Origin of the sequence: Tepidibacter sp. Z1-5, from assembly GCF_037844525.1 — a bacterium.
GTDB lineage: Bacteria > Bacillota > Clostridia > Peptostreptococcales > Peptostreptococcaceae > Tepidibacter_A.
Genome location: NZ_JBBMMD010000024.1, coordinates 57,672 through 108,139, shown reverse-complemented (window position 1 = coordinate 108,139; position 50,468 = coordinate 57,672). Strand labels below are relative to the sequence as shown.

Genomic DNA, 50,468 nt, shown 5'->3' with positions numbered 1-50,468 from the left:
CTAATGTGATAAGGTGAGAGTATTTAAATCTTCCTTGTTTTGTTAGTATTTGAACTATTATAATCCTATTCCTAACAGTGTTTGGAATCTCATATACCCTAGCAGATTTATCTGCTTGAGCATAATCTGATATGTCTATAGTTTTTGCAATGTTTTTTGCTGTTTTAGAAGAGTATCCTTTTATAATGAATTTTAATTTTGATATAGAGGATACCATATCTATTATTTCCTCAGTTCCATATCCGCTATCTCCGCGTATGATTAACTTACCTATTTTCAATTGTTCTCTATATTTTTCCAAAGAAAAATTTAGAAGGTCTTTGAATCTATGTGAGCAATGGACATTTCCAGAATCGAGATACATTGCAACTGTTTCAGCATTTTTTCCTGCCAAAGCAGCTGATAACTGATATCCAGATTGATTTTTTTTCTTTGAAAAGTTTACTATGAATATCTTCAAATTGAGATATATTTGTAGCATTCATTCGCCTTAAAAGAATATTAATTTGAGATTGGTCAGGGAAACTATCCATTTTAAATAAATTTGCTGATAGTTTTTCAGTTCCGAGCTTTTCATAAATAATACCACCTTTCTTATTTTAGAGTACTTGTCGAATGGTAATTCTTTTATAAGAATATGGTATTATTTTTTTGTCTTTTATTCTATGGTAAAAATAGGGGATGAAGTTTTAATTTATAATAGAGTTGCTAATATTAAAACTGTCTATACAAATGTTAGTGAATACTTTTAGATATTTTGACTAATATAACTTAGGTTTTATCGTTTAATATTCCGTTGAAAAATTTGAGTGTTTGACCGTAGGGAGTTTCTCGAATTTTAGGAATATTAATAAGATAAAATCTTAGTTATATTCAAAATATCGTTGTATTCGCGGTATTTGTATAGATAGTTTTTAATAACCCTCAGACCCTAAAAAAATAACCCAGATTTCGTTTGTACGAAATCTAGGTAACTATAATTTTAATTTTGGAAAATACTTATTCATATAATTATTAAATAGATCTATATTTTTCATTTGTTCTATCTCACCTACTCTAGTAGTATTTAAATGACCCTCGTTTTTGGCTTTAATCATAAAAAAATCCCCCTTAAAATTAAAAGGGGGGTTAATCTCTACTCTTCCATTTCCCAGTTATGGTAAACTTCTTGTATATCATCATCATCTTCCATCATATCTATCATCTTATTCATAGACTTAACTAAATCTTCACCATCAAGCTTTGCAGTAGTTTGAGGAAGCATCTTAACATCTGCTGCTATAAATTCATATCCCTTTTCTTTTAAAGCATCAGATACAGCACTAAAATCTTCTGGAGCTGTTAATACTTCGAATCCATCTTCTTCAGTTATGAAATCTTCAGCACCAGCTTCTAAAGCTACATCCATTAATTCTTCTTCATCTATTCCTTCATTACCTATCATTATTTGACCTTTTCTATCAAACATGAATCCAACGCATCCTGAAGTTCCTAGATTTCCACCGTTTTTATCAAAGTAGTATCTTACATTTCCAGCAGTTCTGTTTTTGTTATCAGTTAAAGCTTCTACTATAACTGCAACTCCACCAGGTCCATATCCTTCGTACACAACAGCCTCATAGTTATCTCCTTCAGTTCCACCTGCACCTTTTTTAACAGCTCTATCTATATTATCATTAGGCATGTTGTTAGCTTTAGCCTTATCTATGGCTGTTTTTAAAGCTGCATTATATTCAGGATCTGCTCCACCTTGTCTTGCTGCAACAGTTATAAGTCTTCCATACTTTGTAAATACTTGAGCTCTTTTTGCATCTTGCTTACCTTTTCTATTAATTATATTTCCTATACGTCCCATATTTCTCACTCCTTAAATTTCAACATTAAACACTGTAATTTTAACACAAAATCTCATTTTAGTAAATAAATTAGAATACAGGAGGCTTTGGTGGCATAACTCTTTTATGCTCTGATCTACTATGTAATCTATCTATTATAGCCTTATCCTTTTCAGGAACTTCTTCTCCCTTAACTACCTTGTCTATCATATCATAAGTTGTTCCCATCTCATTTTCATCAGTTTGTCCTTCCCAAAGACCTGCAGATGGAGCTCTATTTAAAACTGATTCTGGAACACCTAAAACCTCTGACCATTCGTAAACTTCTCTCTTTGTTAAGTTAGATATAGGAAGTATGTCTACTCCTCCATCTCCATACTTAGTGAAGTATCCTGTATATACCTCAGCTGCATTATCAGTTCCAACTACCATGTAGTTTAAGTTATTAGCTGCTGTATAAAGAGTACTCATTCTTATTCTAGCTCTTAAATTAGCATCAGATATTCTAGTGTTATCTTCATTATATATATCATTATCTTTCATATTATCAACTACTATATCGAATAACTTAGATTGAACCTCAGTTAAATCTAAATCTAAATATTTTATTTTACAAGCATCAACAACCTTTAAAGCATCCTCTCTATCCTTTGGGCTGCTTTTTATGGGCATTATAACTCCTAATGAATTATCTGGAAACGCCTTTTTAATCAAACAAGCAACAAGAGCTGAATCTATTCCTCCTGAAATCCCCACTACTAATCCTTTAGTTCCAGATGTTTTTACTTGCTCTCTTAACCAATCTACAGTTTTTTCTATTTTTTGTTCCATCGTCAACATTACACTACCCCTTTCCTCATATTCTGTTTTTAGTATAGTCAACTTTACTAATTTATTTCACATAAAGCGAAATTTAATTCAGACGGAGTTTTTATTCCAACTGAATTTTTATCTTTCCGATAAAATTAATTATATCATAAATATATTTTGTAGTTTATGTTAAAAATAATACTGGTGATAAAATATGAATATAAAGACTATATTAATAGGTTTTGTAACAGGATTTGTAAATGGTATATTTGGTTCTGGTGGTGGAAGTATATTAGTTCCAGCTCTTAATAATCTACTTGACATAGAAGAGCATAAATCTCATGCTACTGCTCTTAGTATCATATTATTTTTTACACTTACCAGTTCATTTATCTACATAAGAAGTGGAATATTTAATTTAAACGTTACCTACAAGGTTGCTATAGGAGCTACGGTTGGAGGAATCCTTGGAGCTAGGCTTTTAAACAAATTTTCAGGCCCAAAACTTAGATTAATATTTGGATTTTTTATGATAATAGCTTCATTAAGGATGGTGTTTTAATGCTTATATTAATAGGGCTTTTAGCCGGTATTATAGGTGGTATGGGTATAGGTGGAGGAACAATTCTTATACCTTCTTTATTATTCTTAACTTCTATAGACCAAAAGATGGCTCAAAGCGTAAACTTATTGGCATCTATTCCAATGACTATATTTGCACTCATTTTTCATATAAAGAATAAGAATGTCGAGTATAAAGTTATACTACCTATAGTATCATTTGGAATAATAGGAGCTTTCTTAGGCTCTAAAATATCGTCTAATTTAAATTCAGATTTTTTAAGAAGAATATTCGGAGTATTCTTATTTGTAATGGGAGTTTACGAAGTCAAAAAAGGTTTTCATAAAAAAGACACTACTCCAAAAAAGTAGTGTTTTCTTATATCTATCCTAATTCTACATATAAGCAATCATAGTAAACTATATTAATTCCAAGTTTTTTAGCCTTATCTATCGTATCTTGATCAAAGCTTCCAGGCTGGAACCATACATTTTTTATTCCAAGATCAGATATATCATCAAGCAATTCGTTTGATATTTTCGGATTAACTATTACACTAACACATTCTACCTTCTCTGGTATATCCTTTATAGAATTGTATATTTCATATCCTTCTATTTCACTGTATTTAGGGTTAACTCCGTGAACTATATATCCCTTATCATTTAATTTTTTAAATATTTTGTATCCATATTTACTTCTATTATCTGTAGCTCCTACGACTGCCCATTTTTTCATTTTGATCATTTCTTCTTTTAATTTTTCTACATCCATAATATTCCTCCTGTCACAAGGATTTATACCTAATTAAAGTTTAATCTAAAAGTATTTCATCATTGTATTTAGATAAATAAAAATCTTCCTTTTCTTCAACTTCAACATTCGAACTTGTTATATCTATTATTTTGTTTTTTACTGAGTTTACTTCATCTAATTTTGAGTATACTACTATTGTAACCATATCTTCATATAATATTTCTTTTATTATGTATCCCAAATTCATAAGTTCATTTTGGACTTTGCCTAAAAGAGTGTAGTCTATTTTAAATCTTATATCAGTGTATAAAATTTTATCTATTATCTTAGATGCATTAAGACCTACTTTCGCTCCTTTTGTATACGCTCTTACAAGTCCACCTGCTCCTAATTTAATTCCCCCAAAATATCTTGTAACAACTACTGCTACGTTTCTTAAATCCTCTTTTTTTATAACTTCAAGAGTTGGTATTCCAGCTGTTCCAGATGGTTCTCCATCATCACTATATCTTTGAATATCCATATTCATTCCTACTGTGTACGCCCATACATTATGAGTTGCATCCTTGTGTTTTTTTTTGATTTCATTTATAAATTCTCTCGCTTCGTCTTCAGTTTCAACAGGTTTTGCATATCCTATGAATCTAGATTTTTCTATTATAACTTCATCTTGACCGTATTCATGTATAGTTTTGTATTGTTCTATCATAAAAATCCTCCTATTTTTTATCCTATTCTAAAATTTTAGCATAAAGTGAAACTTAATTCAGGTGGAATTTTTACTCCAACTGAATTTTTAGCTGAACTAATCCAGAAGCTATAGAGTTCTTAGCTCTAACCCTAAAAGGATGGAGCATTAGAATTCTTAGCTTTCGGGCAAATAATGGATATGAAAAAGCCTGTTGATTAAATAATCAACAGACTTATATTAATAGCTAGTAGCTTCTTCTTCTTGTTTTATCATTTCGCTTTTCTTATCTCTTATATAAAACGGTATATACCATAGTGAAAATATACCTATAGCTATAATAGCAAGTATAGGCACATAATATGGATAAGGTGGCAAGTAGTCAAGTGGACTTTTACTAAGTGGCTTACTTCTTAAATATGAATAATTAGCTTCTATAGCGTAGTTTACCATCTCTACTCCTACAAAGTAAACTATTGTCCAATTTATAGTTTTTTTAAGCGATGATAGTTTTGGTTCAAATTTGTAAAAATACATCATGAACAATACAGATATCAGCATTCCTCCATGACCCATAAAAAACTGTATAAACATAACATGTGGAAATTCAAACCCAGGATCAGGCGTTATCAAAGCCATAATACTTCCCGACATTCCCCAAAAATAAGCAATTTCAAAAAAAGCATAACTTTCTCTTAAAACCATTATAATACATAAAATAGTCGTTATCCTACATAAATATAAAGGTAGAGATTCTTGCCATGTGAAATTGCCAGAAGTTATATACCAAGAATACATAAGAAACTGTTGAACAATAAGCATAATTCCTATACCAAATCCTACTTTTTTTCTATTTTTTTGTATATGCTCTCTCATTAAAAACATTCCTAAAATAATAGAACCTATTATTATCAATGTAGTTATATGACTCTTTGAATAAAGATTAAAACTTGTTGAGTCATATGTAGATTTCCAAAATGCATCCATATATATTTTTTCTCTCCTTTTGTTGTCTATATCTTACAATTTCATGTAACAACCTCTATATTATAACACATATATACACAATAAAAAACGTTTATAACTTCCTATTTTTTTACATTTCCAAATTTAAACACGCAAACTAAAAATGACGTGCATTGAAATGTATTTCAATGCACGTCATTTTTTCGCTCAACCACTAGTATTTATAAATCAGCTACATCCTTTAAAGATACAGCCTCAGTATCCTCTACAGGTTTTCCTACAAAATAAACAGTTCCTACTACAGCTAAAACTGCTATTGGAAGAGTTAAATATACAGGAACTCCAAGTCCTGCTGGTAAATATCCAAATACTATAGATATACCTCCTACTGTTAGTGCATATATAAGTTGAGTATTAACATGATCTATATGATTACATCCTGCTCCCATTGAAGACATTATAGTTGTATCTGAAATAGGTGAACAGTGATCTCCAAAAGTCGCTCCAGTTAATACAGCTCCAGCACTCATTATAATATATGAAGCTTCTGGAGATATAGCATGCGCAAGAGGTATAGTAAGAGGCATAAGTATACCCATTGTTCCATAAGATGTACCTGTTGCAAAAGATATTATAGCTGCAAGTGCAAATATTATAGATGGAAGTAAGAACTTAGGTATAGCACCAGATAATACAGATACTAAAAACTTAGCAGTTCCAAGCTCTTTTATAACACCACTTAAAGACCATGCAAGCAATAATATAACTCCTGTTATAACTAACGCATTCATTCCATTTACCCAAGTTTCAATAGCTTCTGAAACTTTAAATATTTTTTGACTAGTACCCATTACAATAGCTACTATACTTGCAAACAACGCTCCTTGGAATAAAACCACACTAGCATCAGATGCTCCAAAAGTTTCTCTAATAGCTGCAAATGACATAGGAGAATTCTTTAATATCTCTATTAAAGCAGCATCGTCCCCACCAATTATAGTATTGTATCCATTGTAATAAAATCCAAGTAAAGATGCAAATATCAAAACACCTATAGGAATTATAGCATTCCATACACTAAGCTTAATTCCCTCTTTAGGTTGAATTTCTTTGCTTTCCTCTACAAACTTAGAATCCATTTCATCACCTAGAACTTTTCCACTAGTTCTAGCTCTTCTCTCACATTTAAGCATCGGTCCAAACTCTCTTAAAAATACAGCAGTACAAACTATAAATACAAGAATTAAAATATTATAAAATCTATAAGGAATAGTAGATACAAATACAGAATAAGCATTTACCTGCTGACCTATACTTGCATAAGCATCCTTTATTAAGCTTATCTCATAACCAATCCAAGTAGATATAATGGCAATACCAGCTATAGGAGCTGCCGTTGCATCTATTATAAATGATAGCTTTTCTCTTGATATTTTCATTTTATCAGTTACAGGTCTCATTATAGGTCCTACTATAAGTGCATTTGCATAATCATCAAAGAATACTATTAACCCTAAAATCCAAGTAAATATTTGAGCACTTTTAGGAGATTTAGCTCTTTTAGCAAGACTTTCCGCTATAGCTTTAGCTCCACCCATTTTAGTTATAAGTGCAATAAGCCCCCCTATAGTTAAACACTGTAGAATAATACCCGCATTCCACGGATCTGCTAAAGACGATAACACATTATCTATTATAGATAAAAATCCATTAAATAAAGCCATTACAAAATTTGAACCATTAAGACTAATTAAAAACGTTCCCGAAAACACTCCTAAAAATAAAGATAACACAACATTCTTTGTTATAAATGCTAGAACTATAGCAACTAAAGGTGGCAATAAAGTTAATAATCCGAACTTATCGGCATTAACTTGAGCAGGGTCTAGCTCCTCTGCAAAACCGAAATTCATACATAAAGAAAACAACATAAAAGTTAAAATTAAAATAAATCCTCTTTTTCTCATTTTTACTCCTCCTAAAATTTATTAGTACAAGCGAAATTTTTTGGAGAAGAGTCCATCAAAACAAAAAAACCTTGAGTTTTCACTCAAGGTTAAATAAGCAATACATTAAATTAACACCTTCCAAATAGTATTAATTGCCTACTTCCATTTGAATGATAGCTCCCCACAAATAAATATTTGTGACAGTGTTGCATATATTATACGCAACCCCAACCCCACAACCTTAAAGCATCAGTTGTAAAGCTTCGGCATTATTTCCTTTCCTACTTCTTCATAGTGCTTAACTCCAAAGTAGTACTATTAAACAATGCAACCTCTATCTTTTTTTCGTTCACTTGTTATTTTCTAATGATACAATAGTCTTTTAATTTAGTCAATAATAAAATTTTATTTTTCCATAAACTGTATGAATTTTTTTAATGATTTTAAAGCTTTTTCTCTAGGTCTTACCTCTATTATATACACCTTATCTTTACAGCCTATATCCTCTACATACTTTGAAAAATCAATTTTTCCGTCTCCTACAACTTGATGATCACTTATGTCATTTACATCATGAACATGAACAGTTTTAATTTTATCTATATTTTTTCTAAAAAATTTTATTTCATCGTAAATTTCATAATAAGAATGACCTATATCCCATGTTAAAAATATATTTTTTTTGTTCATAATATTATCTAAAACATCTTGATATAATTTTTCAGTGAATCTTCCAGAATTTTCAACACAAAGTTTAATCTTATTCTCACAATAATCACTCAAATCTACCAAACAATCTTTTAAAATCTCTTTATATTCTTCATGATAAATATCATCTAAATAATACTTATTATCCGTCAAAGTAAAATAAGGAGTTGGCCCTATGTGTATAGTCATTCTACTCGCATCTATATTTTTTCCAAATTCTATAATCTCTTTCAATCTATCAATCCCTGCATTTCTAACCTTTTCATGAAGATTTAAAATAAATATATCCTCAGGTGCATGCATAGTAATCTCTATATCATTTTCTTTCTTGTATTTTTTTATATTTTCTATATCCTTCTTATCGTAATTCTCAGGAAAAAAGCACTTCATATTCATATTTATCTCCACTGCATTAAATCCATTAATTTTAGCAAATTCCATACTATCAAGTATACTTTTTTCTCCAACAGATGCCGCATATCCTATTCTCATAAAATACCTCCCTATAGTTTTATCCCTTTAGCCCATAATACATTTTCTACCGTTGATATATCTTCAATAGATGCTTTTGATACTCCCTCATCTATATTTAATATCATCAAAGCTTTTTCCCCTTTTATATTTCTACCAACCTGCATAGTCGCAACATTTATATTGTTTCTTCCAAGAACCATTCCAATATCACCTATTACTCCTGGAACATCCCAGTTTTGTATAAATAACATATGTCTACTAGGGTTTACATCTACTTCATATCCATGAATTTCAACAAGCTTCCCTTCTTTTTTTGCAGATAAACTTCCAAGCAAAGTAAATTCGCCAACTTTATTTTTTATTTTTATAGACATTGAATCTACATAATTTTTATAATTTTCTTTTTTCTTTCCTTCATTTACAATTATATCTCTATTTTTAGCACATATATGAGCATTTATATAATTTACATTTTCCTTCATTACAGGTTCTAAAAGACCTTTTATAAAAGCTATAGTCACCATTTTAACATCCTGAGAAGCTATATTCCCATGATATTGAATATCTACAAGTTCAATTGGCTCATTATGAATTTGATAGTATATTTTACCTAGTTTTTCTGCAAGTTCTATATAAGGCTTAATCAACTTAAGTTCTTCTCTATGAATAGTTGGAAGATTAACTGCATTAGCAACAATATCTCCATTTAAACCATTTATAATCTGATTGGCTATTGTTTTTCCTACATTTTCTTGTGCTTCTATAGTTCCAGCACCTATATGTGGAGTAACTATAATATTTGGATGATCAAATAGCTTACTATTGATACAAGGCTCTACCTTATGAACATCAAGTGCAGCACTCGCAATTTTCCCCTCATTTATTCCCTTTAATAATGCATCCTCATTTATGATACCACCTCTAGCTGCATTTACTAATCTAACCCCATTTTTCATACACTTTATTTCATTTTCATCTATAATATTTATAGTTTCTTCTGTTTTAGGAGTATGGACAGTAATAAAATCAGATTCTTGTAATAAATCCTTTAATCTATCCTTTTTAATAGCTTTAAATTTTTCAAATCTTTCATCTGTTATATATGGATCATATGCTATTATATTCATACCAAAAGCCTTCATCCTAGTTGCAACTAAAGATCCTATCTTTCCAAGACCTATTATTCCAAGAGTTTTTCCATAAAGTTCTACCCCTTTAAAAGAATTTCTTCCCCAATTCCCCAATTTAGTATCACCATTAGCTTGAGGTATATTTCTTGATTGAGCAAGCAAAAGTCCTATAGTAAGCTCACAAGCAGACATAGTATTACTTTGAGGTGTATTTGCTACAATTATACCTCTTGTTGTAGCTGCTTCTACATCTATATTATCTATTCCGTTCCCAGCTCTTCCTACTATTTTAAGATTTATTGCTTTATTTAATAATTCTTTATCCACAATAGTATTACTTCTAACTATAATAGCGTTATATTCATGTATTATACTTAATAATTCCTCTCTAGAAATACCAACTTTTATATCTATATCCACTTTTTCTTTTAATATCTTTATTCCCTCTTGATCTATCATTTCTGTAATTATAACCTTATTTTTCACTATAATCCCCTCCAATTTTGTATTAAGTATTCAATATACAATTTTTTAAGCTAAATTTTTTTTACAGCTTGTTTTAATGCTCCCAAAGTTCTATTTATCATTTCTTCATCAATGCATCCTAGATGCCCTATTCTTATAATTTCATTTTTCAATTTTCCTTGACCTGCTGCTATTACTATATTAAATTCTTCCTCCATTATCTTTTTTATATCAATAGCTTTATTTTTCATTTTTATAGAAGTCACAGTATTAGATTGATATTTTTCATCTACAAAAAATTCTAATCCCATATTTTTTACACCTTCTCTAAACATCCAAGCCAATCTTTCATGCCTCTTACAAACATTATCAATACCTTCTTCTTGTATCATTTTTAGTGCCTCATTCGTTCCAGTTATAAGCGATACAGCAGGAGTATACGGAGTTTGAGGTAATTCTTTATCAATACTATCTTTAGCTTTTTTAAAATCAAAATAGTATTTAGGAATATCAGATTTTTTATTAAATTCCCATCCTTTTTCACTAACTGCTATAAATGTTAGTCCAGGTGGCGACATCAAAGCTTTCTGAGATCCACTTACTAATACATCTATATTCCATTCATCCATTCTTACTTCAATTGCTCCTAAAGAACTGACCGCATCTACTATGTAGAGTTGTTTTTTATTTTTCATGAATTTTCCTATTTTTCGTATATCATTATTAGCCCCTGTAGACGTTTCATTATGAGTAATTATCAGTGCTTTATGCTCATCAGTTAATCTAGATTCTATATCCTCAACTTCAACTCCCTTTCCCCAAGGTACATCTAATTTATCAACTTCTATACCAAATATCCTTGCTATATCTGAAAATCTATCTCCGAACACACCTATTGACACTACCAATACCTTATCTTTCTTAGAAAACATATTCACAATACTTGCTTCTAATCCGCCTGTTCCTGATGATGGAAATGTAAGTACTGTATTATCTGTTTGAAATATATATTTAAGTCTTTCATTAAATTCTTTAAATATATTCGCAAACTCATCAGTTCTATGATGAATCATATTCTCTGCCATCTTATTCAAAATCCTTTTAGGAACATTTGTAGGCCCTGGTGTCATTAAAATTTTATCTATATTCATTTCTCAACTCTCCTATAATAAGTATTTTTTTATATAAAAAATCCCCACCCTTGACGTTAGTCAAGGACGGGGATATATCCACGTGGTACCACCTTGTTTTACTGTATATACAGTCTTTAATCTTTAACGGAAATCCCGGCATAGGTTTTGACCCCTATGCAGTTCCAGGTCGGATTCAATAACTCTTATTATGGATTCACACCAACCATCCACTCTCTGAAAATAGAAATTATTTACTACTACCCTTCTAAACTTTTAAATATTGTTTTTTGTTTGAAATTGATTATATTGCCTAAATCCAATTTCGTCAACACTTAAATTTTTTTTATATGTATTATTTTATTTAATGCCAATTATTTTTTTCATATATTTATATTTAATTATATTATTTTAAATAATTTATATAACAAAAAACCTCATTTTTTTAAAAAAATGAGGTTTTTTGTTATATAAACTTTACTTCATATTACTTCTAATTTCATCAATTAAATCCAAAGAACATTTATTATTTTGATAGTTATTACACTTAGCACAATTCTCTTCGTTCTCTCCAACAGATGATGTAAACTGGTTTTCCATTGGACTGTACTGACTACATCTAGATGCTACTGCTTTTAATTCATTCATATTTAAATTTTCCATGCATGTATGCCTCCTTAAATTTTAGTCATATATAGTTTAACCTAAAATTTAAGGTTTAATTCTACCTATCCTTATATTTCTCTTTTTAAATTTTTGTATTTTTTAAAAGATAAATTAACAATAGATTTATCTTGACTATAAGTTATCAATTCTAATGCATCTTTTATTTTATAAAATCCACCGTCTATAAATCCCAAGTCTTTATTTATATTACATTTTGCATCATTTGATTCCATAACATACCACACTATTTCATTACATACAGGAGCTTTTCTGCTTATTGAATAGAATTCATAATTTGTTTGACCTGCAGTTGATAATATTTTAGTATCTACTCCACATTCATTTTTAACCTTATCTACAGCGACTTTATTTGGAACATCATCACCTTTAATAATACCTTTTGGCAATACCCATTCACTTTTTTCATTTTTTAATATCAATACTTTATTTCCATAAAAAACTATTCCTCCTGCACAACTTCTAAAAAGCATTTTAAACTCCCCCTTATATTATATTTGTATCAATTATAATTAAGATTATAAGATCATATGATCTTATTTTTCTGGGTTTTTGTTTATATTATTAATATATGTTTTTTAAATAGTGCTTATGAAGATAATAGTCAATTTTTATTTTCAATAATATCTATAGCTTCTAAAAAAGCTCTTTTAACATATTCTTTTTCATTCGGATTGTTTATCAAATTTTTTAACTTTTTTAACGTAGTTTCATTTCCTATTTTGCACAAGGATTTAGCAGAGTATTGTCTTACCTGTGGCTTTGCATCTATAAGTCCCTTGTGCAAATAATCTATGCTTTTATCTGATCCTAGTTTACCCATAGCAGAATAAGCCATTCTTCTTACACCTCCATGAGGATGCTTAGAGCATGTATGAACTATATCTAATAATCTACAATCTTTTAGTTCACCACAAATCCAAAGAAGTATCATAAAATCATCTACATTTTTTTCTATCAAAATTCTTTTATACAACAGTTTTTTTAAATTGTTTAATTCATTTTCATCTAATGATTTTATAATATCAATTCTTGAATTCTTATCTTCTTCAAGTAGTATGTCTATAATAGTCTTATTATTTTGCTTAATCTGGTTCAACATTTGTTTGTACTTTATTATATCTCTATTTACATCATCAATCTTCATATTTCTTATTCTGCTTATCTGATTTATATTTTTGCCTTCCTGATATAGCAAGTATGTTATTTCAAAATTTTCTAAGCTGTCTATACATTCCCAACTCAACACCGATTTTATCCTCCATATTAATCTATCTCATATTCCTTATACTTTCCATAATCCATATCGTCAAGTGTTACAGCTACAAATATTCCATCTTCCTTATATTCAAAATCCTCCACATTGTTCTTATTTTTAATAGAATTAAATACGTCTCCCTTATTATATGGAATCAACAAAGATACATCATGAAGATTTCCAATTATTTTTTCTTTTATCTTTTCTAAAAGTTTGTCTATGTTGTAACCAGTTTTACAAGATATAAATAAAACATCCTCATCTTTTTTTGCATCTACATCATATCCTAACTTATCAACCTTATTAAATGCAGTTATAACAGGCTTATCAAGTGCTTTTAACTCTTTTAAAACATCAAGAGTTGTATTCATTTGAATATCATAACTATCATTCGATGCATCTACAACGTGAATTATTAAATCTGCATATCTAACTTCTTCAAGTGTAGCTTTGAATGCATCTACTAAATCATGAGGAAGCTTACTTACAAATCCAACTGTATCTACTACTAAAAACTCTTTCTTATTAGAAAGTGCTGCCTTTCTCAAAGTAACATCAAGAGTTGCAAATAGCATATCCTTTGAAAAAACTTCTTTTTCTACTTCGTAGTCTTTATGAGTTTTCATAATTTCATTTGTAAGAGTTGATTTTCCTGCATTAGTGTATCCTACTAAAGCTACTATTGGTATGCTATTTTTAAGTCTTTGAGATCTTTGTGTTTCTCTGTTTTTCTTTACTTCCTTAAGTTCTTTTTTTATATCAGATATTTTATTTAATATATGTCTTTTATCCACTTCTAACTTTTGCTCTCCAGGACCTCTAGTTCCAATACCTGCTCCTGTTTTTGACATTTCTTTACCAAATCCAGAAAGTCTAGGAAGTCTATATTTCAACTGAGCAAGCTCTACTTGAAGCTTTCCTTCTCTTGACAATGCTCTTTGAGCAAATATATCAAGTATAAGGGCTGTTCTATCTATAACCTTTACATTTAATAACTCTTCTAAATTTCTCATTTGTGCTCCCGAAAGCTCATCATTAAATATAACTACATTAACATCTAAGCTTTCACAATAATTTTTTATTTCTTCCAACTTTCCCTTTCCTATATATAAAGCAACATCTCTAGATTCCTTATTTTGAACTATCTTTTCTACAACCTCAGCTCCCGCAGCCTTAGCTAATTCCTCTAATTCATCCATAGAGTCATCAATATCTATATCATCTTCTTTTTTAAATACATTAGTTATGTTAAGTCCAACTAATAATGCTTTTTCGTTTTTTTTATCCATAAAATCACCTCTTTTTAAATTTTCATATTATTTATTATACCATTTGTTGTTATTTTTAATTTACTAATTTAAAATATATCCTTATTATTTAAATTATACAAGAACATTAGTTTGGTGTAAATAAAAACAAGGCTATATACCGCTAGCCTTGTCTTTTAGCAAATGCTTCTAAATTTTTAATATATTCTTCTTTTTCTTTTATAACATTTGATAAAAGTCTATATGTATTAGTTTTTGCATCTTCTTCTTTTACAACTAATCTGCCTTGTATATCTATAAACAATGCATATATTTCGTTTTCTAAATTCACAGAAAATTTCAGAAGACTTTTAATATCTGAAATTTTTGGATTCATTAATCTTTTTTTAAATTGGTTAACTAAGAATAAAATTTTGTCATATATTAAAAAATCAATTTCTTCTAACACTTCTTCATTTTGTTCAATATATTTTTTTAATCTATTGTAGCAATCAATATTTTTCTCTAAACCTTTTATCAAAGTATTTACAACTATATTCATCCCTTTGTTTTCAGAATTATCATTTGCAATTTGTATGTATATTTCTTTTCTTCTTTGTGCCATATCTATTGCTTTATCTATTAGGTCTATAGTATTATATGCCAATTGATACCTTCCTTTCTTGATAAATTGATGAATTTATGCAGTTGTAGTATATAAAATTCATACTTAATTAATTATATCCAATATAATTAATTCTTAACCACATGACATTAGACCTATATTTTAGTAAATTAGAATCAGTATCAATATAAAAAATTCCTACTTGACTATTTATTACCATATAATATGAAATTGTTGTATAATTAATATATTATTAGGGGGGGATATAAGTATGAGTGAAAATTATAAGTTTTTTCAAAATAATAAGTGTGAATACTTTCCATGTCACAAGGTAAGAGATCCTAAAAATTTCAATTGTCTATTTTGTTTTTGTCCTTTATACATGCTAAAAGATAAATGTGGTGGTAATTTTAAATATAAAAACGATATTAAAGATTGTTCTGACTGCACTATACCTCATAGTAAAGGGGGTTATGACCATATAATGTCTAAAATGAAAGAAGTAATTCGTATAGGAAGTAAAAAAACAGAAGATTAATTAGCAAATCAATAAAGTCATCTTGAAATAAAACTAACCCCCTAGGATAGATACAGGCATTTTTCCTGTATCTATTCTAAGGGGTCAGTTTAATATGTAAAAACATATAATTTAAAGTTAGTCATCTTTTCTAGAGCTACAACTTGCAGACGTACATGAGCTATAACCATTGATTATCATTTCTTATTTAAACCATATTAATTGATAATACCTGTCAACAAAATAAGTATTATGCTAACACGTCATTTCTTTCATAGTATTTTTGAAAGATGTCTTACTGCTATTATGACAGACAACTACTGGTATCTTTCTTTTTTTAGCTTCCTTAGATACAGTATTAGCAACTTTGTGAGATATAGTATCTGTAAATATAACTATTCCATCACTCTTTCCTATAGACTTCGTCATATCATTTCTGCCATATGTATACACCTTAGCTTTTACTCCATGTTTTTTTGCTTCATCTATATAAATTCTTTCCATTCTGTCATGTCCACCATATATCACTATACTCATCAAAACCACTCCTCATCCTTATCGATAATCATTATCATTTAACATATTATATCATTTTAGTTTTGTTGTCAATAAAAAAATGCGATATCAAATGATATCGCATTTTTTTATTTAGAAACCTTTTTAATTATTTATCTACTACAAGCTCATCTATTAAATTTACAAGTTTGCCAATCTCAGGCTTACTCATCTGACCATCTGCTCCTACAGACTCACCCTTATGCATTAAATCCTCTGTTATAAGAGATGAGAATATTATTACAGGAAGACTCTTTAATATCTTATGTTCTTTTATTTTTCTAGTTAATGTATGTCCATCCATTTGTGGCATTTCAATATCTGTTATTAAAATATGAACATCATCTATGAAATTTTCTCCTTTTTCATCACATATTGAGCTTAAATAATTATACGCCTGCTCTCCATCATCAAAAAATCTTAAATTCTTAAATCCAGCTTTAGTAAGAGTATCATTAAGCACCTTTCTTATAAGAGGAGAGTCATCAGCCAATATCATTTTCACATTGCTTCTATCTTTAGCCTCAATATCATTCATTCTTTTTTCACTTATTCCAGAAGCAGGACTTATATCCATAACTATTTTTTCAAAATCTAGCAACATAAGTATTTTATTATTGAATATTATATTTCCAATAACCAAAGATGATTCATTTACATTCTCCGATTTTCTAATCTGATCCCATCCTATTCTGTGAATTCCCAATATATTGTCAACACAAAATGCTACCTTCATATTATTGAATTCACATAATATTACTTTACATTTTTTAATGTCTGTATTTTTCTTTTCTATTACATACTTCATATCTATTAATGTTACAACATCACCTCTAACCAAAGTAAGACCCGCCACTGCTGGATGGCTATTAGGTATCTTAGTAAGATAGTCTACTTCAAGTATTTCTTTTACCTTTATAACATTGATAGAGTAATGTTCTTTATTTATTGCAAACTCCAATATTTCAACTTCACCAGTGCCTGTTTCTAATAATATTCCTTTATCTTTCATAAATTCATCCCCTTTACTTTTCGACTATTTCTTTTACTTTTCGACACACTTATCCGTTTTCCTTTTTTATTCTATTTTTTTATTATATACCTTTAGCTTCATTTATAAAACCAGTTCTAAATAACTATTAATATAATAGTTATTATAACCAATACAAAACCTATTATAAATACAGAATAGGTTATACTATTTAAATGAGTACCTATTTTCTTTGGTATATCAGAAACTTTATAGCTGCCATTATCAGTATACTTTATATTGCTCATTTCGATATTAGCAAATTTCTTTATCTTTCTATCAGTATTTTTTACAATCTTTACAACAAATGTATCTACTGCCGAAAACGCTATACATAATATATTATATACTAATTTACAAACGGGTCTATAGAAATCATTTTCTATGTTAACCCAATTAAGAGATGGGTTTTTATATGCCCTAGACCCACATTCTTCAACTAACAGATATTTTCTTATAAATAACATGAATATACCTGCCCCCAACAATATAGTAATTATAGACGATTTTATATTATCTATAGAATAAAATTTCATATCAAAATCTCCACTTAAGTGAATATCAAAAAACAAATTATCTTTATTCATAATGTTTATTAAAAACGAAGGATTTATAGCTACATATATTATACTTATACTTAGTATAATCATAGGAATTAATGCTCTCTTTTTTATTTTGGTTTTATATTGACCTTTGAATTCATCGTTTTGCTCCACAAATATAGCTACAAATATTTTAAGTAGATAAGCTACTGTAAAACTACTACAAATTGTAAATAAAATTTCTAAAAGAATAGCTTTGTTTCCATGAAAACTCTCTGATAAAGCATGATGTAGCATAGTCTTACTTATAAATCCATTAAACCCTGGCATACCTATAACACCTAACATACCTATTAAAAATAACCCTTTTAATAAATTTTTATGCTTTCCAAACCCCTTAATCTTGTTTATACTAAGTTCACCTAATATCATATATATTATACCTGCAACCATAAAAAGAAGAACCTTAAATAATCCATGATTTACAATATGATACATGCTTCCATATATAGCCATTTCATTGTGTTCTCCTAGCAACCCAATCAATGCAACACCCATTAATATATATCCAATTTGACTCATACTACTATATGCTAATATTCTCTTTATATTCCTTTGAAATATTGCTAAAAAACCACCTACGAACATGCTCATAAATGATAGTATAAGCAAAACCTCACAAAACAGTTTATCATTTTTCATTATACATATTGAAACAATCATTATTCCATAAACACCCGCTTTTGAAAGTATTCCAGAAAGTACTGCTGTTGCAGGCGTCGGGGAAGCTGGATATACCTTTGGTAGCCATACATGAAGCGGAAACATACATGCTTTAACCGCAAAACCTATCATAAGTGAAAAACCTATTGTATATTTCATACTTCCAATAGAATCTATTACAGATGATATTTCAGATATATTTAATGTATTCGTATAATCGAATAATAATAATATTCCCATTAATGTTATCATTCCGCTTGCTATTGACATTCCTAAATAAATTCTTCCAGCTTCATGAGAATAAACATCATCATCGTGTATAACTAACATGTACGATGTAAACGCCATCATTTCAAAGAATGTAAATAAATTAAGTATATTTTCAGATATGAATATACCTATTGTACTTGAAAGTGTAAGCATAAAAAATGCATAATATCTATTTCTATGATTATGCTTTATAAGATATTGAGTAGAATATATCGTAGTTAAAAACCATAGAAAGCATGTTAAAAATACGAATACATATCTCATAATATCCATTTTCAAATAAAGTCCAATTCCCATTATATCAGGTATAAATATCTCAATAGGTTGCTTTGAAACAATTGGATACATCATTATTACCAACAAAAGTTCCATACCTGTTATAATATATATCACTAAATTTCTAAGTCTTTCATTTTTTCTTCCAACTATATATCCTACCAAAGAGCCTATTAACGGAAGTATAATCATTATAATTAAATACATAGCTAACCTCCTTTATATTAACTCTACAACTATTTTATGAACGAAATCCACTACAACATTTGGGAATATTCCTAGCAATACCACAAGAATTGTTATAGATACTATCGGGAACAACATTCTTATTCCTGGGTCATTATTTTGTATTTCTGTATTATAATTTTTTTCGAAAAATGCAGTCACTATAATAGGTAGTAAATATATACTCGTTAAAAACGCACTAAACAAAAGTATTATAGGAAACATTATCTTATTCGCATTTAATCCTCCCAACGCCAAATACCATTTGCTAACAAATCCATTAGTAGGTGGTATCCCAATTAAAGAAATACAAGCTATTGAAAAACACCACATAGTTATAGGCATTTCCTTACCTATCCCCTTCATATCAGATATATTCTTAATATGTTTTTTTGTATATATAGCTCCTGCACAGAAAAATAGTACAATTTTAATAAGAGCATGATTTACCAAATGCAAAATCCCTCCAATTAATGCATTTTCATTTAGCATTAAGACACCTAAAATTATATATCCCAGCTGACTTATAGTAGAATAAGCAAGCCTCTTCTTTAAATTATCATGGTGTATTGCAAGAAAAGATCCCATAAGTATAGTTATTACAACGAATATACTTGCGTATATATGAGCATCAACACTTCTCATAACCTCTGCTCCAAATATAAAATACGATACTCTTATTATGCTAAACACACCTGATTTAACAACTGCAACTGCATGAAGTAGAGAACTTACAGGTGTTGGTGCTACCATAGCAGCCGGAAGCCATGAATGAAAAGGAACAACGGCAGCTTTTACTCCAAATCCTAAAAACATAAGTATATATATAACAAGAATCATCTTCTCATTTCCAGCAACACTACCATTAAGTATTCCTCCAGCAGTAAAACTCAAATCAGGATTAATATTATATAAAAGTATCATACCTAAGAGAACAAAAGTAGCACCACCAAAAGAATATATTAAATACTTCTTGCCACTTTTAAATGCATCCTCACTTTCAGAGTGAATAACTAAAGGAAAGGTAACCAATGTAAGCATTTCATAAAATACGTATAAAGTAATTAAATTAGCAGAAAATGCAATCCCTATAGTTACCCCAAGTGTAAGTATAAAAAAAGTAAAAAATCTTTTTTCATTTTTTTCATGTTCCATATATTCCATAGAATAAAAAGTAGTAAATATCCACAAACTAGACGCAAGTAGTGAAAACAACACGCCCAACTTATCAATCTTTAAACATATATTTATAAACTCATTTATCTTTAGGATTTCTAACTTCATATCAATATCCGAATGCATAATATACACAGTTAATATAAAATTAAATATAACACAACACGCTATATATATATTTCTATTTTTTTTATTTTTAAACTTGAGTATATTCAAAAGTGTAGCTAAAACAAACGGCATAATTATTGGAAAAAGTATAAATAGACTTTTCATTTAAATTCACCTTTCTTAAACATAAAATTCGCTTTATCCAAAAGCGATAGATTAAAAAATTTGCTCACAAGCTGTAAGTAAAATCTTCATGATATAGTTTGAAAAAAGACCCACACAAACCATCATACCTATAAGCATCATAATAGGAATAATCTCTTTTATATTTTTTTCCTTAGACATATAAACTTTTCCTTTTAAATTTTCTTCTCCAAAATAACCATTAATAACAATAGGCGAATAATACACTATATTTAAAAGAGAACTCACAAGTATAAACGTTACTATATAAATCTTATCAGCTTGAATACTTGCAACAGATAAATTCCATTTACTTAAAAATCCAGGAAGTATAGGTATTCCTACCATAGACAATGCTCCTAATGAAAATAATCCCAAAGTTATAGGCATCTCTTTTCCAATCCCTCTTAAATCACATATTTTATCACCTGTATTTTCCCTCATAGAGTCTATACATAAAAATAGAGCCGATTTTGTAAATGCATGTCCTATAATATGAAACATGGCACTTGCAAGACCAAATGCACTAGAAAGTCCTATCCCTAAGAATATATAACCCATTTGAGCAACACTTGAATAAGCTATTACCCTCTTTGAATTTTTCTGATATATACTAAATACAGATCCCATTATCATACCTAAAACACCTAAAAACAATATTAGATTTAATGCTTTCACTTCATTTATAATTTCATATCCAAATACTCTATATAATATTTTGATAAACAATATAACTATAGCCTTTGCTCCTATAGCTGCTAAAAGTGCTGTTGTAGTATCTATTGCAGATGAATATGCATCTGCCATCCATATATGAAGTGGAAATATCGCCCCTTTAATACCAAGACCTATAACGAATAATCCAATAGATAATGTTACTATTTTTCTATACTCAGTCCAGTGTTTTGAAAGTTCCATACTTATAAATTCCATATTTAAATTTCCAGTAATAGAGTATATAAATGCTATTCCCAAAAGAACAAGACCAGAGCCTAAACTACTAAGAACTATATATTTTATCGTAGCCTTTATGCTTTCCTTATCATCCTTAACAGCTATTATTCCACAAGATGCAAGGGTACTAACTTCTATAAATACAAATGCATTAAATATATCGTTGGTAAATACCATTCCAAGAAAAGAAGCTAGTAGTATATTTATAAGCAGGTAATAAAATGGAATTTTCATCTTTTTTATATTTTTTTCTATACTATACATCGAGTACCATATTATAAAAAAACAAACACATGTAAACAAAATAGCCATTAAGCACTCTATAGCTCCAACCTTAAATTCAATCCCCCAAGGAGCATCAAAATGACCCATCCTATATTTGAAATCGCCATGTACCTTCACATAATCAAAAGTAAATATAGACAATATTAAACATACAAGATTAGTTATAAAGCTTATACTTTTTATAATTCTATTATTCTTTATAAGGGGCATAGTGAATGAACTTATAAATAATATTAAAATCATAATTAACGGAAAACTCTTTATAGCCAAATCTACCCCTCCTTCATATTCAGAATTTCTCTTAAATCTATAGTTTTATATTTTTCATGAAGTTTTATGGTAAGAGCTAGCATAAATGCAGTCATACTAACTGAAACTACTATACCTGTAAGCATAAGAGATGTCGGAACAGGATTGATATATCCATCAACTCCTTTAAATTCTCCAACAACTATCGGTGCATCCTTTTCATATATAAATCCTCTAGCTATAAAAAATAAAAATATAGCTGTATCCATTATATTAAGACCGATTATCTTTTTTATCATATTATTATTAAGAAGTAGTGTCATAAATCCAATTCCGAACAGAATAATAGACCCTACCTCTATATAATTATTCATTAAATTTTGCATATTATATTTCTCCTTCACTAAACAAACTATACAAAAAATACATCGTGATGGCTACTACACAACCCACAAAAATATTAAGAGGAAGTAAATAACCAGCTGAAAATATTCTACCAGGTGTGCCAATTGGAAAACTCGGAAGATGTAGATGTAGCCCTCCTCCTATGAAACTATATCCTTTTAACATCCCATACCCTATCAAAGAAAAACACATAGCTTTTATTAATGCATTATAGGAGAACTTACCTTTAGCTTTATCAGCTCCATTTACAATTCTATAAAGAATAAAACTTGCGCCTATTATAGTTCCTCCTGCAAATCCGCCACCAGGAGATATATGTCCATTTACAATAACATATATTCCAAACACCTGTATAAAAGGTATTACAAATTTTGAAACAACACTGAGTATTTTACTATTCACACTCATCACCTTCTCTTCTTAAAAGCAATAAAACAACAATTCCTCCCGTAAATAAAACAGTAGCCTCTACAAAAGTATCAAACGCTCTATAATCTAATATAATTCCAGTTATTATATTAAGCGCACCAGTTTCTTTAACCGTATCTTCTAAATAGGTCTTAGATACATAATTATGAGCTGGAACATCAAATTCTCCAAACTCAGGTAACTCACTTACTCCTACAAGTATTATTCCTATTAATAAAGTGGTCAAAATAACAGTTATAATTTTTCTCATTTCGAATCCCCCTTTATTCTCTTAAGAGTTAATATAAATAGAAGTGTTGAAATTCCAGCTCCAACAGCAGCTTCAGTTATAGCAAGATCAGGAGCATTTAATTGTTGCCAAAGCATTGCCATCACAAGAGAATATACCATAAATACAATTATTGCACCTAGTAAATCCTCAACGAATGATACTGCTACTGATGCAAATATCAAAAATAAAATCATAATAATACTAAGTAATCCCATATCAATTCACTCCATATATGCTTATTTTCTTCTATTAAACTCCGCCCTTGTTATTAAGTGTGTTGCAGTAGGATTTGTAATCCATAAAAAAACTACTACTAAAATCAACTTAATACTAACAAATGAAAAACCATTGTATATAATTAAAGCAAGTAAACTAAGAACTGCACCCAAAGTATCACATTTAGCAGCAGAATGAGCTCTTGTAAAAACATCATTAAATCTAAACAAACCTATAGTTCCTATACAAAAGAAAAATAGGCCTGAGAATAAAAATATAGTTACTACAACCAATTTCATATTACCCCTCCTATTTATCGATCAAATCAGCTATTCCTATCGATCCTATAAAACTAATAAGTGCATATACGAGTACAACATCTATAAAATAAGTTTCGTGCAATACAAATGATATCAACGATATCAAAATTATAGTTTTAGTACCAATTACATTTACTGCAATCAATCTATCAGCAGCTATCGGACCCTTTATAGCTCTTATCATACAAAATACTATTGTAATAGATAAAAACAAACTTGAAGCTACGAATATTCTTTCCATAATCATCTAACTCTCCTCTATTTTCAAAAGTATATTTTCAAACTTAGAATCTAAAAGACCCTCTGCAAACTGCTTTTTAAGACAATGTATTGTGTATACATCATTTTCCATAACCATAGTTATAGTTCCAGGAGTCAATGTAATTGAGTTTGCCAATATAACTCTACATAAATCAGATTTTAGTTTAGTTTTAAAGTTTACAACAACTGGTTCAATATCTATTTTTGGACTTAAAACTATCTTTGCAACATCTATATTTGCTTTTATAACTTCCACTATTAATACAAATAAATATTGAATTATATAAATAAATTTTCTAAACAAAAATATCCCACCTTATTTTGTAATAAAATTTTCTTTATTGAACTTATAAACGAACAAACATATACACATTCCAACCAAGAAATTTTCCATATTTATTGAACCCTCTAATACATCCCAAAATATTAATAATATAGTCATAACTATTAATAATTTTTTCATAAAAAAACCTCCTTTTGTTTCTTTATCTTAAAATTAATTTTACATATCATTTATCTAGCAAATTCCATGCCACTTTTGTGTTTGTTTGATATTTTACAGTTGCAGACCCTGTTATTTCAACGCACACTACAAAGTTGATTATTTTAATTTCTTTTATTTCAAAATATAAATACGTATGAAAACGTTATTTTAAACTCGTTTTATGTATCATTTTAAAACACTTGTTAATTTTAAGACATAAAAAAGTGTATCAAAACGAAACTTACGTTTCATTTTGATACACTTTCACTCTATATCATGTAATCTATATTGTATTTTTCTATTTTTCTATAAAGAGTACTTCTTCCTATGCCAAGTGTTTTTGAAGCAAGAGCTATATTTCCATTCACATCCTCTAAGGTTTTTATTATTGCTATTTTCTCTATTTCAGCTAAAGTCAACAATTCTTCTTTTATTCCTATTTTCTTGCACAAATTGCTAGGTTTTATATATGAAGGTAAATGTTTATATTCTATAATTTCTCCTTCTTCAACCATATTTACAACTAACTGCATTACATTTTGAAGTTCTCTTACATTCCCAGGCCAATCATAACTTTTAACATATTTATAGAAACTTTCATTAATAGGTCCTATAGTTTTATTCATCTTTTTGCTAAATTTTCCAAGAAAATATTCAACCAAAAGATCTATATCTTCTTTTCTATGTCTTAAAGACGGCGTAGTTATAGGCATTACATTTAATCTATAATAAAGATCTTCTCTAAAGTTTCCTTTTTCAACTTCTTCCTTTAAATTCTTATGAGTTGCAGCTATTACTCTAACATCTGTTGGTATAACGCTATGCCCTCCAACCCTCACTATTGACTTAGTTTCTAAAACTCTAAGTAAATTTACCTGTGTATCAAGAGGCATATCTCCTATTTCATCAAGAAATATAGTTCCCTCATCAGCAAGCTCGAATTTTCCTGGATGTCCACCTCTTTTAGCACCAGTAAACGCCCCCTCTACATATCCAAATAATTCACTTGCTACAAGTTCTCTAGGAATAGCCCCACAGTTTAAAAATACGAATGGTTTATTTTTTCTAGGACTTTCATTGTGTATTGATTGGGCAAACAATTCTTTTCCTGTACCACTTTCACCTTGAAGAAGTATAGTAGTATTTGCTCTTGCAGTTTTTTTTGAAATTCTTTTAGCTTCTTGAATAATATCACTCTTACCTATAATATCATCGAAAGTGAATATAGCTTCAGCTCCTATTATTTTATTTACAAGGTTATGAATAGTCTTAGCCTTTCTAAAAGTTACAACAACACCTTCAACTTCATCCGTATCACAGTCTTTTATAGGAGTCAAACTTACTATACAGTATATTCTTTGTCCTTTTTTGTTTTTAAAATATATTTCAGTTTCTTCATACTTTTTACCTTTATTTATAACACTTATCACTATTTTATTGTTTTTCTCACTTATAAGTTCACTGATATTTCTTCCTATAATATCTTTTTCATCAAGCGAAAGTAATTTTCTAGCGAATAAGTTTATATCCTTGATTATACCTTTGTTATCTATACCTAACAGTCCCTCAGATATAGATTCCATTATTGCAAATAAATGCTTATTTGTCATACTGAGCTTTTTATTCATATCATTAACTTTCAATTGATTTTCTATAGCTTCACCTGATGCCACAACCATTCCCAATGTATGAGGATGAACTTTTTCATATGGTCCCGTTACACTCAATACACCAACAACATTACCATATTCATCCTTTATAGGACAAGCAGATGAACTCCAATTGTGATACATCTTACAATAGTGTTCACCTCCAAGCACCTGTATAGGCTCTTTATTTATTATTGCAAGTGATAAAGCATTAGTTCCCATATTTTTTTCGCCTATATTACTTCCCATCTCTATATTAAGATCTTTGTAAGTGTCTATAAGATCACTATTTCCCATAAACTCAAGAATATAGCCTTCTCCATCCGCAAGTCTAGTTACAAGTCCTTTATCTTCAACTATCTTATACAAGCTATTCATAAAAGGTTTAGCTATCTCTATTAATCTCTTGGATTCTTCTTTTCTTTTCCTCAATTCTCTTTCATTAAGCTTTAAAACTTCATTATTTACAAATGGATCTATTTTATAAGCTTTACTTCTCAACCAAGATTTAGCTATAATAGGTCTTATTAAGTCATAATCTAATTCCCCTGTTTTTATGAATTTTCTCCAAGCTTTAATACTATCTTCATTCTTACCCAGTAAAATTTCCGTTGGCAATTTTATCACTCCTTACGGATTAATATTATTATTTATTATACCACTATATATGAATTTGCGTTAAATATTCAACCTCACTTTTGGTCAATATATAATGTATGTGTCATAATATAGTGTGTATTTGCAAATTTTATTTTTTACAAAAGGAGGTTTTCAGATGAATTGGATAAATAAATTAGAGCGAAAATACAGACATCTTGCAATAGAAAATCTAATGTATTATATAATAGGTTTATCTACCCTTGTATATGGTATATATTTCATAACCCACTCTTATAACTTAATATCTTTGCTTGAACTAAATCCTAACTTAGTTATGAAAGGACAAGTTTGGAGATTAATTACTTATATATTTATACCACCTTTACTTGATCCTATTTGGATATTTTTCAGACTATATATTTATTATTCTCTAGGCTCTGCACTTGAACAGGAATGGGGTAGTTTTAAGTTCAATCTATACTATTTGTTAGGTATGATTGGAACTACAATAGTATCCTTTGTAATTAATTCCCCGGTCAGTGCTACTTATTTAAATCTATCTATATTTTTAGCCTTTGCTAAAATATATCCAGACTATGAGTTTTATATATTCTTCATACTTCCAATTAAAGTTAAATACTTAGCTTGGATGAACTGGATATTTATAGTTTATACAATTATATTTTCTCCTATAATGTTCAAGTTAACAGCTATAGTATCTATAATAAATTACTTGATTTTTTTTGGAAAAAGCAATTTATATAATGCTAAGAATAGAAGAATCGCTTATAACAGAAAAAATCAATTTAAATCTAATATAACTAGCATAACTAAAAAAGATTATTTTCATAAATGTACTGTATGTGGAATAACCGAAAAAGACGATCCGAATATAGAATTTAGATACTGTTCTAAATGTAGTGGAGACTATGAATATTGTAGTAATCACCTTGTTAATCATGAACACAAATAAAGATGAATCTTTCGCTTCATCTTTTTTTATTACCCTCTTTTAAATTAAGTTTCACTTTATATGAATAATTTTTTTTTATTAATTCATATTTTTTTAACTTTTTCTGTTTAAAAATACCATTTAAAAACCTACAGTTCATTTTATATGCAATAATTGTAATCATTGCAAGCATCTTTTTGATATAAAATTCATTTTTGTAAAATTCAGAATAAAAAGAAATTTGATATTTTATTTATTTTTTGGTACAATTGTTTCAATTGATGCTAAACTGAATCAATACTAAATTTCATTTAAAGCAATAATAATATTTTATAAATTTATATTAAAAGGGAGTGATAAAATGTTGAGCATTTTAGAAAAAATAGTTTCTGTAGGAAACACTATACTTTGGCAATACGTTCTTATATTTTTACTTATTACACTTGGTCTTTATTTCACATTTAAGTCTAACTTTGTTCAGTTTAAATTCTTAGGAGAGATGTTTAGACTATTGGGAGATGGCGCTAGTAATTCATCTAATGAAAAACAAGGTGTATCTTCATTTCAAGCATTTTGTATAAGTACAGCTTCTAGGGTTGGAACTGGTAACTTAGCTGGTGTCGCATTAGCTATTTCTATAGGTGGACCTGGTGCTGTATTTTGGATGTGGCTTATAGCTTTAATAGGAGCTGGCTCAAGTTTTGTTGAAAGTACTTTAGCTCAAATTTATAAGGTTAAAGATAAAAACGGATACCGCGGTGGTCCAGCTTATTATATGGAAAAAGCTTTAAACAAGAGATGGATGGGAGTTTTATTTTCAATACTAATAACTCTATGTTTTGGTCTTGTTTTCAATGCAGTACAATCAAACACTATTTCGCTTGCTTTTGAAGAAGCATTTGGATTAAATAGAATTATAATCGGATTAGTATTAGCTACAGTTACAGCGATTATAATATTCGGTGGAGTTACAAGAATTGCAAAGGTTGCAGAATTAATAGTTCCTGTAATGGCTGTTGCTTATATATTAGTTGCTTTCTTTGTAATTATCAAAAACATAACTTTAGTACCATCAGTATTCTCTCTTATTATAAGCAGTGCCTTTGGTGCAAAAGCTGCTATAGGTGGTGGAATCGGAGCTGCTTTAATGCAAGGTATTAAGAGAGGTCTTTTCTCTAACGAGGCTGGTATGGGATCTGCCCCAAATGCAGCTGCAACAGCAGAAGTATCTCACCCAGTTAAGCAGGGTTTAATTCAAACGCTTGGAGTATTTACTGATACACTTTTAATATGTAGTTCTACTGCATTTATAATCCTTCTATCTGGGGCTTATACAACAGAAGGTTTAACTGGTATACAGCTTACACAAACTGCTTTAAGTTCTCAAGTAGGTTCTTGGGGAAATACATTTATAGCTGCTTGTATTTTGTTATTTGCATTCAGTTCTATAATAGGTAATTACTACTATGGTGAAACTAATATAGAATTTATAAACACTAATAATGTTTATTTATTAATATATAGATTATCAGTAGTAGGTATGGTTGTATTCGGATCAGTTGCTAAAGTTCAAATAGTTTGGGATATGGCAGACTTATTCATGGGTTTAATGGCATTGATAAATCTGATAGCTATTTCTCAACTTGGTAAAATAGCATTTGCAGCATTAAAAGATTATGCTGCTCAAAAGAAAGAAGGAAAAGATCCAGTATTTTATTCAGATAACATAGAAGGTCTGAACAATCTAGAATGTTGGGAATCTTCAAAAGAAGCTAAAAGAGCATAATATATTGTAAAGGCAGTTTTGAAATAGAAATTAATTTCTATTTTAAAACTGCCTTTTATATTTTAAATCATCTTAAAATACAGTATCATGACCTATATAGCAAGCTATATCATTCTCTAAGAATAAATCCTGTATCTCTTCCAATTTTTTCATAGGCGTACCTTCTTCGTATTTATATTTATATTCATTCCCTAATTGTTTCCATTTAGATTCTCCTAATCTATGAAATGGAAGTATATTTATTTCGATTAAATTATTTTGTTTCATGAAAGAGATAGTATCAATTATATTTTGATATGTATCATTAAAATCTCTTATTACAGGCATTCTTAGAACTATTCTTTTATTCGAATTTGCAAGTGATTTTATATTTTCCAAAATTAAATCATTGTAAACTCCAGTCTTTTGTTTATGCTTTTCTCTATCCATATGTTTTAAATCAATAAATACAAAATCTATATATTTCATTGCTTTTAAAAAAGTATTATTATCTATATACGCTGTAGTTTCTATTGCTGTATGAAAATAATTATTCTTACATTCTATTAAAGTATTTATTAAAAATTCACTTTGAAAAAATGGCTCTCCTCCACTAAATGTAACTCCTCCATTGCTGCTCCAAGAATGATTATCTCTGGCAAGTATTTTTATTAATTCTGATATTTCATACTCCTTACCACATACTTTCAATGCATTATAGTAACATGCATTACTACATTCAAACATTTTACAATTTTTACATATATTCCAATTTAACTGAGGCTTATTATTTTCATCAAAAGTCAATCCTCCATCCAAACACTTATTTCTACATATATTACATCCTTTTTCATATTTACAAGTTCCTTCACTAAACATGATATGTTGTTTTTTATCCCAACTTTCTGGATTAGCACACCATTCACATTTCAAAGGACATCCACTCATAAAAACAGTTGTCCTACAACCTGGTCCATCATGTACCGAAAAACTCTGTATATCAAATATCATTCCTTTCATGTCATTATTCATCTCAAAGTCCCCCATTACCTTCTTTTATTATTTAAACTTGTGCCCTTTGCATGTTATTGCACTTAAATCACCAAAAGTCCAATCCTCTTTTTCAAGTCCTGTACATGTTCCTAAATTATCTTCTTTTTCTTCTTTGAAATATTCACAATTTTTACATTTAGGAACAGGTTCAAATCTATTACATATATCACTATCTATATTAACCATTTCATTTGTTATTCTACAAATCCCCTTTGCTGCATCAATAGGAGAACAATTTAAACAATCATTGTGTTTTGATTTTCCCATAGTTTTACACCCCTTCATATTCTGTTCTTGCTATAACTTCATCTTGTATAGGCTTACCTATTTCACACCAATATTGAGTGAATCCTGCAACCCTTACCATAAGATCTCTATACTCTTCAGGCTTTTCCTGAGCAACCTTTAATATTTTAGAATCTACAATGTTGTATTGTATATGAAATCCTCCTTTTCTCATATACGCTCTTGTTAAATCTAATAAGTTTTTAGTTCCCTGAACTCCTTTTAGAGCACTTGGATGTATCTTTAAGTTCATTTGAGAATTTTGAGATGTTGAATGATCCCAAACTGTTGCTGATTCAAATAAAGCATATGGTCCATTTTTATCAGTTCCTGGATATGCTGACATAGAACCATCTGCATAAGTAGTTCCTGCAAGTCTTCCATCTGGTGTTGCAAGAGTTGCTCCTCCTTGTGCTCCATGAGTAGAAACTGATATTTGACATGCATACATAGGTTTTCCATATAAAGATTCAACTCCACGGCACATTTCACAGAACCATTCTTCATATTCTCTTAAAATATCATCTACATATGAATCTGCATTACCATATTTAGGAGCAATTAAGCACATTCCATATATATCATCATATTTCCCACTCATGTCTTCTTTTTGTTGATCAGAAAGAGAGTAGCTTCCTATTTCATCTGCTTTTTTAAATCCAAAATTGTTAAGTATAGCATCCTTCATTTCTTCAATAGTATATTTTTTATCATCGTATACAACCTTTTTAAAACCTGCTAACGAGTTAACCATAGTAACTGTTCCACAGCTTTCCACATTAAATGTTGCATTATATCTATATCCTAAATTTCCAATATGCTGTCCTGTTGAAAGACAATCTGGTTTTAAGAATGAGTTAACTACTGACATATTTTGTTTGCGCCATATATCATGCTGTACATTATTAGTTTTTGCAAGTACATCTACTGATTTTTCATAGTAAGCCTTGAATGCATCAAATAATTCTTCATAAGTTTCAAGCTTTTTATTATGAGGATTTAATACTTGAATTCCTGTTCTATGATCTTTTCCGTTCATCAATACTAATTCTAATATTTTAGGATTTGCAACAAAGTGAACCCCTACACTTGTTGGATGACCTGCTCCACCTGGTATTTCATATTTTTTACCGTTTAAAACAAGTTCCTTCCAAGTACACGGAGAAGTTTCAAGACATCCACCTATAGCAACGGATCTGGCTTCTTCTATTGTCATTCCTTCTTCTGCATATTGATTCATCAAAAATTCAATAGCACCTCTATTATTCATCCAAGCTGGATATCCAGCACCTGTTTTATCACACTCTACACATTTTAATAAGAATTTTTCAGGTAACTTCTCATCATACAGAACTGATAATGTAGGTTGTGGCGTTTCACAAGTCATTCCAGCTTCTACTATAAGCATTTCTAAATCATTTGTAGCACTTTGTCCTTTTCTTGTAAGCCCTCCAATAGTTAAGTTATTAAATGTATTTCCAGATAGAACTCCACCAACAACACCAGTAGATGCAAAGCAATCTATTGCTGTTATTTTTATTCTATAAAGCTCCATAAGCTCTAGTACTTCTTCTTTTGTAATTATTCCAGCTTTTATATCTTGTTCATACCAAGGATATAATATTTGTCCAAGTCTTCCTATTGAAAGACCTGATATAGCATCTTCATTAAGTACTGCAATATGAAGAGTATATGTTAATTGAAGTGCTTCTCTAAAATTACGTGGCTGCTTATGCGCAATCCACTCTAAGCACTCAGCTATTTGTGCATACTCTTTCCTTTGAATCTGATCATTTGACTTTTTCTCAAGTTCTCTTGCGTGTTTTGCATAATTTAATATCCAATTTTGAATACCTTCTATTATATGAATTACAGCTTCATAAAAATAAAGTCTATCCATTCCTATAATTCCATCACCATCAGCTTTACCTGCAACGTCATCTTTACATTCCTTTGCCATTTTTATCAAGCCATCAAACCCATATTGTAGTGGATAATAATAATTTATTACCTCTCTTCCTTGTGGAAGTGTAAATCCTGAATCAAACATACACACAAGACTTTTCATTATATTTTCTTTCACTTCATAATCAGGAACCATTTTTTCATATTTTCTACCTAAATCTTCTACTGATTTCCCTACCCATTCATTTGCTATCTTTAATAATACTGGTATTTCTTCTTTTCTCATTCCAAACTTACCAGCAATAGATACTACATTTCCAAAACTTTTAGTAACATTTCCTCCACCTTGTCCAAATTCACTTAATTCATCAGCACTTTCACTTGGTGATTCTTTAAGTTCGCTTTGATTAGCTACAAAGAATCCTTCCGACAGCCAGGGCATAGGAAATGAACCTCTGTAGTTATATGTCTTTTGCATAACTAACTTTTCACCAGGTATAATATTTGGTGTCAAATGCGAGAATGCTTCTTTTAAAGCTATAGCTCTTCTAACTATAGTCACTTCACCATCTAGTTCTTTCCATTTACGATTATACCAATATGGAAATTCCATATCTGTGGTTGAAAGAGTATTATAATATATATCTCTTAACTTTTTTGCTCTAGTAGTAGGCTCTTTTTTTATTTCTCTATCTACCATACAATTTGGAGCTTCTCCTCCTGATTGATAGTTTATTGACAATCCCTTCGAAGCCAAAATATCTTCTAACTTCATTCTTCTACTTTCATCCATATCAACTAGCTCCCCTTTTTTAATTAATTAACTTCAATACCTATATAAGTATTTCAATTTCCCTATCACAAAACCCTTCTGAATTAATGTGAAAATTAGGGATACCTTGTCGATATATATAAAAAAAAGAACTGCATCAAAATGATTTTTAAAATCATCTCAACACAGCTCCTTATTATATGTTTATATATTCAATAGTTTATAAGATAGCCCTATTTTAGATTCATCTTCTGATGAATTTACAACCTCTACACGACCATCTATATCATTATCACATAACATATCCATACTAGATAAAATATTTTTCAAATTGTGTGCGGTCCCATAGCCACCATCTATAAGCTTCACGCTCTCACCTAATACCTTTTTTATAGCATTTCTTAAAAATATGTAGTGTGTACATCCAAGTACAATTGAAGATATTTCATTTATATTAACATCTTTAAATAGTTCTTTTATAGCTTCTTCCGCTTCAACACCTTCTGTAATACCACTTTCTACAACAGTTACCAGTTTTGGAGCTGGAATTTTAAGAATTTCAGCTTCATCTTTATATTGGTTCATAAGTAAATTGAATTTCTTTTCTTTCAAAGTCACTTCTGTAGCTAAAACTACAATTTTTCCACTTTCATACGTTTCAACAGCAGGTTTTAAAGCAGGTTCAATCCCTATAATAGGTATTTTATACCTATTTCTAAATTTATCTACAACAGCGCTAGTTGCTGTATTACAAGCTATAACTATAGATTTAACACCTCTATCTACAAAATAATCTCCAATATCTAGACATATTTTTTCTAGTTCTTCTTTAGTTTTTTTGCCATAAGGTATATTTTTAGAATCACCGTAGTATATATAATCTTCATTGGGCATCAGTTTTTTTATTTCTCTTAGAACACTAATACCACCCATACCCGAATCAAACACACCTATAGGTAGATTTTTCATTATATCACCCCCTAAAATTCACCAACATATTATATCATAATTTAGTTTATCCGAGAACTAAAATTCATTTGAAGTAAAAACTCCATCTGAATTAAGTTTCACTTTATCTATACAATTCTTAAGTATTTATTTATTTTATCAGTAACACCTAAGTCTCCTACTAATATCAAGCTATCTCCTGCCTTAAATTCAAGATTAGGACCAGGAGACAAAATCATATTACCATTTCTTAAAACTCCTAATATAGTAGCACCTGTATTTTCCCATATTTTGCATTCTCCTATGGTCTTTCCTATAATATGATAATCTTCTTTAAGTTGAATTTGCATAGGATCTATTATGTCAGATCTTTTAAATTTATATAAATCTATAATTTTTTCCATAGTTTCCTGTATTTTTTTTTCTATTTCTTTTTTTTCATCCATGAAATTTTTAAGCCTATGTCTTAAATCGCTTATTGTCTCTTCACTATTTCTAAAGCTTTGGATAACTTCTCCTGCTTTATATTTTGATAATACAATTATTCCACTCCCCTTGCTAACCCTAACCACTTCTCTATCCTCTAAAACTTTCATAGCTTTTCTTATAGTTTCAGGAGATACATTATATTCAGAAGCTAGTATAGACCGTCCTCTTAATTTTTCTCCTTCATGTATGCTTCCTTTATAAATACGAGTAGCTACATCAAGTGCTATTTTTATGTATCTAGGAATCGAAATACGTTCACTCATAATATGTTCCCCCTGCTATATTATTTTGAATCAAAATTTTTTGACTTGTAATTTATTGTCTTATATTTTATCATTTGTGAAATATCATAATATGATATTTTTAAATTAACCACATAAACAGATGATACTATCAGTATTACTCCTATCATTTGATTTTTATTCATAACTTCATTGAATATAAAATATCCTCCTAAAACCGTTACAATAGGTGCAAAATTCAAATATAATGTTGTAACTGTAGAACCAAGATTTTCTAAAGCATACATATACAAAACGTATGCAATAGCAGAACAAAATAAAGCAAGATATAAAAAGTTATATACCACAACGTTATTCATCAAATTCCAGTTGTTATTTTCAAATAATGCAAATGGAATCAATACTATTGTTCCAAATATTATTTGATAAAATACAATAGCTAATTGTGAGTATTTTTCAAATAAATTCTTAGTTGCATAATTATAGAACACCCATGAAAAAACAGATCCAAACATGAATATATATCCTAATAGTTCACTTGATTCCAATCTTATATTTCCCCCTATTATGAAATATATTCCAAATACAGATAGTAAAACTCCTATGATATTGTTAACACTAAGCTTATTTTTTAATATAACACTATCAACTATCAAAGAAAATATTGGTATAGTTCCTGTTATCAAAGATGCCTGCGATGAACTTATATATTTAATACCATAATTCTCCAAGCAATAATATATAGATACTCCAACAATACCAGCTGTGGCCATACACTTTACATCTTCTCTTTGAAGCTTAGTATCCGGCTCCTTTATTTTCATTACCACGAACAATATAATTGATGCAATCAAAAACCTGAGCGCTGCAAGCGTCATAGGTCCAAATACATTTAAAGTTATCTTTATGCTTAAAAAAGATAGCCCCCACATAGTAACACTTAACATTATTGCGATAATTGAATAAATTTTAGTTTTCATATATACCCCTTCTTTTCCTCTTATTAATTTAAAGAGCTCCAAGTTCAAGTATATTACTTTATAAGATATGTGTAAAGGTTATTGATATTGGTTTTTATATATTTAAAAATATTTTTTCTTAGATTTACACGAACTCTAAATAACTATATAAAAAAATTACGCTTATTGAAATGTTAGATACTTTTGATTAACATTTTACTATTAAACTTAGATTATGCTGTTAAAATACCCGTTAAGAAAGTTCGTTGTCTGACCAACGGAAGTTTAGAACTTTTAGGATATTTCATACGGCATAATCTTTAGTTTTATTAAAATGTTAATTAAGTATCGTTATTTCGGTGAGCGTAATTTTTAGCTTAACCATCTAAATTTAGTTATTAATCTCGACTCTCTTGTTAGCTTATTAATACTTTTCCATCTTTTATTTCTATATTTATACAAGCACCTTCATTTAATTCACCTTTAAGGTATTTTTCTGCTATATCATCTTCTATATACTTTTGAATAGTTCTTCTTAAAGGTCTAGCACCATACTTGTCATCATATCCTTTTTCAAGTATAAATTCTTTAACCTCATCAGAAATATTTATAGTCATATTCTTTTCTTCAGCTTCTTCAACTACCTCATTTATCATTAATCCTATTATTTTAGATAGTTCATCCTTATTAAGTTTAGTAAACACTATCGTCTCATCTATCCTATTTAAAAATTCTGGTCTAAATATCTTCTTTAAAGCATCATTAACTCTAGTCTCAAGTTCGTCATATCCATCACTATTAAACCCTATAGAACTTGTTTTAAAGTTAGTTCCAGCATTAGAAGTCATTATTATAACACTATTTTCAAAGAATACAGTTCTACCTTGACTATCAGTAAGTCTTCCATCTTCAAGTATTTGAAGTAACATATTAAATACATCTTCATGGGCCTTTTCTATTTCATCTAAAAGTATAACAGAATAAGGCTTTCTTCTTATTTTTTCTGTTAACTGACCACCCTGATCATATCCAACATATCCTGGAGGAGCTCCTATTAATTTTGAAACCGTATGCTTTTCCATATATTCTGACATATCTATTCTTATAAGTGATTCCTCACTTCCAAATAGTTCAACTGCTAAAGTTTTTACAAGTTCTGTTTTACCAACTCCAGTAGGTCCTACAAATATGAATGACGATGGTTTTTTCTTTTTTCTAAATCCAGAGCGATTACGTCTTATAGCCTTTGATATGCTTGCAATGGCATTATGCTGACCTATTACTCTTTTATGAAGTCTATTTTCTAAATTCAAAAGCTTAGCAGCCTCTGATTGAGTAATCTTTTGAACAGGAATCTTAGTCCAAGACTCTATAACAAAAGCAACATCCTCTACTGTAATCTCTACATCCGAACACTTTTCCTCTATCTCTTTAATATCTTGTTCTATCTTGCATTCCTTCATCTTACACTCTGCTGCTTTTTCATAATCATTGCTATTTGATGCTTCTTCTCTTTCTATTTGAATTTTTTCTAATTCTTCTTTTAAGGCTTGTATCTCTATAAGACCTTGATTCTTTAAATTAGCTCTCGAACCAACCTCATCTATTATGTCTATAGCTTTATCAGGTAAAAATCTATCTGTTATATATCTCTTTGATAGAGTAGCTGCTGCAACTATTACTTCATCCGATATCTTAACATTATGATAATCCTCATAATATCCTTTAATACCTTTTAAAATCTCTATAGTTTCATCAACAGTAGGTTCCTCAACTAATACAGGCTGGAATCTTCTCTCAAGAGCTGCATCCTTTTCTATATGCTTTTTATATTCTTCAAGAGTTGTAGCTCCTATTAATTGAATTTCTCCTTTAGCAAGCGATGGCTTTAATATGTTTGCAGCATTCATAGCTCCACCTTGAACTTCACCTGCACCCATAATATTATGTATCTCATCTATTACGAGTATAACATTCTCATTTTCTTTAGCTTCCTTTATTATATTCTTCATTCTACCTTCAAATTGACCTCTAAACTGAGTTCCCGCAATAACAGCAGTTAAATCTAGAAGATATATCTGAGCATCAAATAATTTTGCTGGAACCTCTTTTTGAACTATTCTAACTGCAAGCCCCTCTGCTATAGCAGTTTTACCAACGCCAGGCTCTCCTATTAATATAGGATTATTTTTATTTCTTCTATTTAATATCTGTATAGCTCTATCTATTTCTCTATTTCTTCCAATTATTCTATCAACTTCATTGTTTTTTGCTTTTTCAGTTAAGTTAGTTCCATATTGTCTAAGATGTTTATCCTTGTTTTTTTTCTTTTTATTTTTTTTATCTGTTTTTTCATTAGAATCTTCTTCATTATCCATGTATTCTTGTTCCTCTTCGTTTTTAGGCATTGTACTGTTCATCATCTTCGAGAACATACTACTTTCATCCAAATCTTCCAAATCCATGCCCTCAATTACCGAATTCATCTGTCCTGTTAAATTTTCTATATCTTCTTCATTCATACCAGTTTGCTGCATTAATTGATCTATTATTGGAAGACCACTTTTTTTAGCGCATTCTATACATAACCCTTTCATCTCTGATTTACCATTTTCAATCGTAGATGTAAATACAACAGCTATATTCTTGTTGCATTTCGAACATAATTTCATATCAAATCATCTCCATAACTAATACTAAAATAATAATTATATTTTATAATATATATTTTTATCCATCAATACTCTATATTTCCTATCCATCTAATTATATCTTCATATACTTCATATCTATTCAATTCATTTAGCATCTCATGTCTTCCATTTTCATATATCTTCAATTCTATGTTTTCAATGCCTGCTTTTTTATATGCATTATATAATTTCACTACATCCTTTGAATTTGATCCAACCATATCATTGTCTCCTGATAATATTAATACAGGCAATTTTTTGGATATCTTATTTATATTATGTTTGTTTATAGTTAAATTTACGGCTTTTAATAGATTAACATATAACCCTGCACTACATATAAATCCGCATAAACTATCTTTAGTATATTTATCAACCTTGTCTTCATCTGAAGATAACCAGTCAAACTCTGTTTTATTAGGATAAAAGGATTTATTGTAGTTTCCAAAAGTCAATTTATCCATAAGATATGCTTTTTTATTATACCCATATATACTTGCATATATTTTAGATATCATATATCCCATATTTCTTTTTACAAAATTCCCTCCTATTGTTGTTCCAGATAAAATAACAGCGCTAAATTCATCTGGAAATTCTTGAATACAAGTTCTAGCTAATAAAGACCCCATACTATGGCCAAGTAATATAAGCGGCTTATTGTTTTCTTTTTTAATATAATCTATTATATTATTTATATCACTTACTATTTTATGCCATTCATTTTCATCAAAATGTCCTAATTGATTGTATTCTGTACCTGTTTTACCATGACCTCTATGATCACATCCATACACAACATATCCATTATCGTTTAACATCCTACTAAACTCATCATATCTCAAAGAATGCTCAGCCATACCATGAAGTATCAAAACAGATCCTCTTAAATTTTCTACATCTGCCCACTTATGAACAGTAATACTAACCCCATCATCACCTTTAACCTTAAATTCCTCAACCATAATATCACCCTCAACTTTTATTCCTGAGAAAATCATATAATTTCCCTCATGTTAATTATGAAAGAACTATACTTGCAACTATTTTTGAGCAACGGAGCCCGGAGGACTCGTTGGCGATATGAGCGATGCGTTAGCATCAAGCGAATTTTCTAATTTGAACTCCATAGTCACAGGATTATGATCACTATACTCAAATCCCAAATTATCACCCTTTACATCTAATACTTCTATATTATCAGAAACCAAAAAACCATCTATAGTTTCAACAAAATTATATCCATCTTTAAAAGGAGAATCAAGACTTCTTACAGTTGGAATACTAGGGTCAACCCCCCATTTGAAATTGTCTGGCTTAAAATCAATAGGCATCTCCTGCATCCACTTATTTTCTACCTCACTTTTGAAACTTGTCTTACAAAGCTTATGATTCCAATCTCCTCCTACCAAAACATAATTTCCTTTATCGTACTCATTTTGTATATGTTGTTTCAAATAAGATAATTGTTGTTTTCTTACAACTCCACCCTTATCATAAGCTGATAAATGTGTATTTATTAATACAAGCTCTTTATCAGAACCATCTACCTTAAGTCTACTTTCTATAAAACATCTATCTAATAAAAATAGTTGTCTTTCAAAACGCTCTTTACCTGGCAATTGATATCTCGTAGCCTTACTTACATCATATTTTGAAAAACTAGAAAGACCCGCCTTTACATATCCATGAGGCTTTTTAACAGGCACAGGAATCCATAAAACTTTATAGTTATAAGCATATGAATTACTATATTTATCAAGCTTTTCATTTATTTTTTCGTACTCGTTTATGTAATAAGTTCTAGTAGCCTTTTCATCTATTTCTTGAACAAAGAAAAAATCAGAATTTTTATTTTTTAAATAATTTGCTACCCCATCTATATTTTCATAAGTTTTTTCCTTGCTGTATGACCTTGATAGTTTACCTCCATCCATGAAAAAATCTTGGTTTTTATCAAGTCCTCCAAATCCCGTATTAAATGTAGTTATACTCATAACATTATCTAATTTTACTATTTTTTCTTTATTACCTTTAACCTCAAGTGGAATAATTTTATCTGGTCTATAATCTGTAATAACAACTGCTAATAAGAATAACAAAAATAAACTTATTAACAATATAGATATCCTTAAAGTAAGTTTTATAAACATTCTTATCTCCCCTTAGTAATTTCATACTATAATTAATTTAATAAATATTATTTCGTATTTATTATAAGATTATATAACATTATTTAGTAATTTGCATTATCAAAAAATTCGCTTTATGCTAACGCATAAAAGTTAAATAAATATATTCTCAAAAAAATACAAATCATAATAAGAACATTTAAACGAAAGGAGACTTTTCATGAAAGATTTCACCACTCCTAATATCGTGCTCAGTAAATGTATAGAACACGATAATTGCAGATATGATGGATCTAAAATAAATAACGATTTTATAAAAAGTCTACAATCTCATGTTAATTTTCTTCCTGTATGCCCTGAAACTAGTATAGGCCTTTCTACTCCTAGAGATACCTTACGACTGGTTTCAAAGGATGATAAAGAGAATTTTAATTTGGTTTTTTCTAAAGACGGAGGTGATTTAACTGAAAAAATGAATTCTTTCTCTCATTCATTCCTAAAAGAAATATCTGATAAGGACATAGATGGATTTATTTTAAAAAGTCGTTCTCCATCTTGCGGTATAAAGGATGTTAAAGTTTATAAATCCCACGGCAAATCACCTTCCCTTCCAAATAAAGGTAGTGGATTATTCGCAAGCAAAATATATGAATACTTTCCAAATATAGCTATTGAGGATGAAGGAAGACTTACTAACTTCAATATCAGAGAGCATTTTTTGACAAAGATATTTACAAAGTCAGATTTTAAGAATGTAGAAAATGACAAAACTATAAAGTCTCTTATAGATTTTCAAAGTAAAAATAAATACCTTTTAATGGCTCACAGTCCTGGATATTTAAAAAAGATGGGAAAATTAACTGCTAATACAGAATCAAAAGATATATCAAATATAATAAAAGATTATAAAATATATCTTAACAAAGCTTTATCTATACCCTCTAAACCAAATAGAAATATCAATATGCTACTTCATCTATTGGGATATTTCTCTAAACATTTATCATACAACGAAAAAGCTTTTTTTTTAGAAACTCTAGAAAAATACAACGACAAAAAAATACCATTTTGTGTTCCATTAACTATGATAAATTCTTGGGTTATGAGATTTGAAAACGAGTATTTGCATAATCAGACTATATTTGAACCATTTCCTAGTGAGTTGATACAAACTAGAGATTCTGGAAAAACACTTTGATATGACTATTGTATTATTTTATTAAACCTTATCATAATATATAATTATATATATTATGATAAAGGAGATTCAAATGAAAAATAAAATAAGTATAGGTTTTATTATTACATCAACATTCTTTTTTCTTTTAAGCTCTACATTGATACTCTTATTATTCAAATCATCCACGCCACTACCAGATCTACACAATGAAAAATTTGAAACAAAAGATGAATTTATACAACTTATACACTCAAAAACTCACTACGGTTATAAAAAATACAATATATATCCAAGTATTACAATAGCACAAGCAATTCTTGAGAGTAATTGGGGAAATTCTAAGTTAACACAAACAGGAAAAAACTTATTTGGAATAAAGGCAGGTAAAGGCTATAAAAATAAGGTTGATTTTATGACTAATGAATTTGTAAACAATAAAAAAATAGAAGTAGTTCAAAGTTTTAGATCTTATGATTCATATTCAGACTCTATTAAGGACTACACCAACTTGCTTGGAAAAGCTAAAAGATATGAGGCATTAAGAAATTGTAAGGATTATAAAGAACAAGCCATGGCACTTTATTCATGTGGCTACTGTACAGATCCAAATTACCCTCAAAAGCTTATATCAATAATAGAAAAGTATAAATTATATGAGTATGATTAAAAAATTCGTCTAGTCGCTACTCACTGACTCATGTCGCCAACGATCCCTACGGGCTCCGTTGCTCAAAATAGTTGTTACTTCTGTTCTTTTATAAATGTTTTGTATACGTTGAAAATCATACAATTTACTCTATAATTTGAAAATGACGCTCATTAAAATGTTAGCTACTTTTCGGTTAATATTTTCCAATAAAACTTAGATTATGGCGTTTAAATATCTGTTAAGAAACTTCATTGTTTGAGCAAAGCGAGTTCATGAAGTTTTAAGATATTTAATAAGACATAATCTTTAGTTTTATGAAAATATTGACTAAGTAGCGTTATTTTAATGAGTGTCATTTTGGAATTAAACACTATATAGTTTTATCCGATTACCTTAATATCCTTACTATATTTATTAAGAACTTCACATCCATCTTCAGTAACAAGCACTAGATCCTCTATTCTAACCCCAACCTCTCCAGGTATATATATACCTGGCTCTATTGAGAATATCATTCCAGGCGCTACCTCATCTTGATTTACAGATGAAACATCTCCAAAATCATGTGTTTCTATACCTATTGAGTGTCCTGTTCTATGTGTGAAATACTTTCCATAACCTGCATCTTCTATATAGTTTCTAGCAGCTAAATCTATATCACTAAACTTAACACCAGGCTTAACTATTGATATAGCCTTCTTATTAGCCTCTAAAACAGTATTATAAACCTCTTTAGCTTTATCAGACACAGACTTATAAAATACTGTTCTAGTCATATCAGAACAATAAGAATCTTTAACACATCCAATATCTATAATTATACTATCCCCTTCTTTAAGCATAGAATTACCTGGTTCATGATGAGGATTTGCTGCATTTTCACCATAAGCTATAATAGGATCAAATGAAAATCCATTAGCACCTATTTCTTCATATATATTACTTAATAAATCAGCCATCTTCTTCTCAGATAAATCCATTGGTACAGACTCTATCATTTTTTCAACAGCTATATCATTAAGTCTTGATGCCTCTCTCATTAAATTCTTCTCTTCATCGTCTTTGCACATTCTAACTCTATCTAAAATCATAGAACCATTTACAAACTTACTTCCACCTTCAAGTTCCATAAGTCTTAATAAGAAACGAGCTGGCCAGTTTTTATCAATACCCATAGTATTTGTTTTATCTACATATTTTGATATAATCTCAACACCATCTTGAGTATCATTAAACCAAACTATTTCAACTCCTAAATCTTCATTTACTGGAAATAGTTCATTTACAAACAATTTATTTTCTCCACTCACATTTATATATAAAGCTAATAATCTCTCTCCTGGATGAAACCATTTTCCCGTTAAATAAAATATAGCAGCTGGATCTGATACTAACATTTGAGGTATATTTTTAGATTCCATTTTTTTTAACACTTTATCAAGTCTTTTTTTGTTCATATTTTTTACCTCCTATTCAAATTATTACATATGTTTACATATTATGTATCTATATATGTATGTTTAAATATTATCATAATTTTTCTTATATGTGTAGTTTATTTAATATGGATTGATTTTTGTTTAATTTAAATTTTATTTTTAAAGTTATTTAATTTAAATATGATATAATAAAACAGAACTTACGTTCTTATTTTGTGACAAGTAGGTGATTCAATGAGTCGTAAAATTATACATGTTGATATGGATGCTTTCTTTGCAAGTGTTGAACAAGTAGATAATCCTTCTCTTAAAGGAAAACCCGTTATAGTAGGAGGTAGAACTAGCAAAGGAGTAGTCTGTACATGCTCTTATGAAGCCAGAAAGTATGGAGTTAGGTCTGCCATGCCAGGATTTATGGCTGCACAAAAGTGCCCTAATGGAATATTTTTACCAATTAGATACTCAAGATACAAGGAAGTTTCTAATCAAGTATTCGATATTCTCTATAGCATAACCAACATTGTGGAACCTTTATCAATAGATGAAGCTTACCTGGATGTATCTGATATAGATACCACTCCAATCGAAATAGCAAAGTATATAAAAAGTGAAGTTTTAAAAAAAACAGGACTTACTATATCAGTTGGAATATCTCACAATAAATTTCTAGCAAAGCTTGGCTCAGATTGGAATAAACCAGATGGAATTAAAATTATAACAAAAGAAATGGTTCCAGATATACTAAAACCACTTTCTATAAAAATAATTTATGGAATAGGAAAAAAGACAATAGACAAGCTAAACAATATAGGCGTATATACAGTAAATGATTTATTAAATCTTCCAAAAGATTATTTTGTAGAATTATTCTCGAATCAATCTTGGGAACTTTACAATAGGCTTTTAGGTATAGACAATAGACCTGTTCAGCCTAATCGTGAGACAAAATCTTTAGGAAGAGAAACTACTTTTTCATCAAATACAGACGACATAGAATATCTTATGCACTTCTTATCATCGTTTAGCAAAGACATATCATTTACATTAAAAAAACAAGATATGTTATCTAAGACTATTACAATTAAGATAAAGACATCAGATTTTTCTAGTCATACAAAGAGCAAAACCATTCATCACTACACGGATTCTTATAATGAAATATACGCTATAGCATGCAACTTATTAAAAGAAATAAATATACATGATAATATAAGGCTTATAGGTCTTAGTGTATCCAACCTCTCGGATAAAAAAATAGAACAACTTACTTTTTTGTAATTCTTTTGTAATATTTACTTTTAATGTATATGATATAATTTTTATTGTATTTAAACTAAATTCGGAGGTGAACATAATATGAATATTTTCAAAAGATTTTCTTGCGTAATAATATCATTAATCTGCATATTAAACGTATCTCTTTACCCAAATTACATATTTGCACAAAATACAGATGATTTTAGAGTAGTTGCATACTGTTCAGATTTATTCAAAGATCCAGTTGAAACAAATATTCAATACGATAAAGTAACTCACATAATATATGCTTTTTTAATTCCAAAAGATGATGGTTCTTTTGTTCCAGTAAAAAAAGCTGATGAACTTAAAAAGCTAGTAAAAAAAGGTCACGAGAATAATGTAAAGGTATTAATAGCTGTTGGTGGATGGTTTGATGAAGCCTATGCTCCGCTAGATAATAGATTTGAAAAAATAGCTGCATCAGATAAGCTTAGATCAAAATTCATACATAATTTAGTTGAATTTGTAGATGAGTACAACCTAGATGGAGTCGAAGTCGATTGGGAATACCCTGACCTTGGACAATCTTCTTTAAACTATGAAAAACTAATTTTAGAGCTTAATTCTGAATTAAAGAAAAATGACAAATACCTAACAGCAGCACTTAATGGAGCTTGGTCTAAAGAAGAAGGACCTGAAGTATCTAAAGCAGTAACTCCTAAATGCTTAAAAAGCTTTGATTGGATAAGTATAATGGCTTATGATATGAATAACGAACAACATAGCCCATTTTGGTTTTCAGATACATCTATAGATTATTGGCTAAACAGAGGTGTTCCTAAGGAAAAAATAGTAATAGGTATTCCTTTTTATGCACATCCTACCGATTCAACTTGGAAGGTTTATAGAGATATAGTAAAAGAAAATAAAGAAAATGCATATAAGGATATATCTACAATAGATGGTATCAACTACTATTACAATGGAATAAACACAGTTAAAGAAAAAACAAGACTAGCTCTTAATAAAGCATCTGGTGTTATGCTATTTGATGTAAACGAAGATACCTTAGATGAACTTAGCCTTGTAAAAAATATTAATGATGTCATAAAAGAAACATCAAAACTAAATGTTGATGAAAAAAATAAAAAAATACACTTTGTAATTGATAATCACGAATTGACATTTGATAAATCTGACAATCTAGGTATTCCATTTATAGATGAAAACAATAGAACTCTAGTGCCTATAAGAAAAGCACTAGAAGCAATAGATGTTGATGTATCCTACAACAATTCCGATCGCATAGTTCATGCAACTAAAGGTGATCACAACTTGAGAATTCCAATAGATAAAAACTTCATCTATTTAGACGAACAAAAAGTCCAAATGGATACAAAAGCTATAATAAAGGATGGTAGAACTTATATACCTTTAAGATATGTATTTGAAAGTTTTAATTATAAAATTACTTGGCACGAATCTAGTAAAACTATAATAGTGACTCCTCAATCTTAGTAAATATTTCAGCTACATGAGTTATATCTGAATGGATAGTATTGTGTGCTGATTTGATAACACTCAGGGCCTTAGTCATTTTTATTATCTCTTTTCCAAAAGGAAGATAATATAAATGCATACTAAGCCCTGATTCTTTTGTGGGAAGAATATAATTAACATTAAGCCTTATACACCCCAAGTTTTCATAAAACTTTATTCTTCTATAAGTATTCATATCTTTATTGTCTTCCTTTTCAACCTCTATCATACAACCCTCTAAATTTTTGTACTTTTCTTTCAATGTTTCAATCATTCTTGTACCATACCCTCTAGAATGATACTCCTCTAATACAGCTAAGTAATCAAGCCACATCAAATTAGTTTCAAAATCTATATAAACTATAATATATCCTATTAAATTACTTTCATCATAACATAATAAAAGCTTGTAATTATCATTTTTAAACAATATATCAAACTGTTCTTTATCCTTTAATTCACTTTTCTCAAACTGAGAATATAAATCGTTGTATACATACTTTAGATTTTCCTTTGAATAATCTTCTTTTAAAATCAATTCTTTCATAACAAAAAACCCCCTTACATAGATATTGTACCACTTAGTACCAATTCTATGTAACGGGATTAAAATTTTACTTTTTTAAATCAAACCACAACCATAGCTACAACTGTAGTTACAACTATACCTATCATTACAGGAACGAAATTTCTTCTAGCAAGTTCAACAGGAGAAACTCCACATATAGCAGCAGCTGGTATTAATCCCCAAGGAACTACAGTTCCTCCGCCTACCCAAATTGCAGTAATTTGTCCTAGTGCTGCTAAAGAAGATGCTTTAACTCCTGCAGCCTGTGAAAATACCTTAGCTAAAGATCCAGCTAAAGATATTCCTGAAAAACCTGACCCATCAAGTCCTGTTATAGCTCCAACAGTACTTTCTATTGAGCATACCATAACCTTATTCATAGGTACAGAGTTAGATAAAGCTATGCCTATATCAGACAATATTCCTTGAGATGAAGCCGGTAAAAAATTCACCCCTATTGCATCCGTAAATGCACTCATTTGACCTAAATAAAAAAACGCAGCTATTGGAATAATTGGTCCAAATATATCTATTCCAAATCCAAATCCACCCTGTATATATTCTGTTACTTTTTCCAAGGATTTATTTTTATAGTTTATAAATGTAACAATTACTAGTAATAATACAGCCGTTCCTCCAACTAATGCAGTAGCATCTCCTCCCTTTAAATCGAATACTAACATGCATATAACATCTAGTATAAATCCTACTCCGACTAGTGATGCAGATATTTTAGTTTCTTTTGTATAAACTTCATCTTCATATATGTGTATATTTTTTTGTATCTCTACTTTTCCTTTTTTAATGTCTCTATTCAACATAAAATATGCTATTGAAATTGAAACTATAGCCATAGTCCAATACAAAACCATACCATCTTTTATAATATCGGATACTCCAACACCTGCTGCTGATGCTGTTATAGTAGGAGCTCCTTGTATTACAAAGTCAGTTGATAGTGCAAGTCCATGCCCGAATAAGTTTATCGCCATAGCCACACCTATTGCAGGAAGACCCACTTCTAATGCAATTGGTAAAAATATTGCACCAACTAAAGCAGTAGCAGGAGATGGCCAAAAAAACCACGATAAAACTAACATAACAATTCCAACTGAAAAGAATGCACTAGTTCTATTTTTTATTACTTTAACAAATGGAGTTACTAAAAGATGTGTAGCCTTTATTTCTTCTAGCACCTTAGAAAGCGATACTATAATAGATATTATAAGTATTATCCCTAGTAGTTCTTTTGTGGCTACTACAAATGATTTAAATACAGTTCCTACAGAAAATACAATATCATTACTAGCGTATAAGGCTATACAAAATACCCCTATTATACACGGAATAAGTGTATCTCTTTTTAATGACATTGTGAGTAATACAATTAATATAAACAACATATAAATATAATGGGCACCTGTTAACATTTTTAAGCCCTCCTTTCTTTTAATTTACATAATATGCATATATAATGAGTTTTGTGTTTAATCAAAAAAATAGAACTCCTTTTTAAAAGAAATTCTATTTTTAAATCTAATTAAATATTATTTTTATACATGTTCCCTTATTAATTTCACTATCTATTTCTAATTTTGCATTATGCACCTTAGCAATTTCTGCACATATTGAAAGTCCAAGTCCAGCTCCGTTATTAGCTCTTGTTCTTGATTTGTCAACCATATAAAAAGGTTCAAACACCTTATGTAACTCCTGTTTATCCATACCAATTCCTTCATCTTTAACTTCAATTACTTTTTTTGATTCTTCATTTACATACATTTTCAAATATATTCTAGAACTATCACTAGAAGCTTTTATAGCATTATCTATTAAATTTATAATTAAGTTTTTGATTAAATCTTTTTCCACTAAAACTTCATATCCATTCCCAAAGACAACTAAATCTATGTTTTTACTTTTTAGTTTAGGACTTAAAACTTCTTTTATTTCTAAAAGTATATTTTTTATATTTTCCTTTTTCATTATAAAATTTTCTTTTTTAAATAATATTAAGTCCATCATTTTTTCAGAAAGCTTTTTTAGTCTTTTACCTTCATTTAATATATAACTCATTCCTAGTAAAAATGCTTCTTCATTATATTTAGTAGTCATCAAAAATTCTGCATACCCTATTATAGAAGTCAACGGTGTTTTTAATTCATGGGTTAGGTTATCTATAAATCTTTGTTTTTGATTTACTGTTTTTTCAAGTTCATGTATTTTATCTTCAATAGCATATGCCATTTCATTAAAATTATCAGATAAAATACCTATCTCATCATTAGAATTTATGCAGACTCGTTCTGAGAATTTCCCTTCTTTTATTCTTTTTGTAGAATCTATTAATTTATCTATAGGTCTTGTTATATACTTGCTTAAAAAATACATTCCACCAGCTAGGATAATAGAAATTATAAATTCTAATCTAATAAAAAAAGCATACTCTTTTTTTCTTTCTTCGTAAACATAACTTATATCTCTTATATATGTAAATTTAAAATTTTCTCTATCTCCTTCTAACAAGTTTGTTACAAATATATATGTTTTATCACCTATGTCTCTTATAATATAACTTCTTTCATTAGAAATAAGATTTTTAAGTTCTACTCTATTTCCCTTTATATTAAAATTTAAATTACTA

At 29.2% G+C, this 50,468-nt stretch carries 52 protein-coding genes, 1 riboswitch and 1 other annotated feature (1 of these 54 only partly in view); of the genes, 9 read left to right on the top strand and 43 right to left on the bottom strand.

Annotated features, from left to right (window positions below):
* The 4 genes from WJW32_RS06475 to nadE all read right to left on the bottom strand — a co-directional run.
* Positions 1 to 481, bottom strand: a 481-nt coding sequence (locus tag WJW32_RS06475; protein ID WP_340256632.1) for a transposase, incomplete at its 3' end; no start/stop codon positions are given.
* A 493-nt stretch (positions 482 to 974) separates the two neighbouring features.
* Complete coding sequence (locus WJW32_RS06470) at positions 975 to 1,097, bottom strand: hypothetical protein (protein WP_340256630.1); 123 nt, start codon at positions 1,095 to 1,097, stop codon at positions 975 to 977.
* Positions 1,098 to 1,135: 38 nt separating this feature from the next.
* Complete coding sequence (locus tag WJW32_RS06465) at positions 1,136 to 1,855, bottom strand: YebC/PmpR family DNA-binding transcriptional regulator (RefSeq protein ID WP_340256628.1); 720 nt, start codon at positions 1,853 to 1,855, stop codon at positions 1,136 to 1,138.
* Between the two features lie 70 nt (positions 1,856 to 1,925).
* On the bottom strand, positions 1,926 to 2,675 hold the full coding sequence (gene nadE, locus WJW32_RS06460) for an NAD(+) synthase (RefSeq protein WP_340256626.1): 750 nt from the start codon (positions 2,673 to 2,675) through the stop codon (positions 1,926 to 1,928).
* Positions 2,676 to 2,859: 184 nt separating this feature from the next.
* Between nadE and WJW32_RS06455 the strand changes: the two genes are divergently transcribed.
* Positions 2,860 to 3,207, top strand: a complete 348-nt coding sequence (locus tag WJW32_RS06455; RefSeq protein ID WP_340256625.1) for a TSUP family transporter — start codon at positions 2,860 to 2,862, stop codon at positions 3,205 to 3,207.
* Entirely contained in the window at positions 3,207 to 3,578 is a 372-nt protein-coding gene (locus WJW32_RS06450) for a TSUP family transporter (RefSeq protein ID WP_340256624.1), read from the top strand. Before WJW32_RS06455 ends, WJW32_RS06450 begins: the two co-directional genes overlap by 1 nt.
* A 13-nt stretch (positions 3,579 to 3,591) precedes the next feature.
* Here the strand turns inward: WJW32_RS06450 and WJW32_RS06445 are convergent, their stop codons facing one another.
* From WJW32_RS06445 to WJW32_RS06390, 12 genes are all read right to left on the bottom strand, one after another.
* Positions 3,592 to 3,981 carry a CoA-binding protein gene (locus WJW32_RS06445; RefSeq protein ID WP_340256623.1) on the bottom strand — a complete coding sequence of 130 codons (390 nt, stop codon included), beginning with the start codon at positions 3,979 to 3,981 and terminating at the stop codon, positions 3,592 to 3,594.
* A 40-nt stretch (positions 3,982 to 4,021) separates the two neighbouring features.
* Complete coding sequence (locus WJW32_RS06440) at positions 4,022 to 4,672, bottom strand: YigZ family protein (RefSeq protein WP_445330216.1); 651 nt, start codon at positions 4,670 to 4,672, stop codon at positions 4,022 to 4,024.
* Between the two features lie 219 nt (positions 4,673 to 4,891).
* The gene (locus WJW32_RS06435; protein ID WP_340256622.1) at positions 4,892 to 5,638 is read right to left on the bottom strand and encodes a YwaF family protein; all 747 of its coding nucleotides are present in this window, start codon (positions 5,636 to 5,638) and stop codon (positions 4,892 to 4,894) included.
* Between the two features lie 200 nt (positions 5,639 to 5,838).
* Positions 5,839 to 7,584: a Na+/H+ antiporter NhaC family protein gene (locus WJW32_RS06430; RefSeq protein ID WP_340256620.1), complete on the bottom strand. Its 1,746-nt coding sequence runs from the start codon at positions 7,582 to 7,584 to the stop codon at positions 5,839 to 5,841.
* Between the two features lie 148 nt (positions 7,585 to 7,732).
* A riboswitch (Lysine riboswitch) is annotated at positions 7,733 to 7,911 on the bottom strand.
* 60 nt (positions 7,912 to 7,971) lie between these two features.
* The gene (locus WJW32_RS06425) at positions 7,972 to 8,766 is read right to left on the bottom strand and encodes a sugar phosphate isomerase/epimerase family protein (protein ID WP_340256618.1); all 795 of its coding nucleotides are present in this window, start codon (positions 8,764 to 8,766) and stop codon (positions 7,972 to 7,974) included.
* An 11-nt stretch (positions 8,767 to 8,777) separates the two neighbouring features.
* On the bottom strand, positions 8,778 to 10,364 hold the full coding sequence (gene serA / locus WJW32_RS06420) for a phosphoglycerate dehydrogenase (RefSeq protein WP_340256617.1): 1,587 nt from the start codon (positions 10,362 to 10,364) through the stop codon (positions 8,778 to 8,780).
* A 50-nt stretch (positions 10,365 to 10,414) separates the two neighbouring features.
* On the bottom strand, positions 10,415 to 11,494 hold the full coding sequence (locus tag WJW32_RS06415) for a pyridoxal-phosphate-dependent aminotransferase family protein (RefSeq protein WP_340256615.1): 1,080 nt from the start codon (positions 11,492 to 11,494) through the stop codon (positions 10,415 to 10,417).
* A 59-nt stretch (positions 11,495 to 11,553) separates the two neighbouring features.
* Positions 11,554 to 11,753, bottom strand: a binding site (T-box leader).
* 197 nt (positions 11,754 to 11,950) lie between these two features.
* Positions 11,951 to 12,136 carry a hypothetical protein gene (locus WJW32_RS06410; protein WP_340256613.1) on the bottom strand — a complete coding sequence of 62 codons (186 nt, stop codon included), beginning with the start codon at positions 12,134 to 12,136 and terminating at the stop codon, positions 11,951 to 11,953.
* A gap of 71 nt (positions 12,137 to 12,207) precedes the next feature.
* Positions 12,208 to 12,630 carry an NUDIX hydrolase gene (locus tag WJW32_RS06405; protein ID WP_340256611.1) on the bottom strand — a complete coding sequence of 141 codons (423 nt, stop codon included), beginning with the start codon at positions 12,628 to 12,630 and terminating at the stop codon, positions 12,208 to 12,210.
* Between the two features lie 131 nt (positions 12,631 to 12,761).
* Complete coding sequence (locus WJW32_RS06400) at positions 12,762 to 13,406, bottom strand: helix-turn-helix domain-containing protein (protein WP_340256609.1); 645 nt, start codon at positions 13,404 to 13,406, stop codon at positions 12,762 to 12,764.
* 17 nt (positions 13,407 to 13,423) lie between these two features.
* The gene (gene hflX / locus WJW32_RS06395) at positions 13,424 to 14,704 is read right to left on the bottom strand and encodes a GTPase HflX (RefSeq protein ID WP_340256607.1); all 1,281 of its coding nucleotides are present in this window, start codon (positions 14,702 to 14,704) and stop codon (positions 13,424 to 13,426) included.
* A gap of 142 nt (positions 14,705 to 14,846) precedes the next feature.
* Complete coding sequence (locus WJW32_RS06390) at positions 14,847 to 15,329, bottom strand: hypothetical protein (RefSeq protein ID WP_340256605.1); 483 nt, start codon at positions 15,327 to 15,329, stop codon at positions 14,847 to 14,849.
* 229 nt (positions 15,330 to 15,558) lie between these two features.
* Between WJW32_RS06390 and WJW32_RS06385 the strand changes: the two genes are divergently transcribed.
* Positions 15,559 to 15,825, top strand: coding sequence for a cysteine-rich small domain-containing protein (locus tag WJW32_RS06385; protein ID WP_340256603.1), 267 nt, complete (start codon positions 15,559 to 15,561; stop codon positions 15,823 to 15,825).
* 234 nt (positions 15,826 to 16,059) lie between these two features.
* On the opposite strand, the gene WJW32_RS06380 is transcribed toward WJW32_RS06385, so the two are convergent.
* The 14 genes from WJW32_RS06380 to WJW32_RS06315 form a co-directional block, all read right to left on the bottom strand.
* Positions 16,060 to 16,341 carry a DUF2325 domain-containing protein gene (locus tag WJW32_RS06380; protein ID WP_340256601.1) on the bottom strand — a complete coding sequence of 94 codons (282 nt, stop codon included), beginning with the start codon at positions 16,339 to 16,341 and terminating at the stop codon, positions 16,060 to 16,062.
* 127 nt (positions 16,342 to 16,468) lie between these two features.
* Complete coding sequence (locus WJW32_RS06375) at positions 16,469 to 17,371, bottom strand: chemotaxis protein (protein ID WP_340256599.1); 903 nt, start codon at positions 17,369 to 17,371, stop codon at positions 16,469 to 16,471.
* A gap of 116 nt (positions 17,372 to 17,487) precedes the next feature.
* A complete protein-coding gene (locus WJW32_RS06370) occupies positions 17,488 to 19,407 on the bottom strand; it encodes a complex I subunit 5 family protein (RefSeq protein WP_340256598.1) in 1,920 nt (639 codons plus the stop codon).
* A gap of 12 nt (positions 19,408 to 19,419) precedes the next feature.
* Complete coding sequence (locus WJW32_RS06365; protein WP_340256596.1) at positions 19,420 to 20,874, bottom strand: complex I subunit 5 family protein; 1,455 nt, start codon at positions 20,872 to 20,874, stop codon at positions 19,420 to 19,422.
* Positions 20,875 to 20,925: 51 nt separating this feature from the next.
* Positions 20,926 to 22,401, bottom strand: coding sequence for a complex I subunit 5 family protein (locus WJW32_RS06360; RefSeq protein WP_340256594.1), 1,476 nt, complete (start codon positions 22,399 to 22,401; stop codon positions 20,926 to 20,928).
* 2 nt (positions 22,402 to 22,403) lie between these two features.
* The gene (locus WJW32_RS06355) at positions 22,404 to 22,766 is read right to left on the bottom strand and encodes a sodium:proton antiporter (protein WP_340256592.1); all 363 of its coding nucleotides are present in this window, start codon (positions 22,764 to 22,766) and stop codon (positions 22,404 to 22,406) included.
* Position 22,767: 1 nt separating this feature from the next.
* The gene (locus WJW32_RS06350; protein ID WP_340256590.1) at positions 22,768 to 23,187 is read right to left on the bottom strand and encodes an MnhB domain-containing protein; all 420 of its coding nucleotides are present in this window, start codon (positions 23,185 to 23,187) and stop codon (positions 22,768 to 22,770) included.
* The gene (gene mbhE / locus WJW32_RS06345; protein ID WP_340256588.1) at positions 23,180 to 23,464 is read right to left on the bottom strand and encodes a hydrogen gas-evolving membrane-bound hydrogenase subunit E; all 285 of its coding nucleotides are present in this window, start codon (positions 23,462 to 23,464) and stop codon (positions 23,180 to 23,182) included. Before mbhE ends, WJW32_RS06350 begins: the two co-directional genes overlap by 8 nt.
* A complete protein-coding gene (locus WJW32_RS06340; protein ID WP_248483019.1) occupies positions 23,461 to 23,700 on the bottom strand; it encodes a hydrogenase subunit MbhD domain-containing protein in 240 nt (79 codons plus the stop codon). Before WJW32_RS06340 ends, mbhE begins: the two co-directional genes overlap by 4 nt.
* 21 nt (positions 23,701 to 23,721) lie before the next feature.
* Positions 23,722 to 24,000 (bottom strand): monovalent cation/H(+) antiporter subunit G, encoded by a 279-nt coding sequence (gene mnhG, locus WJW32_RS06335; protein ID WP_099187677.1) that lies wholly within the window; start codon positions 23,998 to 24,000, stop codon positions 23,722 to 23,724.
* A gap of 10 nt (positions 24,001 to 24,010) precedes the next feature.
* Positions 24,011 to 24,268, bottom strand: coding sequence for a monovalent cation/H+ antiporter complex subunit F (locus WJW32_RS06330; RefSeq protein ID WP_340256579.1), 258 nt, complete (start codon positions 24,266 to 24,268; stop codon positions 24,011 to 24,013).
* On the bottom strand, positions 24,269 to 24,586 hold the full coding sequence (locus tag WJW32_RS06325; RefSeq protein ID WP_340256577.1) for a Na+/H+ antiporter subunit E: 318 nt from the start codon (positions 24,584 to 24,586) through the stop codon (positions 24,269 to 24,271). It abuts the gene before it with no gap.
* 12 nt (positions 24,587 to 24,598) lie between these two features.
* Positions 24,599 to 24,745 (bottom strand): hypothetical protein, encoded by a 147-nt coding sequence (locus WJW32_RS06320; RefSeq protein WP_340256575.1) that lies wholly within the window; start codon positions 24,743 to 24,745, stop codon positions 24,599 to 24,601.
* 290 nt (positions 24,746 to 25,035) lie between these two features.
* On the bottom strand, positions 25,036 to 27,033 hold the full coding sequence (locus WJW32_RS06315; protein ID WP_340256573.1) for a sigma-54-dependent Fis family transcriptional regulator: 1,998 nt from the start codon (positions 27,031 to 27,033) through the stop codon (positions 25,036 to 25,038).
* Between the two features lie 157 nt (positions 27,034 to 27,190).
* Here WJW32_RS06315 and WJW32_RS06310 point away from each other — a divergent pair, with 157 nt between their 5' ends.
* Both WJW32_RS06310 and WJW32_RS06305 read left to right on the top strand, forming a co-directional pair.
* Complete coding sequence (locus WJW32_RS06310; protein ID WP_340256571.1) at positions 27,191 to 27,988, top strand: rhomboid family intramembrane serine protease; 798 nt, start codon at positions 27,191 to 27,193, stop codon at positions 27,986 to 27,988.
* A gap of 340 nt (positions 27,989 to 28,328) precedes the next feature.
* Complete coding sequence (locus tag WJW32_RS06305; RefSeq protein ID WP_340256569.1) at positions 28,329 to 29,753, top strand: alanine/glycine:cation symporter family protein; 1,425 nt, start codon at positions 28,329 to 28,331, stop codon at positions 29,751 to 29,753.
* Between the two features lie 72 nt (positions 29,754 to 29,825).
* On the opposite strand, the gene hpdA is transcribed toward WJW32_RS06305, so the two are convergent.
* The 9 genes from hpdA to WJW32_RS06260 all read right to left on the bottom strand — a co-directional run bounded on the left by hpdA (position 29,826) and on the right by WJW32_RS06260 (position 41,231).
* Positions 29,826 to 30,764, bottom strand: a complete 939-nt coding sequence (gene hpdA / locus WJW32_RS06300) for a 4-hydroxyphenylacetate decarboxylase activase (RefSeq protein ID WP_340256567.1) — start codon at positions 30,762 to 30,764, stop codon at positions 29,826 to 29,828.
* Between the two features lie 27 nt (positions 30,765 to 30,791).
* Positions 30,792 to 31,052 (bottom strand): 4-hydroxyphenylacetate decarboxylase small subunit, encoded by a 261-nt coding sequence (hpdC, locus tag WJW32_RS06295; RefSeq protein WP_340256565.1) that lies wholly within the window; start codon positions 31,050 to 31,052, stop codon positions 30,792 to 30,794.
* A gap of 4 nt (positions 31,053 to 31,056) precedes the next feature.
* On the bottom strand, positions 31,057 to 33,768 hold the full coding sequence (hpdB, locus tag WJW32_RS06290; RefSeq protein ID WP_340256563.1) for a 4-hydroxyphenylacetate decarboxylase large subunit: 2,712 nt from the start codon (positions 33,766 to 33,768) through the stop codon (positions 31,057 to 31,059).
* 183 nt (positions 33,769 to 33,951) lie between these two features.
* Entirely contained in the window at positions 33,952 to 34,716 is a 765-nt protein-coding gene (gene murI, locus WJW32_RS06285) for a glutamate racemase (protein WP_340256561.1), read from the bottom strand.
* 107 nt (positions 34,717 to 34,823) lie between these two features.
* Positions 34,824 to 35,447, bottom strand: a complete 624-nt coding sequence (locus WJW32_RS06280) for a TrkA C-terminal domain-containing protein (RefSeq protein WP_340256559.1) — start codon at positions 35,445 to 35,447, stop codon at positions 34,824 to 34,826.
* Positions 35,448 to 35,467: 20 nt separating this feature from the next.
* Positions 35,468 to 36,406, bottom strand: a complete 939-nt coding sequence (locus WJW32_RS06275) for a DMT family transporter (protein ID WP_340256557.1) — start codon at positions 36,404 to 36,406, stop codon at positions 35,468 to 35,470.
* A gap of 395 nt (positions 36,407 to 36,801) precedes the next feature.
* Positions 36,802 to 39,057: an ATP-dependent Clp protease ATP-binding subunit gene (locus tag WJW32_RS06270; RefSeq protein WP_340256555.1), complete on the bottom strand. Its 2,256-nt coding sequence runs from the start codon at positions 39,055 to 39,057 to the stop codon at positions 36,802 to 36,804.
* Positions 39,058 to 39,122: 65 nt separating this feature from the next.
* Complete coding sequence (locus tag WJW32_RS06265; protein ID WP_340256553.1) at positions 39,123 to 40,079, bottom strand: alpha/beta hydrolase; 957 nt, start codon at positions 40,077 to 40,079, stop codon at positions 39,123 to 39,125.
* Positions 40,080 to 40,121: 42 nt separating this feature from the next.
* Positions 40,122 to 41,231, bottom strand: coding sequence for an endonuclease/exonuclease/phosphatase family protein (locus WJW32_RS06260; RefSeq protein ID WP_340256551.1), 1,110 nt, complete (start codon positions 41,229 to 41,231; stop codon positions 40,122 to 40,124).
* 199 nt (positions 41,232 to 41,430) lie between these two features.
* Here WJW32_RS06260 and WJW32_RS06255 point away from each other — a divergent pair, with 199 nt between their 5' ends.
* Positions 41,431 to 42,408, top strand: coding sequence for a YbgA family protein (locus tag WJW32_RS06255; RefSeq protein ID WP_340256550.1), 978 nt, complete (start codon positions 41,431 to 41,433; stop codon positions 42,406 to 42,408).
* A 73-nt stretch (positions 42,409 to 42,481) separates the two neighbouring features.
* On the top strand, positions 42,482 to 43,057 hold the full coding sequence (locus tag WJW32_RS06250) for a glycoside hydrolase family 73 protein (RefSeq protein WP_340256549.1): 576 nt from the start codon (positions 42,482 to 42,484) through the stop codon (positions 43,055 to 43,057).
* 362 nt (positions 43,058 to 43,419) lie between these two features.
* On the opposite strand, the gene WJW32_RS06245 is transcribed toward WJW32_RS06250, so the two are convergent.
* Positions 43,420 to 44,496 (bottom strand): M24 family metallopeptidase, encoded by a 1,077-nt coding sequence (locus tag WJW32_RS06245; RefSeq protein ID WP_340256547.1) that lies wholly within the window; start codon positions 44,494 to 44,496, stop codon positions 43,420 to 43,422.
* A gap of 216 nt (positions 44,497 to 44,712) precedes the next feature.
* Between WJW32_RS06245 and WJW32_RS06240 the strand changes: the two genes are divergently transcribed.
* Entirely contained in the window at positions 44,713 to 45,756 is a 1,044-nt protein-coding gene (locus WJW32_RS06240; RefSeq protein ID WP_340256545.1) for a DNA polymerase IV, read from the top strand.
* A gap of 78 nt (positions 45,757 to 45,834) precedes the next feature.
* A complete protein-coding gene (locus WJW32_RS06235) occupies positions 45,835 to 47,235 on the top strand; it encodes a glycosyl hydrolase family 18 protein (RefSeq protein WP_340256542.1) in 1,401 nt (466 codons plus the stop codon).
* Here WJW32_RS06235 and WJW32_RS06230 read toward each other — a convergent pair.
* The 3 genes from WJW32_RS06230 to WJW32_RS06220 all read right to left on the bottom strand — a co-directional run.
* Positions 47,210 to 47,803, bottom strand: coding sequence for a GNAT family N-acetyltransferase (locus WJW32_RS06230; RefSeq protein WP_340256540.1), 594 nt, complete (start codon positions 47,801 to 47,803; stop codon positions 47,210 to 47,212). The two genes, WJW32_RS06235 and WJW32_RS06230, sit on opposite strands and share 26 nt — an antisense overlap.
* Before the next feature lie 80 nt (positions 47,804 to 47,883).
* Positions 47,884 to 49,254 (bottom strand): hypothetical protein, encoded by a 1,371-nt coding sequence (locus WJW32_RS06225; protein WP_340256537.1) that lies wholly within the window; start codon positions 49,252 to 49,254, stop codon positions 47,884 to 47,886.
* 106 nt (positions 49,255 to 49,360) lie between these two features.
* Positions 49,361 to 50,468 carry the 3' portion of a sensor histidine kinase gene (locus WJW32_RS06220; RefSeq protein WP_340256534.1) on the bottom strand. 293 nt of this gene lie beyond the right edge of the window, so only the last 1,108 of its 1,401 coding nucleotides appear in the window; its start codon lies beyond the right edge, outside the window; the stop codon is at positions 49,361 to 49,363.

Bases quoted from the DNA above. Each gene is read 5' to 3' on its own strand.
- WJW32_RS06470 (WP_340256630.1), bottom strand. From the start codon at position 1,097: ATGATTAAAGCCAAAAACGAGGGTCATTTAAATACTACTAGAGTAGGT.
- WJW32_RS06465 (WP_340256628.1), bottom strand. From the start codon at position 1,855: ATGGGACGTATAGGAAATATAATTAATAGAAAAGGTAAGCAAGATGCA.
- nadE (WP_340256626.1), bottom strand. From the start codon at position 2,675: ATGTTGACGATGGAACAAAAAATAGAAAAAACTGTAGATTGGTTAAGA.
- WJW32_RS06455 (WP_340256625.1), top strand. From the start codon at position 2,860: ATGAATATAAAGACTATATTAATAGGTTTTGTAACAGGATTTGTAAAT.
- WJW32_RS06450 (WP_340256624.1), top strand. From the start codon at position 3,207: ATGCTTATATTAATAGGGCTTTTAGCCGGTATTATAGGTGGTATGGGT.
- WJW32_RS06445 (WP_340256623.1), bottom strand. From the start codon at position 3,981: ATGGATGTAGAAAAATTAAAAGAAGAAATGATCAAAATGAAAAAATGG.
- WJW32_RS06440 (WP_445330216.1), bottom strand. From the start codon at position 4,672: ATGATAGAACAATACAAAACTATACATGAATACGGTCAAGATGAAGTT.
- WJW32_RS06435 (WP_340256622.1), bottom strand. From the start codon at position 5,638: ATGGATGCATTTTGGAAATCTACATATGACTCAACAAGTTTTAATCTT.
- WJW32_RS06430 (WP_340256620.1), bottom strand. From the start codon at position 7,584: ATGAGAAAAAGAGGATTTATTTTAATTTTAACTTTTATGTTGTTTTCT.
- WJW32_RS06425 (WP_340256618.1), bottom strand. From the start codon at position 8,766: ATGAGAATAGGATATGCGGCATCTGTTGGAGAAAAAAGTATACTTGAT.
- WJW32_RS06415 (WP_340256615.1), bottom strand. From the start codon at position 11,494: ATGAATATAGATAAAATTTTAATGACACCAGGGCCTACAAATGTTCCT.
- WJW32_RS06410 (WP_340256613.1), bottom strand. From the start codon at position 12,136: ATGGAAAATTTAAATATGAATGAATTAAAAGCAGTAGCATCTAGATGT.
- WJW32_RS06405 (WP_340256611.1), bottom strand. From the start codon at position 12,630: ATGCTTTTTAGAAGTTGTGCAGGAGGAATAGTTTTTTATGGAAATAAA.
- hflX (WP_340256607.1), bottom strand. From the start codon at position 14,704: ATGGATAAAAAAAACGAAAAAGCATTATTAGTTGGACTTAACATAACT.
- WJW32_RS06385 (WP_340256603.1), top strand. From the start codon at position 15,559: ATGAGTGAAAATTATAAGTTTTTTCAAAATAATAAGTGTGAATACTTT.
- WJW32_RS06380 (WP_340256601.1), bottom strand. From the start codon at position 16,341: ATGAGTATAGTGATATATGGTGGACATGACAGAATGGAAAGAATTTAT.
- WJW32_RS06375 (WP_340256599.1), bottom strand. From the start codon at position 17,371: ATGAAAGATAAAGGAATATTATTAGAAACAGGCACTGGTGAAGTTGAA.
- WJW32_RS06370 (WP_340256598.1), bottom strand. From the start codon at position 19,407: ATGTATTTAATTATAATGATTATACTTCCGTTAATAGGCTCTTTGGTA.
- WJW32_RS06365 (WP_340256596.1), bottom strand. From the start codon at position 20,874: ATGAAAAGTCTATTTATACTTTTTCCAATAATTATGCCGTTTGTTTTA.
- WJW32_RS06355 (WP_340256592.1), bottom strand. From the start codon at position 22,766: ATGCAAAATTTAATGAATAATTATATAGAGGTAGGGTCTATTATTCTG.
- mbhE (WP_340256588.1), bottom strand. From the start codon at position 23,464: ATGAGAAAAATTATAACTGTTATTTTGACCACTTTATTAATAGGAATA.
- WJW32_RS06340 (WP_248483019.1), bottom strand. From the start codon at position 23,700: ATGGGATTACTTAGTATTATTATGATTTTATTTTTGATATTTGCATCA.
- mnhG (WP_099187677.1), bottom strand. From the start codon at position 24,000: ATGAAATTGGTTGTAGTAACTATATTTTTATTCTCAGGCCTATTTTTC.
- WJW32_RS06330 (WP_340256579.1), bottom strand. From the start codon at position 24,268: ATGATTATGGAAAGAATATTCGTAGCTTCAAGTTTGTTTTTATCTATT.
- WJW32_RS06320 (WP_340256575.1), bottom strand. From the start codon at position 24,745: ATGAAAAAATTATTAATAGTTATGACTATATTATTAATATTTTGGGAT.
- WJW32_RS06310 (WP_340256571.1), top strand. From the start codon at position 27,191: ATGAATTGGATAAATAAATTAGAGCGAAAATACAGACATCTTGCAATA.
- WJW32_RS06305 (WP_340256569.1), top strand. From the start codon at position 28,329: ATGTTGAGCATTTTAGAAAAAATAGTTTCTGTAGGAAACACTATACTT.
- hpdA (WP_340256567.1), bottom strand. From the start codon at position 30,764: ATGAATAATGACATGAAAGGAATGATATTTGATATACAGAGTTTTTCG.
- hpdC (WP_340256565.1), bottom strand. From the start codon at position 31,052: ATGGGAAAATCAAAACACAATGATTGTTTAAATTGTTCTCCTATTGAT.
- hpdB (WP_340256563.1), bottom strand. From the start codon at position 33,768: ATGGATGAAAGTAGAAGAATGAAGTTAGAAGATATTTTGGCTTCGAAG.
- murI (WP_340256561.1), bottom strand. From the start codon at position 34,716: ATGAAAAATCTACCTATAGGTGTGTTTGATTCGGGTATGGGTGGTATT.
- WJW32_RS06280 (WP_340256559.1), bottom strand. From the start codon at position 35,447: ATGAGTGAACGTATTTCGATTCCTAGATACATAAAAATAGCACTTGAT.
- WJW32_RS06275 (WP_340256557.1), bottom strand. From the start codon at position 36,406: ATGAAAACTAAAATTTATTCAATTATCGCAATAATGTTAAGTGTTACT.
- WJW32_RS06270 (WP_340256555.1), bottom strand. From the start codon at position 39,057: ATGAAATTATGTTCGAAATGCAACAAGAATATAGCTGTTGTATTTACA.
- WJW32_RS06265 (WP_340256553.1), bottom strand. From the start codon at position 40,079: ATGATTTTCTCAGGAATAAAAGTTGAGGGTGATATTATGGTTGAGGAA.
- WJW32_RS06260 (WP_340256551.1), bottom strand. From the start codon at position 41,231: ATGTTTATAAAACTTACTTTAAGGATATCTATATTGTTAATAAGTTTA.
- WJW32_RS06255 (WP_340256550.1), top strand. From the start codon at position 41,431: ATGAAAGATTTCACCACTCCTAATATCGTGCTCAGTAAATGTATAGAA.
- WJW32_RS06250 (WP_340256549.1), top strand. From the start codon at position 42,482: ATGAAAAATAAAATAAGTATAGGTTTTATTATTACATCAACATTCTTT.
- WJW32_RS06245 (WP_340256547.1), bottom strand. From the start codon at position 44,496: ATGAACAAAAAAAGACTTGATAAAGTGTTAAAAAAAATGGAATCTAAA.
- WJW32_RS06240 (WP_340256545.1), top strand. From the start codon at position 44,713: ATGAGTCGTAAAATTATACATGTTGATATGGATGCTTTCTTTGCAAGT.
- WJW32_RS06235 (WP_340256542.1), top strand. From the start codon at position 45,835: ATGAATATTTTCAAAAGATTTTCTTGCGTAATAATATCATTAATCTGC.
- WJW32_RS06230 (WP_340256540.1), bottom strand. From the start codon at position 47,803: ATGAAAGAATTGATTTTAAAAGAAGATTATTCAAAGGAAAATCTAAAG.
- WJW32_RS06225 (WP_340256537.1), bottom strand. From the start codon at position 49,254: ATGTTAACAGGTGCCCATTATATTTATATGTTGTTTATATTAATTGTA.